Source organism: Chitinophagaceae bacterium (assembly GCA_016710165.1).
Taxonomy (GTDB): Bacteria; Bacteroidota; Bacteroidia; order Chitinophagales; family Chitinophagaceae; genus Ferruginibacter.
Window position 1 is genome coordinate 2,306,858 of sequence record JADJLJ010000001.1, and the last position, 50,810, is coordinate 2,357,667.

The window sequence follows — 50,810 nt, forward strand, 5'->3', positions numbered from 1 at the left end:
AATGATTCCACTTCCAACAAACGGAACAACCTCCGGCTTTACAATACCAACCTTACAACCCCCATCAACAGCACAAATTTCATCAACGGGAATTTTGGCGCAGGACTTTTCGCCCGGTCATTTTTAGGAAGGGGCAAGGGTAAACTGGTTTGGGAGACCCGCATCAATTACAACGCCTACAGCGGCAACCCCATTACCAACAGCACCCTCTTTACTGCACAACAGGGCACTTATACCAACCTGGGCCTGGCGGGTGTGGAACTGAAGAATATTGTTGCCAAGCTTCTCGGCAGCGGCATTTACACCAAAATCAGGGCCCGGGTTAAATATGATCCCGTTACCGCCATCACCGGCCAGGTATATGGTCCCTGGCGTAATGTTTCTGCGGTTATTGATGGCAACAGCCTTGGTGCCTTACCCATTGAATTAATTTCTTTTGATGCCGCCTGGTTGCAAAAAGGCAAAACGGCTAAAATTAATTTCACCACAGGTAAGGAATCCGGTATCTGTTGCTTTGATATAGAAAAAAGCTACGATGGTTTTACTTTCTATCCCATCGGTTCGCTGCAGGCAAGAAATGCTCCGGGTGTGATGTCCTACGGTTTTATTGATAATTATGCCAACGGAAAAAAACAATTCTACCGCATAAAAATAAAGGGAAACACCGGAAGGGCCGAATACAGTAACATCCTGCTGTTACAAAATAATGGCGCTACAGAAATCCTGGTCTTCCCGAATCCAACAACAGATGTATTGCAATTAAAACTAAACGGGGCTTATGATAAAATGAATGTGCAGGTGGTAAATGCCTCCGGTCAGGTGGTAAAACGGTTCAATGGCCTTTCTGCATCCGGCCAGCTGGTAACAATTCCTGTACATCATTTACCGGCCGGCCAGTACTGGCTGCGGCTGGAAAGCGCTGAAAACAAACAGGTGCTTCGGTTTGTGAAACAATAAAGACTTTTATTACTATCATCCTCTTGCCCCTCTCCCTTGGAGAGGGGTTTGGGGTGAGGTTGCCCTTTTTATTCTTTGCCAAACACCCTTTAAATTTTACTTTTGCTCCTTAACCTTCTTCCCTTTATCAACAGGCATTAAACGTATGAGCAAAACCAAACTAAGTCACCTCGCAGAAACACTGCAGGCATCAGAGATCGTAAGGCTGGGAGCCACCATCAAGGAAAAGATAAAGCAGGGTGAACGGATCTACAATTATACCATCGGCGATTTTGACTCCTCCATATTCCCTATCCCGGCTGAACTGGAGCAGGATATCATAGATGCTTATAAGAACGGCTATACCACATACCCCGCTGCCGAAGGAAACCTGGACCTGCGGGAAGCGGTTGCGGCATTCATCTCGGAAAGGGAAGGACTACAATATGCGCCCAACGAGATCCTCATCTCTGCCGGCGGCCGTCCGTTGATCTATGCCTTATACCGTGCAATCGTAGATAAAGGAGATAAGGTGATCTACCCGGCACCCAGCTGGAACAACAATCACTATGTTCACTTCACCGAAGCGCAGCATGTGATGATTGAAGCGAAGAAAGAAAATAATTTCATGCTTACGGCCGGCCAGATCAAAGAACATATTGCCGGCGCCACCCTGCTTTCCCTGTGTTCGCCGCTGAACCCTACCGGAACCACGTTCAGCAAAACGGAACTGGAAGCTATTTGTGACCTGGTGCTGGAAGAAAATAAAAAACGCAGCGAAGGAGAAAAGAAATTATACCTGATGTACGACCAGATTTACTGGACGCTTACGTTTGGTGATACGGTTCATTATAATCCCGTTTCACTTCGTCCTGAAATGAAAGCATACACCATTTTTGTGGATGGCATCAGCAAATCCTTTGCGGCCACCGGTGTACGTGTGGGCTGGTCGATGGGCCCGGCAGAAGTGCTGGTGAAAATGCGTTCCATCAACAGCCACGTGGGTGCATGGGCTCCCATGGCTGAACAAAAAGCACTTGCAGTCTTTTTATCCAGAACAGAGGCCATCAATAAGTACTTTGTACATTTTAAAGCTGAAATAAATGAACGTCTTCAAAAGATCTATGGTGGTTTTCAGCAGTTAAGAAAAGATGGGTTTCACGTAGACGCTGTATCTCCCGAAGCAGCCATTTATCTCACCATCCAGATCGACTATGCCGGTAAAAAAACCGCCGATGGAAAAATACTGACCACACAGGCTGATGTAACTTCTTACATACTGGACGAGGCAAAGCTGGCCGTCGTTCCTTTTTATGCCTTTGGTGCAAGCACCGGCAGCAGCTGGTACCGGTTAAGTGTAGGAACCTGTAAAAAGGAAGAGATCGATGAAATGCTGGGGATGCTTAAAACAGCTCTTCAGAAATTAAGTTAATGATCAGTTTTTGCAATTCAGGAAAACAAAGGGTTTCAATTCCCGTTGCCGGATCAGTTTGCGCAGCTGTAAAGGATTATTGATGATCCGGTATTTATTCAGGTCTATAATTTCGTGAGAAACAATTAAATTATCAATACCCTCAATGGTATACAGCAACTGGTGCAGTTGCTCCACTTCATGCTCAATTGCTTTTTGAGTCATGATCTCATGATTGAACAAAACAAGTAAGTCCCTGTTTGGATTGTTCATAGACTGGGGGATTTTGCTGCATTATTTGTATCCAACCATTCCCTGCTTATTCGGGCATCCGCATTGGCTTTTCTTTGAAGAAGAACAACCAGCAGTGATCATCAAGCCGGCAATAATCAGAACGAATAATGCTTTTTTATTTATTTGTTGCATACTTTCAAGTTACCAAGTTAAACTATTTTCAGAAAACTTTATTGTTTTCGTTTAATGAAAGAGAAAAAAATTAACAACCCGGTTGTACTGGTCGCTCCCCTGGATTGGGGGCTTGGCCATGCAACACGCTGTGTGCCAATTATAACCCAACTGCTGGAGGAAAAATGCCGGGTCATTATTGCCGCTTCCGGATCCGGGAAAATCCTGTTGCAAAAGGAGTTTCCCGGGTTACTGTTCCTCGAATTAAGGGGCTACGGGGTCAAATACAGCCGCAGCGGAGCAGGAATGTCCCTTAAGCTGTTTTTGCAGGTTCCCGGGATCCTCTCCGCTGTGTACGCCGAGCACGGGTGGTTAAAGAGAATCATTAAAGAATATGCTGTTGATGCCGTGATCTCTGATAACCGGTTTGGCCTTTTTTGCAAAAATGCTTTCTGCATCTATATCACACACCAGTTAAAAATAAAGACCGGGGGAAGGTTCACAGAATGGCTGGCCCGGAAAATTCATTATTGGTTCATCAATAAATTCAACGAATGCTGGGTGCCGGATACGGAAAAAGAAAACGGACTGGCCGGTGAGCTCTCTCATCCAAAAATAGCACCCGTTGTTCCGGTGAAATATATCGGCCCATTATCGCGTTTTGAAAAAAACAGCGTTGAAAAAAAATATGACCTGGCTGTTATCCTATCCGGACCTGAACCACAGCGTACCGTTTTTGAAGAATTGGTATTGAAAGACCTGGGTACTGTTGCTGGCAATATTATCCTGGTAAGGGGGGTGCCGGGCGGCCCTTCTTTGAAAATAAATTTTCCGGCTTCTGTAGAAATAAAAGACCATTTAACCAGCGGCGAACTGAACCGGGTCATCCTGCAATCCCGGTTAATTGTAAGCAGAAGCGGCTATTCAACCATTATGGACCTGGTGAAACTTCAGCAAAAAGCCATTCTTGTTCCTACGCCCGGCCAGACAGAACAGGAGTACCTGGCTGGTCATTTATCCCAACAAAGAATATTCTGCTGTACCCGGCAGGCTGATTTTTCTTTATCCGCTACGGTAACCGACGCCGGTGGTTTTCCATTTGCCGGGGTTGCTATTCCGCAAAACACCTACAAACAGTTTGTTGAAAATTTTGTTGACAGGATCCGGAATGCTTAGTAATAAAGATGGGTATACCCGGCTTTTAGTATTTTCAGATCAAGTATTATTGAATGGCCGGCAGCGTACCACTCATCGCTTTTCACCAGGCTCTCTTCCGGCAGTTCATTCAACTGCACCGGAAGGGCGGTACTGGTAATGACCCCTTTCCGTATCCCGGGAAGTTTATGAGATCCTGTTGCATACCCGATCCAGGTTCTTTGTCCGTTTAGAACAGCAAAAACATTTTTATAGAACCGGCCCGGTCTCTTCTGCAAAAAAATGTGTACAGGAAAACCCAGGATGAAGAAAACGGACGTGATGATATCCAGCAGCCGCTTATTTCGCCGGTTAACCGGTTTTGCTATGTTATACTTTTTCCCGGCGGCAACATAATCGCCGCTCAGGTTTCTGCTGTCGCTGCCCACAATGCTTTTGCTGCCCGAAGCGTGGAATTTATTCCGGGTGGAAGCCGGCAGGTTTTTAATGATGCCGATCATTTCTTTCACACGCAGGCCATTCTCACAAAAGATCACTTCCTTAATGCGGTACTTTTTTACCAGGGAAGGCAACTGTTCAATATTACCCAGGGCTGTTCCGGGTCCGGGTAAGTGAGGCTCCACCCTCCCCAGCACCCGTTCCTGCATTCCGGCGTTTGTCATCAGTTCACAAATTGAAACAAAATCCTTTTCGCCCGCTACCACGATCGTTTGCCGGCGCTCCTCCTCTTCATTGTCTGTTTCCAGTAACCGCCACCGGATAAAAAGCTGCCGCAGCAGATTCATAATTACAAACGCCAGCAATATCCCAAAAACCAGTATGCCTCTTGAAAAGCGGACGCTTTCCGGCAGTAACCCGTATCCGCTCAGGATAAATAACGCTGCAATTATTGTTGAACGCACCAGTTGCGAAATTTTATACCCTTTATCATAGAGCCCGGAGTAATATGCCAGCACCAAAAAAACAACCGTGAAGACCGGGAAGGCGATCTGCAATATATTGGGGGAATAATTCACATCCTGGCGGATATAGGTGCTCCAGAAGTATTTTATTATCCAGAAGCTGGTCAAAATAATGCCCGCGTCCAGTATCGGCAACCCCGCCTTTTTAAGAACATTGGCCATGGCAGCAAGCCCGGCCCGTATCACGATTCCCGCCTGTATCAAAAAGGTAAACAATGTTGCCTTACTGCCACTGTAATGCTTCTTTACAAACAGGCTCATGGCAGAATAGAACATACGCACATAATTCATGCTTCCCCGCCTGGTGCTTTCTCCCTTAAAGTGAATGATGCTGCTTCCGGCAAAATAATGGTTCTTATAACCGGCACGCTGTATCCGGTAGCTCAGGTCAACGTCTTCGCCGTACATAAAAAAACGTTCATCGAAATTTCCGATCTCATTCAGGATTCTTTTGGGTATCATCATAAATGCGCCTGCCAGAACATCCACTTCATGGTTTTCGTCTTCAGAAAGATTCCCCAGGTGATATCTTGCAAATGTTCTTGACCGGGGAAACAGCACGGACAAGCCAGATAATTTGTACAGGGATGTCAGCGGAGAAGGAAACGCCCGTTTACTTTCTTTTAAAAATTTTCCCGAACCATCGACCATTTTTATACCGAGCGCCCCGGGCGTCTCCAGGGACCCGAGGAAACGGAGACAGCTTTCCAAACAATCTTCCGGAACCAGTGTATCGGGATTTAAAAATAAAATAAACTCTCCCCGGGCAATGTCTATGGCCTGGTTATTGGCTTTTGCAAAACCCGCATTCCGGTCGTTCCATATGAACCGCACTTCCGGGAAAGCGGGTTCCAGGAAATCCCTGCTTCCGTCCGTTGAATTATTGTCCACCACTATGATCTCGGCCTCTATGCTCCTGCATGCTTTTTGGACCGCATACAGACACTGTTCCAGGAAATATTTTACGTTATAGTTTACTATGATGACCGACAATCGCATATTCAAATATAGTAAAGAAGCCTTTGTATCTTTGCGGCATGTTAAAAACAACACTACTGAAGGCCGTGGAGGCCGGCGCCGTGGAATTAAGGCGTTATTTTAATAACGATGACCTTAAGATAAGCAACAAGGAAGGTATCAATAACTGGGTTACCGAAGCCGACCATGCTGCAGAAAAAGCGATCATTGATGTAATAAAAGCAGATCATCCCGATCACTTTATATTAAGCGAGGAGGTGGGAGAGATCGTGACCGGCAGCGAAGTGAAGTGGATCATTGACCCCATTGACGGTACCATCAACTTTGCAAGCGGCATCCCCATTTGTGCGGTAAGTATCGGGGTGGAAAAAAACGGCGAGATGATCCTGGGCGCTGTTTATAATCCTTTTATCAATGAATTGTTTTTTGCAGAAAAAGGAAACGGTTCTTTTCTGAACGATAAAAAAATAAGCGTTAGCAGGAAAACAGAGGTATTACACAGCTGTCTTGTTACCGGGTTTCCTTATACCTACCTGGATATGGAAAACGGGCCGCTGCAGGTGTTTGAGCGCTTTGTGCGCAAGGGCATTCCCGTCCGCAGGCTGGGCAGTGCGGCGATCGACCTGTGCTGGGTGGCCGCCGGAAGATTTGAAGGCTTTTTTGAGCACAGCCTCAGTCCATGGGATACTGCGGCAGGTTATTTGATCGTGGAAGAAGCCGGCGGAAGGGTAACTGATATGGAGGGGAATAAATATTCCCCTTATCAAAAGAAACTGGTAGCAACCAACGGCTTTATTCATGATGAGCTGATCGAAGTGATACACAACAGGAAGCAATTGGGCTAAGAGACCAAAAAAGCGAAAGGGGTAAGCGAAGTTTTCTCTTTCAACCCCTTTTCTCATTTACCCTCTTAGCAAAAAAAAAATATTACATGGAACAAAGAACAGAGATATCAACACTGGGTGAGTTTGGCCTGATAGACCACCTGACCCGGAACAATGAAACAAAGAACGCATCCACGATCGTAAGCGTGGGAGATGATGCTGCGGTGATCGATCATTTTGGCAGGCAAACAGTGGTAAGCACCGATCTGCTGGTTGAAGGAATTCATTTTGACCTGATGTATACCCCGTTGAAGCACCTGGGTTATAAATCCGTTGTTGTAAACCTCAGCGACATTTATGCGATGAATGCCACACCAACCCAGATCCTGCTGAGCATCGCCATCAGTAATAAATTCAGCCTGGAAGCGCTTGATGAATTTTACGAAGGGGTTTATGCCGCCTGTGAAAAATACAACGTTGACCTGGTTGGCGGAGATACCACATCATCCCAACGGGGCTTCATAATTAGCATTACCGCCATTGGTGAAGTGGCCCCCGATGGCTATGTGAAACGGGATGGTGCAAAAGTGAATGACCTTATTTGTGTAAGCGGCGACCTCGGCGGCGCTTTTTTGGGATTGACCATTTTAGAACGGGAGAAAAAAATATTTGAAGAAACCGGCGCCCAGCCCGACCTGGAGAACAGGGCCTATATCATTGGCCGGCTGCTGAAGCCCGAGGCAAGAAAGGATGTGATCGAATATTTTTCAGAAAACAATATCATTCCCACCAGCATGATAGATATAAGCGACGGCTTAAGCAGCGACATGCTGCACATCTGCAAACAAAGCAACGTGGGCTGTGTCTTATATGAGGACAAACTCCCGGTTAACGAAGACTCCAAGGATTTTGCCTATAAACTGGAACTGGACCCGACCGCCTGTGCATTGAGCGGCGGCGAGGATTATGAAATGCTGTTTACCATTTCGCAGGCGGACCATGATAAGATAGCCGCCAACAATGGCCTCAGCATAATTGGCTATATTACGGAAGCCCGGGAAGGAAAAACGATCATTACCCGCGGCGGAAATAAACACGAGCTGGTTGCGCAGGGGTGGAATCACCTGAAATAAACCCTTTATAACCCAACACAACCTGTCGCAAGCTGAAAATGAAATTTGTAATTAACATTCTTACCCTTTTTACCGGTTCTGTTCTTTTTTTCCTGCGCACCATCCGGTAAAAATTATTCTCCTGCAAAAAAATACACTGCCCGCGAATTGCAGGAAGATTATTCCCTGCTGCGGAATATCCTCGAAAAAAAACACCCTTCGCTTTACTGGTATACCGGCAAAGACAGTATGGATATGTATTTTGACAAATACTACACGGAAATAAAAGACAGCATGACCGAACAGCAATTCGGCTGGAAGGTGATTGCCCCGCTGACAGATAAGATCCATTGCGGCCACACCAGTTTTGGAATGAGCAGGGCATACAATAACTGGGCAGAAAATAAAAAATTCCCTTCTTTTCCTTTATTCATGAAATTCTGGAACGATACCATGGTGGTGACCGCAAACCTCAACCGGAAAGATTCGGTTTTGAAAAGGGGCACACTTATCAGATCCGTAAACGGACTATCCAATACTGCCCTTAAAGATATTTTGTTTGGCTATATGACCGAAGACGGGATGGCCAACAATTCGAATTATATCCGGCTGAGCAGCAACTTCCCGTATTATCACCGGAATGTTTTCGGCATCAGCAGGTACTATGCTGTTACGTACCTGGATGACCGCGGTGTGGAACAGGCCATAAGCGTCCCTGTTTTTGATCAGCGAAGAGACAGCGGGCAAGGGCCAAAACCTGCAGCGCCTGTAAAAAAAGAAAAGCGGGTAACAAAAAAACGGCGTCTGCAGGAAATTCGGTCCCTGGCCATTGATACAACAAACAACACGGCCATCATTACCCTCAATACGTTTTCATCCGGCAGGTTGCGGAAATTTTACCGGCAAACATTCCGGTACATAAAAAAAGCCGGCATCACCCATGTTGTGATCGACCTGCGCAGCAATGGCGGGGGAAGAATAAACCTTTCAACCTTGCTCACAAAGTATGTAAGCCGGCAAAGCTTTAAAGTAGCTGATAGTTCTTTTGCGGTTGCAAAATCGCTGCGTCCTTTCACCCGGTATGTAAAAAACGGTTTTGTAAACAACCTGGGGCTTTTTTTTCTTACCAGGAAAAGGGATGATGGATTATATCATTTCGGTCACTGGGAAAGAAAGGTTTACAAGCCAAAAACAAAAAATCATTTCTCCGGAAATTTATATGTTCTCACCAATGGCTCCACATTTTCTGCATCCACCATTTTCTGCAATGCGGTAAAAGGCCAGCCTGGTGTGGTTTTGGCCGGGGAAGAAGCGGGAGGCGGCTGGTATGGAAACAACGGCATCCTCATTCCGGATATCGTTCTTCCCAATACACATCTCCGTGTAAGGCTTCCGTTGTTCCGCCTGGTACAGTATAACCATGCGGCCAAAGACGGCCGGGGCGTTATGCCCGATATTTATATCGGTACCGATTACAATGCTTTAATGAAAGGCGTAGATAAGAAAATGATGGTGGTCATGCAACTGATCAAAGAAAAAAACGCCGGGAAATAGCACTACAGTATAGTAAATGAATCTCCATCTTTCCAGAACGGAAATTTTTCCCTTACCTCTTCCAGTTTCTCTTTTTGCAAAGCGATGGTAAATATGTCTTCTTCATCAGCCATATGATATAAAACCTGTCCAAGTGGATCGATTACCAGGCTGTTGCCGCTGTGGTAAATATTGTTTCCGTCGGTTCCCACCCGGTTAACTCCTATTACGTAACACTGGTTTTCTATTGCCCGGGCGCAGAGTAATGTTTTCCAGGCATGGCTGCGGCGTTCGGGCCAGTTGGCCACATAGATCAGCACATCGTATTCCGGAACAGGGAGCGGACCCGTCCCGCTATTTGTGGGAGTTGAAGTGTGGCCGGTTTGAGCGGAGTCGGTTTGAGCGGAGTCGGTTTGAGCGGAGTCGGTTTGAGCGGAGTCGAAAACCCGGTTCCTGCTCCAAACAGGGAACCGGAGGTCATAACAGACCTGCAGGTTTATTTTCCAGCCCTTAACAGAAGCGATCAGCCGCTTGTTCCCGGGTTTGTATTTTTCATCCTCACCCGCATATGCAAATAAGTGCCGTTTATCATAATGCCCGTATTGCCCGTTGGGCAACATCCATACAAGGCGGTTAAAGAATTCTCCTGCTTCTTTAATGATCACGCTTCCGGTAAGTATGATCCCGTTTTCACGGCTCACCCTTTGCATCCACTGTATTGTTTCCCCATCCATTTCTTCTGCATGCTGGCCGGGATCCATACTAAACCCGGTACTGAACATTTCCGGCAACACAACGATCTCTGTTTTTTCCTCAATGGCTGCAATTTTTTGCTCAAGCAGGCGCAGGTTCGCAGATTTCTCTTCCCAGAAAAGGTTGGTCTGTATGGTACTGATGGTGAGGGTTGACATGAAAATCGGTTGTTCACAAATTTACGGATTGGTTCAATAGGAACCCGCAGCAGATCGGCTGCTTTTCCCTTTATCCGTCCATTAAAAAACAAAAGCGTACTTTTGCGCTCCACTCCTTTCATAAGATACGCTTGTTGCAAGCCAATGTGGTAACAAAATATTTTCCTGCTGATTCAGAAAATGCAACGTCTTTGCCAGCCTTATACTAAACAATCCATTTAATGGCATTTAAAAAATTAGAATTAATTGATCCCATCCTTAAAGCATTGGATGCAGAGGGGTATACCACCCCAACACCCATACAGGCACAATCCATCCCGTTGATACTGGAAAGAAGGGACCTGCTTGGCTGTGCACAAACCGGTACCGGCAAAACAGCCGCATTTGCAATACCCATACTGCAGATCTTATTTGAGCAAAAGCGGGAAGAACATGGGCCCCGGAATATAAAAGTGCTGATCCTGACCCCGACGAGGGAACTGGCGATACAGATCGATGAAAGCTTTGCTGCTTATGGAAAATATACGGGGCTTTCCCATACGGTAATTTTTGGCGGAGTGTCCCAATTGAACCAAACCAATATATTACGACGTGGGGTTGATATTCTGGTTGCTACCCCGGGCCGCCTGCTTGACTTGATCAGCCAGGGGTTCATTGACCTGAAGCACCTTAAAATCTTTGTGCTTGATGAGGCCGACCGTATGCTTGATATGGGTTTTATACACGATGTAAAAAGGATCATCACGAAGTTGCCGGCAAAAAGACAAACCTTGTTTTTCTCTGCTACCATGCCGCCGGAAATACAGAAACTGGCGCATGTATTATTGACCAACCCGGCCAAAGTGGAGGTTACTCCTGTATCCTCAACAGTTGATGCCATTGAGCAAAGCCTTTATTATGTTGGTAAGCAGGATAAACTATCCCTGTTGTTACACCTCCTGAAAGATGAAAAGATAATCACAGCGCTGGTGTTTACCCGGACAAAGCACGGCGCTGATAAAGTGGTAAAATTCTTACACCGCCACAATATCACGGCGGCGGCCATCCATGGGAATAAATCGCAAAATGCCCGGCAAAATGCATTGGGTAATTTTAAAAGCGGAAGTCTCCGTGTTTTGGTGGCAACCGACATTGCGGCCAGGGGCATTGATATTGACGACCTGTCGCATGTGGTCAATTTCGAACTTCCCAATGTGCCCGAAACCTATGTACACCGGATTGGCCGTACCGGAAGGGCGGGCAATACAGGCATTGCGATCTCATTTTGTGATGCCGAAGAAAGGGATGAATTAAAAGATATCCAGAAACTGATCGGTAAAAACATACCGGTAGTTGCAGAACATCCTTATCCTTTAAGCATTGATCTTTCTGCTGCACCAATAAAAGCTCCCCAAAAATCCATGCCGAAACGTTCGAGGGGTTTTGGGAATTTTGATAAGGCCAAGAGCCGGAACTTCAGTAACAGGTATAAGGCAAACAGGAGTTAATATACCCAATAGCCACATTGTACGGGGTCTTCAATCCCCGTATCTTACACAAAAAATTAATTATGAAAAAGATCTTTTCCCCTTTTTTGATTGTTGCCTCGGCGATAATTTTATTAAGTGCTTGTAACAACGAGGCGACTAAAACAGAAACAGCCCCGGCCTTTAGTCTTGACAGTGTTAAAACAGCCATTGCGGCCAGCAATAAAGTGTTTGGTGAGAGCTGGGCAACCGGCGACTCAGTCAGGTTTGCGGGATGCTATACCACGGACGCCTGCATCAATCCGCCCAACATGCCGGGAATGTGCGGTTCGCAGGCTATTTCTGCTTTTTTTAACGGCGGGTACCAGATGGGGATAAGAAATATCAAGATCACCACCGGGGAAGTTTCCGGCGGTTCGGAAGCCGTTGCAGAAATCGGTACCTATGAAATGTTCGGAGATAAAAACGTTTCCCTGGACAAGGGGAAATTTATTGTTGTATGGAAGCAGGAGAATGGCAAGTGGAAAATGCACCGGGATGTATGGAACAGCGACATGCCGCCGCCGCCGCCTCCTCCGGCCGCAAAGTAAAAACAATACCGATCTTTTATAAACCGGGGCTGGCCCCGGTTTTTTATTTAGCTCTACTTTCAGAATAAAATTGCTATTTTCATTTGCTGTTTTAAAAATTCTTCCCGTGTTAATTCTCTTGTTATGGCGCCGCAGAAATATTTTTCCTATTTATTGAATCCCCTGGAGTTGCTGCGCACCCGGAAAGTATTGACGGTAAACAAACCGGTGATCGCAGAAAGAAAAGAGCCGGAGCATACGTCTATTTTTGTTTTTGACTACAACGGAGCGAATATCACGTTCAAAAAATTGAATAATGTTCCGGAGTGCTTTCCATATATAGATTCTCCTTTGGTGTCCTGGCTAAATGTTGATGGGTTAAGAAAAACAGACGTGGAAACGATCTGTGGCCACTATGGTATTCATTATCTGATTACCGAAGACATTTTGAGCCTCGGCCAGCGGGCAAAAACGGATGAAATAAACGGGTTGCTCTTCTGCCTGCTGAATATGCTGTATTTTAATGAGCAGGACTCCGCTGTTGAGTTTGAACAAATAAGCATTGTACTTGGAAAGAATTTTGTCATTAGTTTCCAGGAAGATCCGGACAAAGATGTTTTTGATCCCCTGCGGGAACGCCTGAAAATAAACAACTCCAAGGCTTCGGCAGAACGGCGCAGATTTTTTGTTCTATTCCCTCATCGATATGATCGTTGATAATTATTTTGTAGTGATGGAAAAGCTCGGTGAAAAAATTGAAGAGCTGGAAGAGGATATCGTACGCCGGCCAAATACCCGTAGTCTTGCTAAAATAAATATGCTGCGTAAAGAGATGATCGTTTTAAAAAGAAGCGTAACCCCTCTCAGAGAAATGGTAAACGGTATTCTTAAAAGCGAAAGCGAATTGATAGAAGTGCGGACTGAAAAATATTTCAAAGATGTATACGATCATGTTTTACAGGCAAACGACCTGGCTGAAAACTACCGGGATATGATGATGAACCTGCAGGACCTCTATTTAAGCAATGTGAATTTAAAAATGAACGAGGTTATGAAAGTGATGGCTGTGGTAACCTGTCTGCTGGCCCCGGCAACGGTGATCGGGGGAATATTCGGGATGAATTTTGATGTTATTCCATTTGCACATGAAAAAATCGGTTTCTATTCTATTGTCGGGCTCATGGTCTTCATCCCACTGCTTATGCTGTATATTTTCAAACGGCGGGGGTGGTTTTAGTTTTCCTTTTTTTTCTTGTAGATCGGCACCGTACTGCACGGCTCCCCATACATGATGCTTTTTGCCGTGGGTCGCAAAATGTTTGTAACAGCCACATATGCCGACTCGGGGATGGGCTGTTCGCCGCAGCCTTTTATTACAACCCTTTTATCCTTATACTCCTCTGCATTGATCGTTGATATGTTTTTTAATAACAGCGATTGATTGAGATGATCCTTGTCTCCAAAAACGATTTCCTTTGCAACGGGTTGCAGGTAACTTACCACCAGCATATATGCCCACATGGGTATCACCGCATCCGCTGAGCAGGTAAGCGCAACGTTTTTTCCGGTATACGGCGCAAGGTCCAGGTTTTTCATTGCCTCCCGGAAGTCCTTTTCCTTCAGTATAAGGCCCATGAACAGGTGATCCTTCATATCAAACACTGCTGCTGCGTCCCTGGGAAAAAAATCCTCCAGGTCCAGTGTAACCAGGCCGCTTTCCGAAACCTTATTTACCAGCAATTCACTCATGGAGCAAAGATAATAAAACAGCCCCCATTTATAGTGGGGGCTGTTTTCGATTAAAGGTATTTAACAAAGCGCTTAATAAAATTTGCTTCGGTTGTCTTTTATGGTTGCTTTTTTCTTAAGGCCCTCAAACCAGTTAATGGCAGACTGGTTGCGAAGCGTTGCTAATTGCTGTGACTTAAACTGCGCCGTTTCTTCGGGTATATCGCCTGTTTTGCTGGCTATGCCGTTCACTTTAAATACATAAACCATCGTTTTCCCGGCAAGCGGAGCTGAAACCTTGTTCAGGTTTTCTTTATTGAAAACAGCCCCGATCAGTTTGGGTTCGTTACCTATGGAATTAATGATCTGGCTGTTGAAGGTAATGGTTGAATCAAGTCCCGCTGTCATAACTTCCTTGCTATATGCAGAGGCTGCTTTTTCAAGGGTTGGGTTCGGTCCCAGGTTTTTAATGATCTGTTCGGCCTTTTTCTGGTCCCGTATAACGCCTTCTGCCATTGGCCTGGCTGTTTCCAGGTCCTGTATCCCTTCTTTAAATATCTTATCAACAACGGCTACCACAAACATATCGCCAATATTGTATGGGTCGCTTATTTCCCCCTTTTTGGCTTCAAAAACCCAACGGATCAATTGACGGGCATCCTGTAATTCACCGGCCTGGGCGTCATTTTCTTTTACCAGGGCACCGGAAGTTATTTTCCGTAACCCGTTTTTCTGAATATAGGAATCAAAATTCTTCAGGTCTTTTTGTGCGGCCAGTTTGGTTGCGTCAAGACTTGCCTTTTCGATCGTTGCTTCGCTGGCAGAAATTTCTTTTGCCATGAAGCCGATCTTATATGCCGGGCTTGTTCCTTTCTGGCTCATCACTTCTACTATGTGATATCCGAATTGTGTCTTTACAACCTCCCTTGAACCTACTGGTTTTTCAAAACAAAACTTATTAAACTCAGGAACCATTGCTCCATAGGTAAATGTTCCAAGGTCCCCGCCCTTTTCTTTGCTGCCGTCTGATGAATATGCCAGGGCAAGTGCGGCAAAGCTGGCGCCGCTGTTAATAGCGGTTAAAACGCTATCGGCACGTTTTTTAGCAACACTGTCTTCTATAATTGGCTCGCCGGTCTGTGTATTGATGGTGGCAATTAATATATGCCGTGCATTCACGCTGTCTGGAAGCGTTCTGCTGCCAAGGTATTTTGCCAGTACATAATTACCGTTATCAACATAGGGTCCGTAAACCGAACCAACAGGAAGTTTTACAATAGAATCCGTTGCAAAACTGCTGATCTTTGATTTTGGAACGTAGTTGGTGTCAAAATCAATGGTTGATGTGTTTCTTGCAAGGAAGTTCTTAACATTGGTTTCGTTTGTAAGGTCGGATTTCAGCGCCTCCACTGCGGCTTTCACCCTGGCGCTGTCTGCTGCATTGGGCAACTGGCTGAAACTAACATAAGAGATCGTCCGGCCGGCTTCCTGTTTGAACAGGTCTTTGTGTGACTGAACATATTTTTCAATTTCGGCGTCGGTAACCTTTACAGTGCTGTCGCTGATCACAGCATAAGGAATACCCACATAAGAAATGGTTGCAAAGTTCTTTTTATCTGCATTGTCCCTTTCCTGCATCCAGGCAGGGTAATAAGCGCTGGCATTTAACATCGCAAAGTATTTGCCCGATGTGCTGGTTATCTTTTGCGGGCTTATAAGCTGTGCATTAACTGCGTCTAATTGTTCATCTTTTGCCTTTTTAATATTGGCAATCGCCTGGTTCACCTTCACAATATCCAGCTTTCCTGTTTGGGGGTCAACCATTCCTTTTTCCTGCATTAATGGATTAGAAGGGTCGTTACTCTTCAGTATACTTTCCAGTTCTTTTGAGGTGAATTCAATTCCCAGCTTGGCGGCTTCGGCATAAAATACACGTTCGGCTGTTATTTGGTTCCAAACCTGCTCCCTGATCTGGGCAGACCTGGCTGTATTGGGCTTTCTTCCTGTTTGTTGTTCGTCCTGTGCCTCCAGGAATTTCACCTTTTTATTAAACTCGTCCAGTTCGATTGCAGACCCGTTTACCTTTCCTATGTTGCTGGAATTGGAGTTAGACATCTGGTTGCCTTGTTGCCTGGCGTCCATCAATATAAAGCCAATAAGGCTTAAGGCTATTACTCCTATTACAATAGCAGCTCCTTTATCACGAATACCCTGAATAATTTGCATATTTATCTAAAATTATAATGGACGGCAAAAATAGGGTAAAAAAGCATATAATCAGGTTCTTTACACTCAAAAATGCCCTTGGGGGCCTCGTTTAATGATCGTTGGAAAGAGATTGCCTTATCTATAAAGGATACGGTCACCGAAGATTAATTTATAATATTAACACCCGTGTGTTAATATCGGCCTCATTTTGTTGATAATGGCATTTTTTAAAACTCCCGGGTATGAAAAGAATGGGGAAAGTTTACTGATTTAATTTTTATGGTGTCTGGGGCTGTTATGAACAGGTGTTTTATCCATTTTTTATTAACCGGGGATTTAGAGAAACACCGGATTTTCTTTCAACACTGCTTGTTATCAACAAATGTGACTAAACGTATATACAGGCAGATTGATAAGCCGTAAGTCTATATTAAAAAATGTTAATTTCCGGTGTATGTGTGTTAATAAACTAAACATTCTAATTTTGCAGTGTACTTTTTAATCCTTTTTTCCACAAATCAACACCCCTAGTAGTAGTAGGTGATTATATAAATAATTAGTATTAATACATACTATGACAGATATCAACATTGCAAGATCACAAATACAAAAACTGGGTTTTTTGGATATAGAAGTGGACCCGTCGCTTGATCTTTTTGCAGCCATCGAAGACCTTAAAAAAGAAAAGAACGCAATAATTCTTGCGCATTATTACCAGGAACCGGATATACAAGATGTGGCAGATTTTATTGGCGATAGTTTAGGCCTTGCGCAAAAAGCTGAAAAAACAAATGCGGATATCATTGTTTTTGCGGGAGTTCATTTTATGGCCGAAACGGCAAAGATTTTAAATCCTTCAAAGAAGGTTTTATTGCCAGACCTGAAAGCAGGTTGTTCTCTCAGTGATTCAGCGCCTCCTCCCCTTTTTAAAATATTCAAGGATAAACACCCGGGGCATAAAGTTATTACCTATATAAATTGTTCTGCAGGAATCAAGGCATTAAGCGATGTTATATGCACATCATCAAATGCGCAGAAGATCGTGGAGAGTTTTCCGGCTGACCAACCAATAATCTTTGCCCCGGATAAAAACCTGGGTGCATACATTAACAAAAAAACCGGCAGAAATATGGTATTGTGGAATGGCGCCTGCATGGTTCATGAGATTTTCAGTTTTGAAAAAATTATAAAACTTAAATTACGTCATCCGAAAGCGAAATTAATAGCACACCCGGAGTGTGAAGATCCCGTTTTGAATCAGGCAGATTTTATCGGAAGTACTACCGGGTTATTGAATTTTACAAAAAGCGATCCAGCAACAGAATTTATCGTGGCAACCGAAACAGGTATCCTGCACCAGATGCAGATAAACAGCCCGGGAAAAACATTTATTCCGGCCCCGCCAAATAATAACTGTGCGTGTAACGATTGCCCGCATATGAAATTAAATACACTGGAAAAACTATATTTATGCCTGAAGTACGAAACGCCCGAAATAACCATGGATGAGGAATTACGGATTGCTGCAAAGGAACCCATCGACAAAATGCTAAAAATCAGTGCACAATATGGATTATAAAACAAAAAGAAAAGTAAATAGGTGGCTAAATTCACTTTTTATATGTATAATCGCGGGCCTTATTTCAGGTTGTTCTGCCCGGGATGAAAAAGCAAAGAATATATATTACATCGAGTTAATAAATTTCAGCGATAGCCTGAGGAATTATATTTCAACAAACTCATTTGGTAAAGTCGCCTTTTATAAAAAGAATGAGTTGAAGATCGTTTCACAGAATTTTATAACAGAGGAATACCCGGATATGCATTATATATCAAGTATTGACGCTGTTGATATGAAAGAGGTTGAACCCGGGGCAAAAAAGATACGTGTTGAATTTGTTGGGATCTATTCAGTGGATAGTATAAAATACGCACTGAGTAAATATAGTTACCGGGAAAATAAGTGGAATAAAATATCCGATCTGGGGATAGTAAAGGGAGTTACCACATTTAAAAGGGCACGGGAGTTTTACATTACAGAATTTGGAAAACAAATTATCAATAATATGATTACTTACACATACGAGTAGGCTTTCCGAAAATTGATTGAATACAACCAACCCGGTAATGATCATGGAGCAGGATTCAATATAATTTAGTTTTATCTTAGTAGCCGGTAAACAGGTCATGGCACTATATTGAAAAAGCTACTTCGGCATATCCCTTTTTTAAAAGCTGTGTTGTTACATAGCGTAACTGCTTTTGGAGGCCCTCAGGGGCATACAGGAATGGTTTTAAAAACATTTGTGGAAAGACGCCGGGACCTGACCAAGGAAGAGTTGATGGAGTATATTGCCTTTTGTCAGCTCCTTCCGGGCGCATCATCCACACAGACACTTACTTTGATCGGTTATAAGAGGGGTGGAATCCAACTAGCGGTTCTTACATTGATTCTTTGGATATTTCCAGCCTGCTTTTTAATGGGGGGGTTGTCTTTTCTTGTTGGTAATATTGAAAAGAGCGGGATTCAAACAAACCTGTTCCGGTTTATTCAACCAATGGCTATCGGCTTTTTAGCCTATGCCGCCTTTAAGGCATATAAGATCAGTATAAGAAACACCATTACCGGTGTTATCATGATCGTTTCTGCAGCAATTACTTACTTTCTTTTTAAAGCCCCCTGGATCATCCCGGCATTGATCGTAGCCGCAGGAATAGCGACAAACATAAGTAACAAAAGAATTCCGGAAAAGGAGGTGGTTAAACCCCGGCAGATACGCTGGACGAATATCTGGTTGTTTGTATTGATCTTTATTGTAGCGGGTGTTTTGAGTGAAACCGCAAGAAAGCAGAACTGGGAGAATAAAAAGCAATACAATCTTTTTGAGAACTTTTACCGGTTCGGAAGTTTTGTTTTTGGCGGCGGCGATGTTTTGATCCCCCTGATGCTCGACCAATATGTTGCCAGGCCCACATCAGAGCGGGTCATGAAAAAGAACCCGGATGTCATCAAGGTGGAAAGGGAGGAACTGCTTACCGGTGCCGGAATGGTCAGGGCGATACCGGGTCCTGTATTTTCTATAGCATCATTTATGGGGGGCATCGCCTTAAAGAAGGAGGGCCCCGAAAGACAGTTGCTTGGATGTATGATCGGATCAATAGCAATATTCCTGCCCAGCGCTTTGTTGGTTTTGTTCTTTTTTCCTGTTTGGCAAACCCTGAAAAAGTTTGTTGTGGTGTACAGGTCCCTTGAAGGAATAAATGCTGCGGTGGTGGGTATAATGATCGCAGCAACCCTGTTTTTATTGAAAGATGTATCTGTTATTTCTTTCAATTCTTTCAGCCTTATTAACATTTCTGTTATTGCGGGAACATTTTTGGTGCTTCAATTTTCGAGAACACCCACACCGGTCATTGTATTATTCTGCCTGCTGCTGGGGTGGGTATTTTAACTACTTTCGGTAATATCCTGCCAGTTCTATTTCATTTTTTACAACATCGGGAACTAAAAAACGGATTGATTTTCTTTTTTTGATCAGCTCACGGATCTTTGTTGAGGAAATTTCGAGCAACGGGGCTGTTTCAAGTATATTAATTTTTGCACCGTGCGTTTCAGTGATTTCAAACCCAGGCCTTTTATAAATATAAATAGGGTGATTTTTTATGATGTTGTCAAAATTTTTCCACTTATCCAGGTTTTTAAACCCATCGCTTCCCATCAATAACGAAAAATCATATGTAGGGAACTTTTCCTTCAGGTAAGCAAGCGTATCAACCGTGTAAGATGGCCTGGGCAAAGAAAACTCAACATTACTGGCACGCAAACCATTCTCTCCGTCTATAGCAGATTTTATTAAATGCAAACGGTGGTATTCATTAAGCAAGGAGGAAGATTGTTTAAAAGGATTTTGTGGAGAAACAACAAACCATACCTGGTTCAAATCGGTCTCATTTACTGCGTGGCTGGCAATTATTAAATGTCCAATATGTACTGGGTTGAAAGATCCAAAATAAAGCCCAATCTTCATTAGTGTTTGATAATCAATTATTTATAATAAATCAACTTAGAGAAGCGATGGTTTTTTCTTCAACCCATATCATTTTGGCCTCATCTAATCTAAGGCTTAGTCTATAACCCGCCACAGATATTGATATCGGATCTCCTAAGGGGGCTATCTGTTCAACAACCAGCGTTTCGCCGGGCACACAACCCATTTCCATGAGTTTTAAGAATATTTCATCGTTCTCAAACGCACTAATTATAACCGATTTACCAATAGCTACTTCTGATAATTTCTTTTTCATATTACATACCCCCTCTTTATAAATACAAATTTACCAAATCAATATTGTTCTCTAATTTCGTTTTACGAAAATAATAATGACAGATAAAATTCATTTTTTTTACCTTAAACACTGCTATTCACTTAGAGACAGGACCAGGTTAAAATCATTTTTGCCCAACATTTTTAAAGCTGAGGGAAAGGATCTGAATAGCCTTACTTATATATTCTGTTCCGATAAATACCTGCTGGAAGTAAACAGGACCTATCTGAAGCACGATTATTATACCGATATTATCAGTTTTGATTTATCCGGAGAAACAAGGGCTATTGATGGTGAGATATACATCAGCGTTGACAGGGTGGAAGAAAATGCCCGAAAAATAGGGGTTAGTATAAAAACAGAGATTCACAGAGTAATTTTTCATGGAACACTTCATTTGTGTGGATATTCGGACAAAACAAAGCATGAAAAACTACGAATGCGAGAAAAGGAGGAGGAATATTTGTATAAGTACTTTAATAAATAATATATTATTATAATTATTTATAGTTCATATTGGTGATAATAAGCTGCTTTTCATAAAAATTGGTTTCACGTGGAACCCAAAATACCCATAAAGAGGGTTTCACGTGAAACCTAACACCCCCTCTCACTGAAACATCAAAACACTAACTTTGCCAAATGTTTACGCAGTATGATGTTATAGTTGTTGGAGCAGGACATGCCGGCTGTGAAGCCGCAGCCTCGGCCGCAAATCTGGGCAGCAAGGTCTTGTTGATTACCATGAACTTACAAACAATTGCACAAATGAGTTGCAATCCAGCAATGGGAGGCATTGCAAAGGGGCAAATTGTTAGAGAAATCGATGCAATGGGAGGCTATAGCGGGATAGTGAGTGATAAAAGCATGATCCAGTTCAGAATGCTCAATAGATCCAAAGGGCCTGCTATGTGGAGCCCCAGGGTTCAAAGTGACAGGGGTTTGTTTGCCACAACCTGGAGGGAAATGCTTGAAAACACACCCAATGTTGATTTTTATCAGGATACCGTTAAGGGAACATTGGTTAATAATGGCATAGTAGAAGGAGTGGAAACCGGATTTGGACATAAAATAAAGGCCAGGTCGGTTGTTTTAACCAATGGAACCTTCCTGAATGGGGTTATTCATGTAGGAGAGAAAAACTTTGGGGGCGGAAGAATTGCGGAGAAAAATTCGGTGGGAATTACCGAACAGCTTGTTTTACTGGGATTTGAGACCGACCGGCTAAAAACAGGTACACCACCAAGGATTGATGGAAGAAGTCTTGACTATTCCAAGATGGAAGAACAAAAGGGAGACGAGGAAATTGTTGGATTCAGTTTTTTAGATATTGATAAGCCCAGACCAGAGGAACAAAGGAGTTGTTGGATAACTTATACAAATGAGCGGGTACACGAATTACTAAAGACCGGATTTGATCAAAGCCCAATGTACCAGGGAAGGATCCAGGGAACCGGACCAAGGTATTGCCCGAGTATTGAAGATAAAATAAGCAGGTTTGCACAAAGAGACCGCCATCAGCTTTTTGTTGAGCCAGAAGGTAAAAATACCATTGAGATATATGTGAACGGATTCTCCACATCTCTCCCAGAAAATATTCAATATCAAGCACTTAGACTAGTTCCGGGGTTTGAAAATTGTAAAATGTTCAGGCCGGGTTATGCAATTGAATATGATTACTTTCCCCCAACACAGTTGAAATTTAGTTTAGAAACAAAACTCATTGAAAACCTGTTTTTTGCAGGTCAAATTAACGGAACAACCGGCTATGAAGAGGCTGCTTGCCAGGGATTAATGGCAGGAATTAATGCACACCAAAGGGTAAAAGGCCAGGAAGCCTTTATTTTAAAAAGGAGTGAAGCATATATAGGAGTTCTTATAGACGACCTCATAAACAAGGGTACCGATGAACCATACCGCATGTTCACCAGCCGGGCAGAGTTCAGAACTCTTTTGCGCCAGGACAATGCAGACCTTCGGCTTACAGAAAAAAGCTACAGGATAGGACTGGCATCACAGGAAAGAATGGAAAGGGTGAAGACAAAAACTGAAAGCATCAGAAAAGTGAAAGAGACCCTTTCCTCCTTAAGCCTGGAACCAGAAGAAACAAAAGATTTTTTTGAAAGCGTACAATCCTCCGCGTTATTAACCAAACAAAAAGCATCCCAAGTCCTGCTCCGGCCAATGGTAGGGCTGAAAGAGATGGCCGAATATGTTCAAAGGGTAAAAGATGCTGTAAGGGGGTTCGACAAAGAATCCATTGAACAGGCTGAAATACAGATTAAATATGAAACGTATATTGAAAAGGAAAAGGAGCTTGTTGCCAAAATGAGCCAGCTCGAAGACCTGCTTATTCCAGACAACTTTAATTATGAAAAACTACTATCACTAAGTAACGAAGCCCGGCAAAAATTCACCAGAATAAAACCCAGGACCCTTGGACAAGCTTCCAGGATTTCGGGAGTTAATCCCAGCGATGTTCAGATTTTGATGGTTTTTATGGGCAGATAAAAAAAGACAATAAAAATGAAGTTAAATTTTCAGAACAGCGTACCTAAGGAATTAATTTTTGAGAACGTTGCAGAATACCTGCACCTTCAGAAGTTAAAGATCAGCAAAGAAGATAACACCCGGCCGTGGGGCGGTTTTTTTGTAATTGAAGAAGGCGAAGCCGAAAAATTCATTAAACTTTATTTTCCCCATCTCACTAAAGAAGAGTTGAGTATTTCGGGAAAACTCAGCCCCAAGATCTTGATAGTAGCGCCCGAAAAAAGGCTAAGCTGGCAATATCATCACCGGCGTGCCGAGATCTGGAAACTGATTGGTGGAACCGCTGCGGTTGTAACCAGTGATACAGACGAAGAAAAGGAAACAAAATACCTGAATATCGGCGATATTATTCAGCTGAAACAAGGAGAACGCCACCGCCTGGTTGGTCTTGATAATTGGGGTGTTGTTGCCGAGATCTGGCAACATACCAATGCAGACAACCCCAGCGATGAAAACGATATTATAAGGCTGCAGGATGACTTTGGACGGTAGTTTATTGCCGGACAATTTTGCTGGCCGCAATTACCATCCTTAGTTCACCATAACTAATACCCGGAGGCAGATTTTCAATTAATGTTTTATGGCTGCCTGTACCATGTCTGGCAACCGCCTCATTTATCAGGCCCAGCTTTTCTTTATTAACAAACTCATTGATATCTATTTCACCGACGCCTACAAAATAAGCAAGGTGACCCTCAATTGTACTGGTGGATAAATTTCTTTCTTTAGCAATGGCTGCAATGTCTTTTCCTTCTTTGTATAAATGAAAAGAAACGGATTTGGTATCAGGGCCGGCCTCTTTTAGCTTTATCCTTCTTTCTTTTTTCGGATTGACCAACATTGCCGCCATATTGCTTTCCAGGCTGTATCGTTCACAATAATCACTTACCATTTCCAGGATTTCATCGCCATATTTTTCTGATTTTGCTTTTCCAAAACCAGCCATCAGCATCAGGTCTTTCTTCGACAGGGGCAGATAGGTGCTGATCTCTTCCAGCGAAGCCTGGTTGGCTACCATATAAACAGGCTGGCCGGTATCAGAACAGATCATATTGCGCCAGCGCTTTAATGTTGCAAGTAGTTCCGCGTTTTGCGATCCGTCATGACCCGCATTTGTATCGCTTGCATAACAGGAAAGATTGAACCGTGGTATTACTAATTTTAATTTGTGCTGTAAAAAACCGGTTACAGAGAACGGGGACTTACAATATTGCATGTAAAAACAGGCTGTATTAACTGCTATGGCAAGTTCATTTAGCTTTTCATTGATGGGTGCCGAAGTTTCTTTGTGCTCTGTTGTTACCGGGTGATCTTTTAAATCAGTCAAATAACTTTCCAACCTCGGAAGAAAATGACTGGCAGCATCCGATATTCGCTTTTGAAGAACAGCATTGTTTTCAATCATATCGGTTTCGTTGATCAGGGTTGAAATAAGGCTGCTGAATTTTAATCCTACTGTCCTGTCTGCCACAAGCCCGCGATTAAAATTCTCTATCCAGGAAGCTGCTTTTTCATTGAGCCGGCCTTTGTGCTGTTTTACCAGCAAGCCCAGCTGTTCACCAACAGCCGACGCCTCCTTAAAAGAAAAAATATCTTCCAGCAGCTGTTCGGTGAAGATTTTTCTTGCCAGAACAAAACGCCCCGGTAAAGACCCCTTATACAACAATGATTGCTGGGCTTTGCTCACATTAACATTGTTGCTGATGGCAGAAGGGGGAATTTTACTCAACAATACAATTCCATCCAGGCTGGTGCAGCGGCTGAGGGCAACATATACCTGCCCGCTGCTAAAGGCCGCCGCCGCATCGATCATAACTTTATCAAATGTCAGCCCCTGGCTTTTATGAATGGTTATGGCCCAGGCAAGCCGCAGGGGATACTGGGTAAACGAGCCCAGCGTTTCCTGTTCTAATTTTCCATCAGCCCTGTTCAGGGTGTAACGGCTGTTATCCCAGGTTTCCGGCCTCACATCAATATCGATAGCATCACAGGCAACAACGATCTTATCTTTTTCAAGCGACCTGATCACCCCGATCTTTCCGTTAAAATATCTTTTCTGGACTACATCATTCTTCAGGAACATGACCTGGGCACCGGTCTTTAAGACCAACTCATATTCGGCAGGGTACATGGATTCCGGAAAATCACCCTCTACAGCCGCATTGAAAGTAAAGGAGACCTCGTCAATTTTATAAAGCCGCTGTTGATTTATAAGATCCGCCTGGTTGTTGTGTGAGGTAAGTGTGATGTATTTTTCTTCTGCCCCGGGCCGGAAAGCCGGGTTATACCGGGAATGCAGCAACTCGAAATCGCCCGGACCCATTTGATTGTTCCTTACCTTGTTCAGCAATTCAACAAAGCCCTCCTCCTTTTGACGGTAAATTTTATTCAGTTCGATCAGCAAAGGAGAAAGCTCTTTAGCCGCAAGACTGTCGAAAAAGAAAGGCGAAGAGTAGTATTCACTTAAGATATTCCATTCCTGGTTTTGTGCCACCGGCGGCAGCTGGAACAGATCGCCGATGCACAATAGCTGTACTCCGCCAAAAGGTAAGTGATGATTCCTTCTTACACTCTTTAAAATAGCATCAATGGCATCCATGACATCGCAACGCACCATACTTATTTCATCGATCACCAGCAGCTCCATTTTTCGGAGCAGTTGCTGCCGCTGTTTATTGAACCGGACCTTTGCAAGCAATTCGTCCTTGTGGTTCTTTGTAGGCAAAAACGGATGAAAAGGCAATTGAAACAAACTATGAAGCGTAACCCCGCCGGCGTTAATGGCAGCAACACCGGTTGGGGCTGCCACAATGATATTCCTGGTGGAATTCTCCTTAAGATATTTTAGGAACGTTGTTTTGCCCGTACCGGCTTTCCCGGTAAGAAAAATATTCTCTGAGGTTTCCGTAACAAACCGGAACGCCAGGTCAAACAGTTCATTGTGTTCAATAGCGTGCATGGTAATAAAGATAAGGCCATAATAAGAAACCGGGCCCGGTTAATTGTTATATCAACCCGGCCTTCTCCGGAGTTTTTTCCCTTAAAAAACTGGTTTTTACTCCATGGTGATAAAAGCCGGATTTTATAGCATTGTGGTTGGGATAAGTAAATAAAAAAGATAGAAAGGCGTTCCCTGTTTTGAGAATACCCCTCTATCTTAACAAGGGAATTATGCAGAGGCCTTGCTGCCAAGCATCAGTAATTCATTTATCTCCACTTCGGAGATGAATTTTTTAACGCCCTCTTTATCCGTATAACTGCGGCTGATGAGCTTGCCTTCAATGGCTACTTCACTTCCCTTGTTCAAATACTTCTCAGCAATGTCGGCGATCTTGCCCCAGGCTACCATGTTGTGCCAGGTTGTTTCTTTAACCTTTTCACCTTTGGCATTCCGGTAGATCTCGTTGGTGGCAATACTAAAACGGGCAAGCTTTTTCCCGCTTTGGGTGTTTTTGATTTCTGGAGCATTGCCCAGGTTGCCGATGAGCTGAACTTTGTTTCTTAATGTGTACATGTTTTAAGATTTGTGTCCGGCCCTGGGCCGAACGGTTATTATTTTATTTCAACCAGCAGGGAGACGTCATTTCCCGCTGACGGCACAAAGATGAAGCGACAAAAAAACGGTAGCCGGAGATTATCCTTTTACTTACCTGTATAAGCGTTTGTAAACGGATGGGGAAAAAGGTAGACCCGAAGCATCAATAAAACCAATTCCGTACTATGTTAAAAGAGAGAGAAGACAAGATATGCCTGCTTTGCGGGAAAATACTGAAAGGGCGCAGCGATAAAAAATTCTGTGATGATTATTGCCGGGCTGCCTTTAACAATGAGCTTAAAAGCGCTGCCAATAACTATATCCGGAATGTGAACAATGCACTGGGGAAGAACCGGCGCATTTTGGAAAGCCTGCTTCCTGCGGGCGAACAAACCGCAAAAGCCAGCCGGGATAAACTGGCGGAAAAAGGATTTCTGTTCAAATACCACACACACCAATACAACGCAAGGAATGGCAATACTTATTTCTACTGCTATGAATACGGATACCTCCCGCTGGAAAACAACCGGCTTTTGGTAGTTAAAAGAAACGAAGAGTAAAGAAAGCGCTTGGCCATTTCAGAGGCAGCAAATTAGCGCCCCCAACAATTATTATCATGCCGGATAATAGAGTATTTTTACCGGCTAATTAATGATTTTTCAACAGCTTCTATATAGAACCGCCCGACTGATCTTTTTACCTGTTTGTTCATTTTGCATCAGCGAAAGATCCAATGCACAATGCGGCACACCCATATCTGTATTTCCATATACAGAAGGTTTTGAAACAACCAATGGCGCCTGGGCGCCCGGAGGCTCGGGGTCTGACTGGGCATGGGGCACACCAGCCAAATCAACCATAAACGCTGCGGCAACCGGTTCCAAATGCTGGATCACGGGTGGACTGACCCCGGGGTCTTACAACAACGGAGAAGCATCCTGGTTACAAAGCCCCTGTTTCGATTTTACGACAGTTCAGCATCCCTATATTTCCTTTGCTGTTTTTTGGGAAACAGAAAGAAGGTTTGACGGTGCAACCCTGCAATACTCAATAAACCTTGGCGCCACCTGGATAAATGTGGGCAGCCTGAACGACCCGCTAAATTGTTTGAATGACAACTGGTTCAATTTTTCCCCCATCACCGGGCTCAACCCGCTTGCAACGATAAGAGAAGGATGGTCGGGAACCATTCAACCAACCATTGGCAGTTGCCAGGGAACCGGGGGCAGCGGGCGTTGGGTAAATGCACAACATACCATGCCGTACCTGGCAGGAATACCCAATGTGATCTTCCGCTTTGCATTCGGGGCGGGAACCACCTGTAACAATTACGATGGTTTTGCCATTGATGACATCGTGATCGGGGAGGCGCCTCCCAATAATGCATCTTTCACGTACTCCTGTACCAGCAGCAACTCCATAAGCTTTGCAAACACGTCTGCCCTTTGCCCGGTGCTTGAATGGAATTTTGGTGACCCTGCTTCCGGAACAAATAATACTTCAACCGCACAAAATCCAACGCATGTTTTTTCAGCACCAGGAACCTATACCATTACCCTGGTCGCGACTGGCCCGGATAATGAAGCCGATACCACATCGCAAACCATCCATATCCTTGGCTTAACAACATCCGTAATTACCGGCATCAATTGTTTTGGAGATAAAACCGGTTCTGCAACAGTAAACGTTGTGCCTGCAGCAGCAGCCCCGTTCAATTATTTGTGGAATACAAACCCGGCACAAACCACCCCGACAGCAACGGGCCTGGGAGCCAGCATCTACACCGTTACTGTAAGTGCGGCAAACAGTTGCCAGGCAAATACAATAGTGATCATTACAGAGCCGGCTAAACTATCCCACAGCGTAACTATCATTCAGCCCGGCTGTTCTGCACCAACAGGAACCGCCACCATAACAGAAAGCGGGGGAACCCCGCCATATAGCTATTCCTGGTCTCCTTCCGGGGGAACCAGTGCAACCGCAACGGGGCTTGTGCCGGGAAACTATACCGTAACGGTTACAGACAGCAGGTTGTGTACGGAGAATATCAGTATCAGCATTGTTACGGCAACTTCGCCGGCGGTTAATATTGTGAACAGGAAAGATGTCAGTTGTTATGGGTTGAGTGATGGAAGCGCAGCCGCACAGGTTTCGGGGGGCAGCCCTCCATATACATACAACTGGAATACTGTACCGCCGCAAAACACGATAACCGCCATAAATCTTACGGCAGGAAATTATACCGTGACCATAGATGATAATAACGGATGTACCGCCTCCGCCTCCGTTCTCATTTCGCAACCCGCTGCCGGCTCTTGCGGCGATGTATATTTCCCCAATTCCTTTACCCCCAATGGCGATACCAGGAACGACGGCTTTGGTCCCCTGGGAAATTTATCTGCCATCAGCAATTACCGGCTGTTGATATACAACCGCTATGGCCAACTGGTATTCAGCAGCAACGACCCCTCTGAAAAATGGAATGGTTATTACAGGTCGAAACTGAACAGCCCCGGAAGTTATGCATGGTATGCAAGCTTTACATTTAAGAACAACTTCAGGAGAACCGAGCAGGGAACCGTAACGGTGATCCGGTAAAAATGAAACTACATCGAAAACTCAGGCTTCTTGTTTTTAGGAAGCGCCCGGAAACTTATGGGCATTGCTGTTTGTTCCTGCGGGAAATCATCCGACTGCAATTCGATCCTCCGGGTAATGTCTCCCAAAGAAGAAAGCCGGTCAAGCGTATACGGAATGGTATCAAGCCCGGAAGCAAATTTTAAGATATAGCTGTAAATGGCAAACAGGCTGCCGGCCATTACGGTTGGGCTGTGCATGTTTTTGGAAACGATCAGCGAAACAGCGATGACCACCAGCACCATGATCTCCATGAAGCCAAAGTTCCAGGCCTCTTTATCGGAGATGCGGATCTGCCACTTGCGCAGGTTGTTATAATGATGACGGATCATCGAATTATTCCCGGTGGAGATGATGTCGACCTGTTTTTCCAGTTCATCGTTTTTGTGCCTGTTCAACCGCTTCATTCTTTTGCCATAGAGCATACTGATGATGATAACCGGCACAAGGATGGCCAGGCAGATACCTACCACCACTTTATCGTAGAAGAACAAAATGACCAGCGAACCCAGTATATTATACGTCGCTTCAATCACATACACCAGGTCGTGTTCTAAAAAATCAACAAACTCTCTTGCCAGGGTTGAATGGGCGCTCAGCTTGGATACTTCTATTTTATTATACCGGCGGCTGAGGAATTTTGTTACCAGGGTTGTGTATATGGCTGTGTAGGTACGGGTATCGTACATATGCCGGATTGTTCCGATAAGCAAATAACAAAGGTGAACCCCCGTTAATACGATAAGCCCGTTATAACTTCCCTTTATCAGGTCATTGATCGCCTCACCAAAAAAATAAAACCGGAGCAGGCTGCCCAGCATTTCCAGCGAGAACAGGAAATACGTGATAATAAGCTGGTACTTATGCTTCATCATCAGGGTGCGTAATATTTGAAATTTAGACATAGCGCTGTTCTTTTGATCCTTGAATCACCTGGTTAATAAGCCCAATAAGGACGATGAATTTAAATACGGTTAGTAAGACGGGAAGACGTGAGGCGGGTTTAATTGGTCCGGAGGCTTTCTCTTTCGGTTACCGAGTTATTCGGGGGTACCGGAAACACGTCCGCAACAATTAGCTGCACCACAGCGGCAGTCAAAGGGCTCCATGTGTTCATCCAGGAAGTTTGCGTAGTTGAGGGTTAGTTCTTCGCCTTTCGAAATGTTTCGTAAAGCCACTACATTTAAGCCTTCATATCGGGTGTTAGGATCACAACTGTGATTTTGTGGGGCCCAGTTTGCCGGATTATCATCCCACAGCAAAAATACCTCTTTGCTCAGAGGATAAGCGTACTTTCTAAAAGTTTCTTTTTCCTTAACATTCCATTTGTTTTCTGCATATCTGCGGGTAACGATCCGCTGTGCCATCTCTTCCCCCTTGAAAATCACCTCCCTGGCGTTTATATTCTGATTTGCATATATGCCATAACCTGCAATGGCATTGCCTTTCATAGTATACTTTTTTTGCCTGCGTTGGTGCCGGGCAATGCCTTCATCAATTATTTTTTTAAGAAATCCTGCCTGGCCAATTCCATCACATTTTAAAATATAATCGGCAGAGCCTTCGTATCCGTCTTTATAAAATACCGAGCAGGTAAAGTTAATTTCCAGGAAAAAGATCTCGTTCTTTTCATTCACCCGGAAGTCGAGCCGGGCATAGCCAACCCCGCCAAATCCCTGGAATATCTGCAGTGCCGCATCTTTTAATTGCTGTTCCAGGCCGGGGTCGTTGCAGGGAATATTTGCTTCGGGATGAAGCTCCGAGGTCTTCAATGCATAGGTCTTGAATTGAAATCCCTTCGGAAAGATATATTCGATGGGCTTGAACACCGTACAGCTTTTTCCTTCCTGCGCATCGGCCACCAGCATCACCGTAAACTCCCTGCCCTGGATATATTCTTCCACCAATAACGGCCCGTATTCTTCCATGATGGAAGCACATTTTCTGACCAGGTCTTCTTTATTGTAAACAAGCGAGCTGTCATCAACACCCAGGCTGTCCCCGGCCTTATCCGGCTTAACAAACAACGGATACTGCAAATGGGCGCATTCTTTTTCAATATCATCAACCGACCCGATCAAGGCAAAGGCCGGAGTTTTTATACCCGAAGTATACGCCACGTATTTCATCAGGTCTTTGGGCGGATCGTAAAGCAACGAAGTGGGACCGGTAAAAGGAAGGTTCAGCAACTCCATGAAATAAATAACATCCACGGAGGGCACAGTCCATTCAAGATACCCTTCACATAAGTTAACGAAGACGTCGAAGTTCTTTTTCTTAAGCTCTTTCAGTTGTTTGTAAACGGTAAGCTTGTTCAGTTGCACATGCTCAAATTCTGCCCCGGGCATTAAATGTCCCAGATCCCTGGCCGGGTCGTAATTTTTATAATCTACATCGGATGTGGAGTAATCAGGTTGAAGAACGCAAACTTTCATATTCAATTTTTTTCCGCCGGCCTCAGGAAATGCCCATCGAACCCTTGCGTTTCAGCGCTTTTGCGGACAGCTTCTTTCTTTGATAAGCGTCGTTTATTATGGCTACCACCAGTTGGGTGAATGTTTTTCCGCTCAGCCTCAATATGGCGCCAATGGAAGTATAATCCTCGTCTTCGCTCAGGCCACATTGTGCGTTTACCTCCAGTACATATATTTTGCCGGTCTCTTTATCCATCCGCAGGTCAACCCGGGTGTAGCCCTTGCCCCTGGTGGCAACAAACGCCTCCCAGCTGATCCGCTTTATCTCTTCGATCAAAGAAGGGTCGGGCAATTCATATTCATAAAAATTGCCTTCATCCGGCATGGGGTTCTCTTCTTCATAAATTTCCCAAAGCCTGTCAAAGCTTAAGAACTTTTCTTTTTCAGGCAGGGAAGGATGAAAGATACGCTCTACCGGTTCATATATTTTTGCCTTTCCGGGCTTATCGTAAGAACCAACGATCAGCACGGTATATTCCGGGCCGCTGATGAAAGATTCAGCTACGATCCCATCACAGGTCAGTTGCCAGCCGCGGTAACCATCAAACATATTCTGTACCTGTTCATCAAGTTCTTTGGGCGTGCTCACAACATTTCGTACGCCAACGCCCATGCTGCCGCCGGAAACGGAAGGCTTTACTATAATGGGAGAACCAAGTTTCCTGATAATGTCACCGGTATCTTGGTCCCTGGCTGTTATGGCTTCCCAGGGCGCCGTGGGCACGCCGGCCTTATCAAAAGCCTGCTTCATGGGTATTTTGGAGGTAGTGATATGATAAAAATATTCATCAGAGCCGGTATAGAACAATCCTTTCTCTTCCAGCAGCTTCACTACCGATATACCAGGCGTACCATTCACTTCATCACCATCGCAGAGGTTGAAGATGAGGTGGATCTTATTGTCTTTCTCATTCTTTTTGGCGATGTTGTCAATAACCGACGCATAATTGTTTATAGTAACCGGTTGCCATTTCCATTCCACATCCAGTTCATTGAATGTTTTGCTGTATTCGGCAATGCTTTGTGAAAAATCGTAGTAATAATCAATATTCGGGTCACTTGTCTCCAGGTGCGGCGCCAACACCCATACATAAAGCTGGTTTAGCGGAACAGCGGATAAAAATGAGTTAGATGGGGCCATACTGGAACGGGTGAGTTACAACGACAGCTTTTGTTTTACCTGCGATTTAATGAAATCGGTCAAACGGTACCTGGAAAGTGTTTCTATAGAAAGATGGGAAGCGCCGTTGATCAGTTGTAAACAGTCCTTGCTTCCGCAGTTGCAAACAAAGGGTTGTGCCATATCCCACTCGGTGGAAGGGTAGAAAAATGTAAACTCTTCACCAGGTTGCAGTGGTTGCAGGCATATAAGCTGCAGGGAACTGGTATCAAAAAAAACATTGGGACTGCAACTGTGGTTGATGTACTGAAGGAACTCCGGCATCAGCGTAATATGCCTGTCGGTACCGGTTTGTACGGTCAGGTACGTTGGATAGGATTGGGTAATTCCTGCACTGAAATTGCAGATCACATCACCGGGAGCAAAATGCCGGGTGGCGTGTAATGACTTTTGACTGGAAGCATTATTCAGTAAAACTTCTGCAAAAACATGATTACTGATAACTTCGGCGGATGGGGTAGTAATGGTGGTTGTTATCATGCGGTTTTAGAAGGGAATAACCCGTAAAAGTTTAAAGTGATTAATGTTTATTTTTTGAATTTACGTATACGATAGTAAATGTATAAAAGCATTGTTTAATTAAAAAGTTTATTGGGCATTATTATTCACTGGTGGATTAATTGTTTTATAATGTGAATAACCAGCCAAATCATTTTATCACCCAGCAGAACCCGGTTATTGCTAAGTACAAATAAAACGATGCAGGCGAACAGGTGCTGATGGTAATAAAGAAGGCTGTCCTTTTAAGACAGCCTTCTTTAAATAATCCGTACAGGAATAGCTATTGTAAAACGACCTTTCCCGTGGCTAAAACTTTGCCATTTGAATCCATTACCGCAACAACATACACCCCCCGGCAAGGGGGGCCTGCTGACACATCCATGATGCTGTAAGGTGCTGTTACCGTAAACGATTTAATATAAACCCGCTGGCCGTTATTGCCGTAAATGACCAGGCTCCTGGTTGTTCCCGGGTTTACAGCGCCGCTGTAATACCTTACCTGAAATACGCCGCTGTTTGGATTGGGTGTTATGAAAAGCCTGTTAGAAGCAGAATCTTTAATATTGACAGCATTGGACAAGGCGGTACAGTTTAATGCAGTTGTTACACGGGCGGTATAAAGCCCCAGTTCATCTACACCAACACGAAGCGTTGATCCGGAAGCGCCTGGAACTGCAATACCATTCCGGTACCAGGCAATTGTATTGGTTGGGCCCGGAGGCGTTATGGTTGCCGTAAGTGTAGTGAACATACCTGGTAAGAGACTTGTATAAGGCGAAGCCAAAATGGAGATCGATGGCGCTGCAGTTGTTGTTACCGTCACGCTTGCGCATGAAGTGGTATTGCAGGTTCCTTCTGCCCGCACAAAGAAAGTGGTGCTGGTATTGACCGCCACATTGGAAAGCGTGGCACCTGTTCCAAGTAAAGCGCCTCCGCAGCTGCCGCTGTACCATTTCCAGGAAGCCCCGGTTCCCAGGAAGCCCCCGGTAATACTTAAGTTTACTATTGCAGGCCCGCAACTCGACGTTATATCTGAATTAGCAGAAACCGCAGCAACTGAAATGCTGTTAACCGTTAATGTAGCTGTTGAGGATGTCACCGGTCCGCAACTGCCCGTTACAACCACATCATAATCACCGGCATCACCAATCGTTACATTATTGATGGTATAAGACGCTGCGTTGGCGCCGTTGATATTTCCTCCGTTCTTACGCCATTGATAGGTTAAAGAAGTGCCCGATGCTGCAACGGTAAACGTGGCATTTCCCCCCGCACAAACCGTTTGGCTTGCAGGCTGGGTACTTATAACTGTTGTTGCATTAACAGTTAATGTGGCTGTTGTGGAGGTTATGTTTCCACAGGCTCCGTTGATGACCACATCATAATTACCGGCATCGCCCGCCGTTACATTATTGATCGTATAAGATGCTGCATTGGCGCCGCCGATATTACCTCCGTTCTTACGCCACTGATACGTTAAAGAAGTACCCGAAACAACAACAGTAAAAGTTACATTTGCCCCGACACAAACAACCTGGTTCACGGGCTGTGTGGTTATCGCGGTGGAAGCATTTACCGTTAAAGCAGCTGAATTAGAAGTAACTGGCCCACAGGCCCCCGTAACCACCACGTCATAATCGCCGGCATCACCTGTTGTTACATTATTTATGATATAAGATGCTGCATTGGCGCCACCGATATTACCTCCGTTCTTACGCCATTGGTACGTTAATGAAGTGCCTGTTGCTGCAACGGTAAAAGTCACATTTACTCCCGCACAAACGGTTTGCGATACAGGATTCGTTGTGATCGTTACCGGCTGGTTCACAGTAATGGTCACAATGTTTGAAAAAGCGGTTGACGGACCTGAAGAACAGGTTACTTTGAGCCGGTAATAAGTGGTGGATGTGATGACGCCTGTTGAAGCGCTGGCAGGATTGGTTTGCCCGGCAAGGTCATTGATATTGCTGACAAAATTATCATTGGAATATTGCCATTGGTAACTGATGCCATTGCCTGCAGAATATCCTGTTGCCATTACCGTGCCCGTGCCGGAAGTGCAGAATGGCCCGGACGAAGTGTTTGCAGTGCCGCCAACAGGTGTGGTACAGGCGGGGGGTGTGAATTCAAAAGCACCCGGGTCGGGGTTAACGGCCCTGACCACATTGAGAATATCATCCGTAATACCCCCCACAGCAGTTGTGCCCATTGCTGCTCCATCCACAACAGGATTAGCAGGCGCAAAATTACCTGCGCCGGGGTTTGTAAATAACGGGTCTGCATGAACAGAGTTTGCATCTTTACCGGTACCGGTCTGCCAATCAGTGAATGTAGTATAGTTCGTACTTCCGATCTGCCCGTATGTTTGTGTACCTCCCGGTGCATTCAGCCAGGCTGCATTGTAATTGGAGATGAACGGGGCAGCAGACGCAGAGACATCAATGATCCTCTTTACCCCGGTTCCTCCCCGGGTAACAACAAAAATGTTATTACGCATATCAAGGCCGTTTTGTGTGCTGAAGTTTGATAAATTAATGGCATTGGTATTGGACGTACCGGCTCCTGTGGCATTGTTCAGCACAATGGTATTATGATAAATATTCACCGGCCCGGTAACAGAATTATTCTGGATACCATACTGTGCACCATCATTGTTCATTCCATAAATGAGGTTGTTTTGAATGGTGCCCGAAGTAGGTGCAGTGGTGGTGCCGCTCATATATACACCCCTGCTGATCGTAGAACTGCCGGGCATACTAACGTGCAGATCGTAAATGCGGTTCTTCTCCAGTAAAAAAGCAAGCGATCCTGCTGGTACGGTAATACCTGCCGGTGTAACGGCATCGCTTCCGGAATTGGTACGGGTTGGTCTGCGGATGATATTTCTGGATACCAATGCCCCATTGGTATAAGAGAGGTAAACACCAAAGCCATACCAGTCAAACACGTTGTTATTAATGACCGAAATACGGGTTAATGGTGTATTCCAGTGCACGCCGGAAAGCTGAATGGCCGAATAACCTCCGCTGACCGTATTGCCGGAGATAACAACACTGTCTGAAAGAGATCCGTCAAGCAGCCAGTTGGCACCGGAAATAATGATCCCGAAAGCCGAAGAGGTGGAATTGGTGGTGGATACATTGACGGTATTGTTCCGGATGGTAATTTTTGAAGAGCCATTGGTGATGTGAATACCCCGGCCCTGTGTAGCGTGCAGGCTGTTTACCGTCAGGTTTTCAACGATCATGTGATTCACGCCGTTCAACTGCAGTATATGATCACTGGCAGCATTGGTGGGATTATATTGCAGTACCTGGCTGTTCCCGTTCAATGTAATTGTATTTACAGCACTGCTGCCCGGAACGGTATTAAATACCACCTGTTCATCATAAGGGCCGTTCATTACATTGATAACAACCGGCGTACAAATGCCATGCTGCGAAAGTGCATTTGCCATACTTTGAAAACCGGTAAAGTTGGTGGTGGAAACCGGTAAAGAAGCATTGATGGTAAACACCCCTTCAAGGCCCCTGCGGAAGCCATTGTATGTATAGCTGTCATTAGAAGGATTACTGTCTGGCCCGCCGTTCGGATTGGATGATGTAGCTGTAAAATTGTAAATGGTGGCCCCGGTTACCGGAATGGTTCCTAAAGTAACAATGGTGGAAGCTCCGGGCGGAACCGTTGGCCCTGTCCAGTTAACTGCTGCCTGCGGAACGCCGTTCACAGTCCAGTTAATGGTAACGCTGTTCAAAGGATCGCCACCGGCATTGGTAAGTTCAAACTGCACGGCCAGGGTATTTGCACAATGGGGTATCGGAGGTAAAATAAAATTGGTGATGGCAGCGTCTCCCGATGGCGGGGTGAATTCATAAGCACCCGGATCAGGGGTAGCGCTACGGGTTGCCCCGGTGATATCTGTTGTGATGCCCGTACCCGGCAGCGCCTGGTTATTAATGACACCAGACCGGGGAACAGGATTGGTAACCGACTGGAAGGATGGATTGGTCTCAAAACTGGCTGCATCCTGGGTGCTTGCCGTTTGCCAGGCATTCAGCGTAGCATAGACTGTTGCACCCCGCATCCCAACATTTCCACCAGGTACCCAAAACACGTTGTAATTGCTGTTGATGGCCGATGTTACCGTGCTGGTGCTTGCCAGCTCAATGGCGGTCTTTGTTCCGCTGGTGGTTTGGGTAATACTGAAAATATTATTTCTCAGCACAGAATTGGTATTACTCAGTTCTTCCCGGAATCCTTTCAGGTTACCGGAAGTTGCTGTTGCATTATCAAAAGAAACGGTATTAAAATAGATTTCCGGTGCAGTGCCACCGGTCCTGACCCGGATGCCTTCAATGGTTCCGTTAGTGGAACGGATATCGTAGATCAGGTTATTATACACTTTATGCCCCGTTCCGTTAAAAGGTAAATGCCTACCAGGCTGCCCGATGTCTGCGACATCTTTATAAAGTTTCCGAAGATCCTGCCATTGACATTGGCTGCCTGGGCAAGCTGTATGGCATTGGTGGATGCAGTTGATCCAGCACTTTTATCGAAATGATTTCCGCTTACAACAGCGCCATCGGTTTCCCGCAGGTAAACGCCATTGGAATTAAAATCATTGAAATTATTATTACTGATCACCACGTTGGTGGCAAGCGGGGAAGCAAGCCCGTTTACGGAAGCGCCATAACCACCACCGGTAACGGTGTTGCCGGTAATATTAATGATATTGAAAGTTCCCCCCGGCGTAAGAATACTGGAAGCTATTCCGTTGGCAACAAAAGCGCCCAAAAGTGTGCTGGTTGCCGATCCCATATCCACTACACAATTACTGATGGTTATATTGTTCCCCGAATTAAGGATATGCACCCCGATAAAACCGGTTGATCCGGGAAACATATTAATGTGCAGGTTATTGATGGTAAAATACTGCAGGCCGATCAGCCGGATGATATGGCGGTTGGGATTTGAGCCGGTCTGGTTGATGGCGGTATCCGAAGTGATGGTTTCCCCGCTTCCTTGAATGGTTACGGTGGCCGCAGCCCCTATGCCGGCAATATTTTGAAAGATCACCTGTTCATTGTACGGCCCCGTGCCGGCCACCACCGTAGCCGTAACATTACCGGTAACACCCGTAGCAGTGAGCGCATCAGAAAAATCTTTAAAGCTGTTAAAATTGGTGCCACCCGTGGGAACGGTCTTATTGATGGTATATGCGCCAATAAGGGAACTTTGTGCGTTAAGGGAAAGGGAAAAAAGAAAGGAGATAAACCCGGCCAAAGCAAACAGGATCCATTTATATGTCACAGAATTAATACGAAGATCCAGGGGTAACTTTTGATCTCATTACCAGGTGTATTTGATATTAGAAATATAGCAGCCTTCAGTTCTTTTTAACAGGCCGTTGCTGTTTTAAGCGAAGTAATTTAGCCCTTATTTTTCGTAAAATCCGGATTCTATACATGGATCTGCATTGTATTAATGCGGGGTTTAATAAGAAGGTTTTATTTACAGGAAGAAGGGAGAATTCATATTGGCAATAGGGTTTGTTGCCCAATATGTATCGGGACGACACAAGCCCGCCCGGATGACCTTGTGGTCGGACGGGGGTTTTCAGTCACGTTGCTGTAGCCCTGTTAACCATTGTTGGGAAGGGCTATAGAATACGGGAAAGAGATAAAATCTCTAAACCAAAGCATCCTTGTCTATGACTAGGACGAGTCAGGAATAATTACTTGATTGTTCTTGTATAAATATATCCATCCGAGCTTGCAATATATACCCTGCTTTGCAGATCATAAACTGCTACATCATAAATGGCATTGAACATGTTTGAGGGGAACAAATCATCTGTATAGTTGTCCCATGTAACACCAAAATCACGTGAAATGTAAACACCCCCATAATAGGAGCTTACAAAAATGTATTTTCCGTCAGATGTGGAATTTATAGACGTTATATATGCAGTATCAACCATTCCGGTATTCACTTTCGACCAGTTATAAGCACTGGTACCCAATTGCGCTCTATAAAGACCCTTTTCAATTGTTCCGGCATATATGTGCGTGCCGCCGGCCGTGCCTTTTCCCGGAATATGCAAAGCATTTACCTCGGGCAAAGCAGGCATGCCGCTCATGATCGTGGTATAATTAGCTCCGCCATCCGCCGAAACAAACATGCCATATGTACCCCCGGCATAGATCCGCTTCCCGCTACTTGTAGGGTTGTCGTCTGTAAATGCATATATGATAAAGGGAGAAATAGTACCCCAAATACTGCCATTGTTAGTAGCGGTACTGTAATAATCGTAAGCGTTGTCTGCAGCCATAATCGTTGTGCCGCTTACATACATATCCCATGCGTCTCTTGAACTATCAAAAGGGAAAACGTATTGTTTAAAAGGAGCCCAAGAACCCGCCGGGGTCAGCGAGTAAATACCATGATCTATGCCAAGGGCAAAAACAATATTGTCTGTGGATACACCAAAACCCTGGATATTGACACCGTTTGGAAGACCCGAACTGAAGTGGGTCCAGTTTTGTCCCCCATCCATTGAACGGTATACCCCATCATTAACGGTGCCAGCATACATCACACCATTTGTTATAAATAATTTTTCAGGAATGGCGGAAAAGAAAGGAATACCACTGCTGGACTTTGTCCATTTTTCAACATTCTCCAGTTTCTTACCGCAGCTATACAAAGCAACGGCAATCAGTAATATATAATATGATTTGAACTTCATGTGAATGACGTTTTATCAAGGTTACATAAATATAAATTTTATTATTGAGGATTCAAAGCATTGGAGGCGATAACGAAAGGTCTATTTATATATGTGATAGCGTGGCTATAAGATTAAAATCTAAAAACCAAAGCATCCTTGTTAGAGACTGGAGAAGGTCAAAATTCTGCTTATTCTGCGGGAACACAAAAACCCCAAGCATTGCTGCCGAGGTCTTGGTCCCGATACATATCGGGACGACACCAGCCCGCCCTTGATGACCTTGGTCGGACGGGAATTTTCAGTCACGTTGCTCTACCGACTGAGCTACCGCACTATTGAATATTGAACAAGTAACAAGGAATTAAGAATGGTAAAATGCAAAAAACCCCAACATTTCTGCCGGGGTTTGTGGTGTGGGGCGGGATTGAACCGCCGACACAAGGATTTTCAGTCCTTTGCTCTACCAACTGAGCTACCGCACCATCCGAATTTCGAACAAGGAACAAGGAATGCTGAATGTCGAAATGGGCAGCAAAAATAAGGAAAATACCTGCTTGAAAAACTAAAAAAGGGAAAAATGTTCAATATTCAGTTTTCAATTTCTTTGAGTGTTGTAATGGGTCCTTTAGTTCCCGTATTCGCATAAGAACTTGATCCGCATGAGTTTTAGCTGTTCCCAGTTGAAATTACTGTCGGCCAGCTCTTCCAGGGCCACCTGGAGGGAAGAGGTTTCGCAGTTCTTGAAATAATCCATTATCTCGTCCTGCTCGTATTCATCCACCATCTCATCGATGGCATAATCCAGGTTTAACTTGGTGCCGCTTGCCACAATGGTCTCCATTTCTTCCAGCAATTCATCAATACGCAGGTCACGGGTTTTGGCCACGGTCTCCAGCGGGATCTTTTTATCTACGTTCTGAATGATGAATATCTTGTTGTTGTTACGGTTCACCACGCTCTTCATCACAAAATCATCGGGGCGTATGATATCATTCTCTGCAACATATTCTGCGATCAGTTCAATGAAAGGCTTCCCATACTTTGCCGCCTTGCCCTTGCTTACACCGCTTATCTTTTCCAACTCGGCCATAGTGGTGGGATACATGGTTGCCATATCGATCAGGCTGTTCTCCAAAAAAATAACAAAGGGCGGCAGCTTCTTTTCTTTGGCAACTTTTTTCCGAAGGTCTTTCAGCAATTCCACCAGTTTTTCATCAGCCGCACCGGCATCCGAACCGGAAGTTTCTGCTTCTTCATCATCTGCATTGGCTTCTTCAAACAGGTTATTCATCACAATTTTGAAAGAGACAGGCTTCTTTAAAAAAGCCTCCCCTTTTTTTGTGATCTTCAGCAGGCCGTATTCCACGATATCCTTTTCGATCAACCCGGCCAGCAACATCTGGCGGATAAGACTGTTCCAGTGATGATTGTCCTTATCGTTGCCGCTGGCAAAAACAGCCAGCTCTTCGTGGCGGTACATTTTTACCTGCGGCGTTGCCTTGCCGGCAAGGATCAGCAACACATATTCAACAGGGAACTGTTCGCCCAGCGCCTTCACCACCTTTAAAACAGTTACCGCACTGTCCTTTGCTTCTGTTTTTTCTTTCGGGTTAAGACAATTATCGCAATGGCCGCAGCTTTCACTATCGTCGTAATGCTCACCGAAATAATGCAACAGCACTTTTCTGCGGCACACACTCGTTTCTGCATACGCCACCGTTTCGTTTATCAGCTGTGCTCCCACTTCACGCTCACTGAGCGGTTTGTCCCTCATCAGGTGTTCCAGCTTGGCCACATCTTTATGCGAATAGTAAAGGATACACTTTCCTTCCAGCCCGTCCCTTCCGCCACGCCCCGTTTCCTGGTAATAATTTTCAATGGATTTTGGAATGTTGTAGTGAATGACAAAACGGATATCGGGTTTGTCAATACCCATACCAAATGCAATGGTGGCAACAATTACGTCCACGTCCTCGTTCAGGAACTGGTCCTGTCTTTCTGACCTTAATTTGCTGTCGAGTCCCGCATGATAAGAAACAGCCTTAATGCCGTTCGCCATCAGCATCTTTGCCAGCTCCTCGGTTGTTTTGCGGTTGAGGGTATAAATGATCCCGCTCTTGTTCTTATGCAGCTGGATGAAACGTACAATACTTTTATTGGTCTGCTCCAGGTTTATCTTCGGCTGGATCTCATAATAGAGATTGGGCCTGTTGAATGAAGAGATGAATATTTTTGGCTTGCGCAACCCCAGGTTCTTAACGATGTCGCTTTGCACTTTAGGCGTAGCGGTCGCTGTTAATGCGATCACCGGTATCTTATCATCGATCAGGTCCATCATTTCTCTTAACCTCCGGTATTCGGGCCGGAAATCATGGCCCCATTCTGAGATACAGTGTGCTTCATCCACGGCAAAGAAAGAGATCTTCAACCCTTTGAAAAAAGAGATGTTCTCTTCTTTCGTCATGGTTTCGGGCGCTACATAAAGCATTTTTGTCTTCCCGGTTGTCAGGTCATCCTTCACCACTTTTTGCTGCCCTTTATTTAAGGTGCTGTTTAAAAAGTGGGCCACATCTTCCTTGCTGCTGTAGCTGCGAACCAGGTCAACCTGGTTTTTCATCAAAGCGATCAATGGAGAAACGATGATGGCCACGCCATCGCTGATGATGGCAGGCAACTGGTAGCATAAACTTTTACCGCCACCGGTAGGCATGATCACAAAAGTGTCATTGCCATTGAGGAGGCTGTTAATGATCTCCTCCTGCGGCTCTTTAAAACCATCAAAGCCAAAATGATCCTGAAGCTGAACAGTCAGTTCACTGTGTGTGTTTTTTGTCGCCCCTTTCTTTGCAGTCCTGGCAGCCGGTTGTTTTATATTGGATTTAGCCATAATTGTTGCTCAACACTGAATTTTCCTTACCCGTTTTTTGAGGGGTTGCGAAGTTAACCTAAATCAACAGCCGAATCAAACCCAATAAGGAAAAACAGCGTTTTTTTAACGAATATTTCAATCACTTAAGTTAATCAAATTAACTTAACCGGCAAAAAATAAGGCAATAAAAAACAGGGTGTTTCAACCCCGCCGCTTCAAAATTTCCTTCTTTGCATTCTGAATGATTTAAAGTAGGTTTGCGCCATTGCTGATGAACAAAGAAAAGATCATACGGGTAGCACTTGGTACAATTGAAACAGAGACCAATGCTGTGAACGGGCTGAAGGAGTTCATCAACGCAGATTTTGTGAAAGCGGCCGAACAGGTCGCCCGGTCGAAAGGGAGGCTGATCGTAAGCGGCATCGGCAAGAGCGCCATCATTGCGCAAAAGATAGTTGCCACACTCAACAGTACCGGAACCCCCTCTGTTTTCATGCATGCTGCCGACGCCATCCATGGCGACCTGGGCATGATACAGGCCGACGACATTGTTCTGCTGATAAGCAAGAGCGGCGACAGCCCCGAAATAAAAGTATTGGCCCCGCTGGTTAAAAACTTTGGCAACACCCTCATCGGCATGGTAGGCAACATGCAGTCTTACCTGGCACAGCATAGTGATATTGTTTTAAACAGCACGGTTGAACAGGAAGCCTGCCCGAATAATCTTGCTCCCACCAGCAGCACCACCGCACAAATGGTGATGGGGGATGCGCTGGCTGTTTGCCTGATGGAGCTAAAAGGATTCGGCAGCGGTGATTTTGCAAAATATCATCCGGGCGGAACCCTGGGAAAAAGACTGTACCTGCGTGTGGAAGACCTGGCGGCACAAAATGCAAAACCGAAAGTATTACCCGGGGCAACCCTTAAAGAGGTGATCGTGGAAATGACAGAGAAGAGGCTGGGAGCAACAGCAGTGGTGGATGAGAAAAATAATATTTTAGGTATAATAACCGATGGCGACCTGCGGAGGATGCTGGAGAAGACAGACAGTTTTAAGAACCTGCAGGCGAAAGACATCATGAGCAGCAGACCGAAAACGATCGGGTCAGACGTGCTGGCAGTGCTGGCGCTGGAAGAGATGCGGAACATCGGCATCAGCCAGCTATTGGTGGAACAGAACGGGGTCTATGCCGGCATCATCCATTTACACGACCTGGTAAAAGAGGGTATCATATAATCTGATTTATGAACAAAAACAACTACGTAGCCATAATGGCCGGGGGCATTGGCAGCAGGTTTTGGCCAATGAGCCGTACAGATTTTCCCAAACAATTCATTGATATATTAAATGCCGGGCGAACACTTATCCAGTCAACCTACGACCGGTTTGCCAAATTCATTCCGGCGGATAATATTTATGTGGTAACGTCGGAACAATACAAAGACATTGTTGCAAAACAACTGCCCGAACTGCCTCACGGAAATATCCTGTGTGAGCCTTCCCGGAAAAATACGGCGCCCTGTGTTGCCTACATCTCTTATAAGCTGCAGTTGCTGAACCCTGATGCCAACCTGATCTGTGCTCCCTCCGACCACCTGATCACAGACGAAGAAGGGTTTAAAGAAGTATGCACGGCCGCATTGAAATTCACGGCGCACATCAAAGCCCTGGTAACACTGGGGATAAAACCAACATACCCCAACACCGGCTATGGCTATATTCAATACGAGCCGCACAAAGTGGATGACAATGTTTATAAAGTAAAAACATTTACCGAAAAGCCCGACCTGGAACTGGCAAAGACCTTTATTACCAGCGGTGATTTTTTGTGGAACGCCGGCATATTTGTGTGGCAGGTCAGGAACATCATCAAGGCATTTGAAAAATACCTGCCCGAAATGGCAGAGGTTTTTGAAGCGGAAAAAAGCCACTTCAACACCCGGAAAGAAAAGGATGCCATTGAACGCATCTACCCGCAATGTGTGAACATATCCATTGATTACGGCGTAATGGAAAAGGCAGATAATGTGTACATCATCCCTTCCTCTTTTGGCTGGAGCGACCTGGGCACCTGGGCCAGCACCTATGATAACCTGGAAAAAGATTACCTCGGCAATGCGGTTGCCGGCGACAATGTAATGGTGATCGATGCCACCAACAACATGGTGCATGCCGACAACAACAAACTATTGGTGCTGCAGGGCCTCGATGAATTTGTAGTGGTGGACACCCACGATGTGCTGCTTATCTGCAAAAAAGACAAAGAGCAGGAGATAAAGGAATATGTGGCCGAGATAAAACGCAACAAAGGCGATAAGTTCATTTAAAACTTTTCTGTTTGATCCCCATAATAAAAAGCAAACTGCCGGAAGTTGGTACCACCATTTTTACGGTAATGAGTGTGCTGGCTGCCGAACATAAGGCCATCAACCTTGGCCAGGGCTTTCCCGACTACCCGATGAATGAAGAACTGATCGCCTTGGTGAACAAAGCCATGCTTGACGGGCACAACCAGTATGTGCACATGGCGGGCTTGCCAAAACTGCGGGAAGTGCTGGCAGAAAAGATAGAAGGCCTTTACGCTACAAAGACCGATCCCGAAACAGAGATCACTATCACACCCGGCGGCACCTACGCTATTTATACAGCGCTTACCAACTTACTGCAGCCCGGGGATGAAGTGATCGTTTTTGAACCGGCCTACGACAGCTATATCCCCAACATTGAGATCAACGGGGGTATTCCCGTGCTTATCCCGCTTGTGTACCCGGATTATAAGATCGACTGGGAGCTGGTGAAGCAGAAGATCTCTCCCAAAACAAAACTCATCATGCTCAATACGCCGCACAATCCATCGGGAAGCGTGTTAGGCGCCGGCGATATTGAACAATTGCGCAGCATCGTAAAAGGCACGGGCATTTTTATTTTAAGCGATGAGGTATATGAGCACCTGATCTTCGACGGCATGAAACACGAAAGCATGCTGCGTTACCCGGACCTGTATGAAAGAAGCTTTGTTTGTTTTTCTTTTGGAAAGGTATACGACTGTACGGGATGGAAGCTTGGTTACTGTGTGGCGCCACCGGCGCTGATGAAGGAATTCCGGAAGGTGCACCAGTTCAACTGTTTCAGCTGCAACAGCCCGGTGCAGGTTGCACTGGCAGAATTCCTGAAAAAGAAAGAAAACTATTTACAGCTTGGCACATTCCTGCAAAAGAAGCGGGATCATTTCCAGGAGCTGATGAAGCAAACAAGATTAAAACCACTCCCGTCCCACGGAAGTTATTTCCAGTTGTACAGTTATGCAGGCATCAGCGAAGAGAACGAAAGGGATTTTGCCATCCGGGTAACAAAGGAATACGGCGTGGCGGCCATACCCACTTCTGTTTTTTATAAGAGCGGGGAAGATAATAAAGTGCTGCGGTTTTGTTTTTCCAAAAAAGAATCTACGCTGGAAGAAGCAGCTAACAGGTTGATGAAACTTTGAACGTTTCAAACGTTGCAAGGTTTCAACGTTCTCACACCCCAAACGCTTCCGTTTTTTGGCCTCCGGCCAACAGCCGTAGTAACCACAGATTCGCACAGATCTTTTCACAGATGGCCACAGATAATCTGTGAATCAATCCGATTAAATCTGTGGTAAAATCCTCATACCCCAAACTGCCTCAAATGATGATCCAGGTGTTTGTACATCGCCTGCCCCCACTGCTGCTGCGTGAAAGATCCAAACATAGGATGCGGAAATTTTCCAACATTGCCAGGGCCCAGCGAATAGAATTTATTGGCCAGGCCCAAAAGCTCCTGCTTCTCTTTTTCAAAATCCCGCTCGCCGGTAATTTTAAAATTAGGGGCCGTTGGTAAATTGGGTTTCCAGGGCTCGTCGTTATAGAGCTTTGATTTTATCATCCAGCCTACCAACAACCCCAGAAAACTCCGGGGCATTTTCTTATCACTCAGCGGCACGTTGAATGCTTCTTTGCAATGCGCCAGCATCTGTGCCACATTCATCTTGCCCCATTGCCTTTCTGAAGAAGGAGCCAGCGAATTCATTCGCCGGGTGACCTCATCATAAACATCTTTGTCAAATAAATTCTTCATCTGCAGGGATTTCGTTAAAGATAAAAAACAACCGCTACTTATTTCACCAATACCAAATAACCCCAAGCACCCACCGTCATTTCATCGTCTCCCTTCCATTCATATTGTTTCCCGGTAAAATAGTCTTTGTAAATTCCTTTGTGATATATGGAATGGAGCTTTACCGTAACCGGTTGATCGCTGAAGTTGATGATGGGAATAACCTTGTCTCCATCCTTCTCCCGGCTGAATGAAATGACCCTGTCCATTTTATCATTGTAAATGCGGACCATCTCTCCGCCCCAGGCGCCGTTCCACAATGCATGGTTGCTGTGTTTTAAAGTGAATAATCTTTTATACAGGTCATAGAAGGGATGTTGTTTCCATTCGATCAGGTCTTTATCAAAGAATTTCAGCGATCGGCTCAAACCGGCTTCCTGTCCGCCGTACACCATCGGCATTCCGTTGATCACCGCACAAAGGACCATGCAGGCAGGCAACCCTTCCCCAAAATTGGAGAACTGGTTTCCCTCCCATGAATTCTTGTCGTGGTTCTCGGTGAAGGTCATCCGGAATGCATCCGGGGGCACGGCACCCACATCATGTGCCATATATTCAACCAGGCCGCCAATGCCTTTTTTATTTACAGTGGCATCCTTCATCTTATCCCAGAGGGTCCAGGAATAGGTCATGTCAAATGCTTTTTTATAAAGGTCCCTCGACTCCCATTCCGCCAGCATGAACACCGGCTTGATGGCGTCCAGTTCAGCCCGTACATTATCCCAGAAGTCAACGGGGATGAAACCCGCCACGTCGCAACGGTAGCCGTCAATGTCTGCTTCCTTCACCCAGTACTTCAATGCACCGGTCATGTATTTGCGCAATGCAGGAACATTGTAATCAAAGTCTATCACATCATCCCAGTCGTACCAGGGTGTGGGCTGAAAATTTCCTTCAGGTGATTTGCTGTACCAATCCGGGTGTACTTTGGCCAGTTCATTGTCCCAGGCCGAATGATTGGCCACCCAGTCGAGGATCACGTACATGCCCATGCTGTGAATTTTTTTCACCAGCGCTTTCAGGTCATCCAGGGTTCCGTATTCTGGGTTCACACCCAAATAATCCTTCACCGAATATTCACTGCCCAGCGTTCCCTTCCGGTTCTTTTCTCCAATGGGATGAATGGGCATCAGCCAGATGATATCAACGCCCATTTCTTTCAGCCGTGGCAGGTGTGTTTCAAAAGCCCTGAATGTTCCCTCCGGGGTGAACTGCCGTACATTCACTTCATAGATCGTGGCACTCCTGCTCCATTCGGGGTGTTTAAGCTCTACGTATTTTTTTGGGCTGTACCTGTCTTCGGCAACAGGGGCTGTATTGGTTTTTTCATCTGCCCCGGGTTTGCATCCATAGAATAAAAAAAGGAATAAGAAAGTAAGAATTGCGGCCTGTTTATTTTTCATTACCGTTGAATTTAATTGTTATATACCTTACTGGTTTGTGACCTTGATATAACCGTATCCTTCTGCCTGTTTTTTTACCAGTTCATACAATCCGTCGGGGACTGTGTTGATGCCCGGCAATAAATTGCTCTTTACAAACCCATTTGCCTTCATCGCCGCTTCACAAACAGTAAAATTTGCTTTTTGTCTGCAAGGATGCTTTGAATACCGGCTGCCACCGTTGATCTTTCCTGTGTTACCATCGGGACCGATTTACCGTAAAACACCACTTCAATTTTTGCGGCTGGATCCGCATCCATGACAAGATTGATCCACCGTATCACACGGGCATGAACGGCCGTATCGGAACTGGTGACATCAAATACAATATTATACGGCTGTTTTTGAGCACTTGCAGTGATGGTGAATGCAGCCATCAGTAACATAAACATGATCTTGTTCATAAGAGGGTCTTTAGAAGCCATAAGGTATAAAATCAGTACGGCTAAATCAAACAAAAGACTGTTTTATTGATATAAATCAGCCATTGGACTGACGGGCGTTTTCCTGAATGAACAACCAATGGCATAACTATGTGGGGCACAAAAGCATTAAGATATGGCAACAAAAACAAAGGCCGGAAAGTATGTTTACTTCTTTGGCGGCGGCAAAGCCGATGGAAACGAATCCATGAAAAACCTGTTGGGCGGTAAAGGAGCTAACCTGGCCGAAATGGCGGGTCATCCCAAACTGCGGCTTCCTGTTCCGCCGGGGTTTACGGTCACTACAGAGGTATGCACGTATTATTATGACAATAAAAAGACCTATCCCCGGGCATTAAAGATGCAGGTAGAGGATTCCCTGGGAAGAATGGAAAAGCTTACCGGTAAAAAATTCGGCGACGCCGCAAACCCCTTACTGGTTTCTGTGCGCTCGGGCGCCCGCCGCTCCATGCCCGGTATGATGGAAACGGTATTGAATATCGGGCTGAATGAGAACACCATCCGGGGCGTTGTTGCACAAAGCGGCGACGAACGCTTTGCCTATGATGCCTACCGGCGGTTGATCATGATGTATGCCGATGTGGTGATGGAAAAAGCGGCCGGTGTTGAGCCAAAGGGTAAGGGCATTCGCAAAGCGCTGGATGAAAAACTGGAGCATATCAAACACAAACAGGGATATAAAAGCGATACCGAACTTACCGTGGAAGAATTGAAGGAACTGGTGAAAGATTATAAGAAGACCGTGAAAAAAGTTCTGGGTTCCGCTTTTCCCGATGACCCATGGGAGCAATTATGGGGCGGCATCGGGGCTGTATTTGCAAGCTGGAACGGCAAGCGGGCCATTGAATACCGGCGTATTGAAAAGATACCGGATGAATGGGGCACGGCCGTGAATGTGCAGGCCATGGTATTTGGCAATATGGGCAATAGCAGTTGTACCGGCGTGGCGTTTACAAGAAACCCGGGCAGCGGCGAGAACAGGTTCTATGGAGAATACCTGGTGAATGCACAGGGCGAAGATGTGGTTTCCGGCACCCGTACACCGGCGCCGGTAAATGAGTATTCAAAGAATGCACAGAGCAAACAATTCACCACGCTGGAGAAATTAATGCCCAAACTTTATAAAGAACTCTTCGTTTACCAGAAGCGCCTGGAAAAACACTATAAGGACATGCAGGATATTGAGTTCACCATTGAAAAAGGGATACTCTATATGCTGCAATGCCGTGTTGGCAAACGCAATGGTGTGGCTGCCGTTCGGATGGCCACCGATATGTACAAAGAAAAAATGATCGACGTAAAGACAGCGATCATGCGGGTGGCGCCCAACCAACTGGTTGAACTGCTGCTTCCCATGCTGGATCCAAAAACAGAGATCATTACCCCGGTCATTGCAAAAGGCCTTCCCGCCGGACCGGGCGGCGCCAAAGGCCGGGTGGTGTTCACTTCAGAAGATGCGGTGGCATGGGCATCCAAAGGAGAGAAAGTTATTTTGGTACGGGAGGAAACATCTCCCGAAGATGTGGATGGCATGCACAAGTCGCAGGCGGTGTTAACAACCAAGGGCGGCATGACATCTCATGCGGCACTGGTGGCCCGGGGCTGGGGGAAATGCTGCATCGTTGGCTGCGGCGATATTGAGATACACGCCGATACCAAAACCTTCCACGCAAAAAATAATGTGATCATTAAAGAAGGCGATTGGATCAGCCTGAACGGAACCAGGGGAGTTGTATATGAAGGCAGCCTTGCGCTGGTTGATATTGACATTGACAAGAACCAATCCT

The 50,810-nt window shown here is 45.1% G+C and carries 41 protein-coding genes, 1 tRNA gene and 1 pseudogene (1 of these 43 cut by a window edge); 21 read left to right on the forward strand and 22 right to left on the reverse strand.

Translation table 11 applies throughout. The features are described 5' to 3' along the window. Together IPJ02_10115 and IPJ02_10120 are read left to right on the forward strand one after the other, a co-directional pair. Positions 1-957, forward strand: partial view of an FG-GAP repeat protein gene (locus tag IPJ02_10115; protein MBK7375890.1) — the 3' end only. It extends 3,471 nt beyond the left edge of the window; only the last 957 of its 4,428 coding nucleotides appear in the window; its start codon lies beyond the left edge, outside the window; its stop codon occupies positions 955-957. 145 nt (positions 958-1,102) lie between these two features. Next, on the forward strand, positions 1,103-2,368 hold the full coding sequence (locus IPJ02_10120; GenBank protein MBK7375891.1) for an aminotransferase class I/II-fold pyridoxal phosphate-dependent enzyme: 1,266 nt from the start codon (positions 1,103-1,105) through the stop codon (positions 2,366-2,368). Positions 2,369-2,371: 3 nt separating this feature from the next. On the opposite strand, the gene IPJ02_10125 is transcribed toward IPJ02_10120, so the two are convergent. Next, the gene (locus IPJ02_10125) at positions 2,372-2,620 is read right to left on the reverse strand and encodes a hypothetical protein (GenBank protein ID MBK7375892.1); all 249 of its coding nucleotides are present in this window, start codon (positions 2,618-2,620) and stop codon (positions 2,372-2,374) included. Positions 2,621-2,827: 207 nt separating this feature from the next. Between IPJ02_10125 and IPJ02_10130 the strand changes: the two genes are divergently transcribed. Further along, positions 2,828-3,928, forward strand: coding sequence for a glycosyltransferase (locus IPJ02_10130; protein MBK7375893.1), 1,101 nt, complete (start codon positions 2,828-2,830; stop codon positions 3,926-3,928). On the opposite strand, the gene IPJ02_10135 is transcribed toward IPJ02_10130, so the two are convergent. After that, complete coding sequence (locus IPJ02_10135) at positions 3,925-5,868, reverse strand: glycosyltransferase (GenBank protein ID MBK7375894.1); 1,944 nt, start codon at positions 5,866-5,868, stop codon at positions 3,925-3,927. The two genes, IPJ02_10130 and IPJ02_10135, sit on opposite strands and share 4 nt — an antisense overlap. Positions 5,869-5,906: 38 nt before the next feature. Here IPJ02_10135 and IPJ02_10140 point away from each other — a divergent pair, with 38 nt between their 5' ends. The 3 genes from IPJ02_10140 (at position 5,907) to IPJ02_10150 (ending at position 9,337) form a co-directional block, all read left to right on the forward strand. Beyond that, complete coding sequence (locus IPJ02_10140) at positions 5,907-6,692, forward strand: inositol monophosphatase (GenBank protein ID MBK7375895.1); 786 nt, start codon at positions 5,907-5,909, stop codon at positions 6,690-6,692. Positions 6,693-6,778: 86 nt separating this feature from the next. Continuing rightward, positions 6,779-7,804, forward strand: a complete 1,026-nt coding sequence (gene thiL / locus IPJ02_10145; protein MBK7375896.1) for a thiamine-phosphate kinase — start codon at positions 6,779-6,781, stop codon at positions 7,802-7,804. A gap of 147 nt (positions 7,805-7,951) precedes the next feature. Further along, positions 7,952-9,337, forward strand: a complete 1,386-nt coding sequence (locus tag IPJ02_10150) for a hypothetical protein (GenBank protein MBK7375897.1) — start codon at positions 7,952-7,954, stop codon at positions 9,335-9,337. Positions 9,338-9,339: 2 nt separating this feature from the next. Here the strand turns inward: IPJ02_10150 and IPJ02_10155 are convergent, their stop codons facing one another. Next, positions 9,340-10,227 carry a nitrilase family protein gene (locus IPJ02_10155; GenBank protein ID MBK7375898.1) on the reverse strand — a complete coding sequence of 296 codons (888 nt, stop codon included), beginning with the start codon at positions 10,225-10,227 and terminating at the stop codon, positions 9,340-9,342. 221 nt (positions 10,228-10,448) lie between these two features. Here IPJ02_10155 and IPJ02_10160 point away from each other — a divergent pair, with 221 nt between their 5' ends. The 3 genes and pseudogenes from IPJ02_10160 (at position 10,449) to corA (ending at position 13,499) form a co-directional block, all read left to right on the forward strand. Next, positions 10,449-11,714: a DEAD/DEAH box helicase gene (locus tag IPJ02_10160; GenBank protein ID MBK7375899.1), complete on the forward strand. Its 1,266-nt coding sequence runs from the start codon at positions 10,449-10,451 to the stop codon at positions 11,712-11,714. Positions 11,715-11,776: 62 nt separating this feature from the next. After that, positions 11,777-12,283: a DUF4440 domain-containing protein gene (locus tag IPJ02_10165; GenBank protein ID MBK7375900.1), complete on the forward strand. Its 507-nt coding sequence runs from the start codon at positions 11,777-11,779 to the stop codon at positions 12,281-12,283. Positions 12,284-12,406: 123 nt separating this feature from the next. Then, positions 12,407-13,499, forward strand: a pseudogene (gene corA, locus IPJ02_10170) (magnesium/cobalt transporter CorA). Here corA and IPJ02_10175 read toward each other — a convergent pair. Together IPJ02_10175 and IPJ02_10180 are read right to left on the reverse strand one after the other, a co-directional pair. After that, complete coding sequence (locus IPJ02_10175; protein MBK7375901.1) at positions 13,496-14,011, reverse strand: DUF2480 family protein; 516 nt, start codon at positions 14,009-14,011, stop codon at positions 13,496-13,498. The pseudogene corA and the gene IPJ02_10175 sit on opposite strands and share 4 nt — an antisense overlap. A 72-nt stretch (positions 14,012-14,083) precedes the next feature. After that, entirely contained in the window at positions 14,084-16,216 is a 2,133-nt protein-coding gene (locus IPJ02_10180; protein MBK7375902.1) for a peptidylprolyl isomerase, read from the reverse strand. 556 nt (positions 16,217-16,772) lie between these two features. Between IPJ02_10180 and nadA the strand changes: the two genes are divergently transcribed. The 3 genes from nadA (at position 16,773) to chrA (ending at position 19,650) form a co-directional block, all read left to right on the forward strand. Continuing rightward, positions 16,773-17,777: a quinolinate synthase NadA gene (gene nadA / locus IPJ02_10185; protein ID MBK7375903.1), complete on the forward strand. Its 1,005-nt coding sequence runs from the start codon at positions 16,773-16,775 to the stop codon at positions 17,775-17,777. Further along, positions 17,767-18,288, forward strand: coding sequence for a hypothetical protein (locus IPJ02_10190; GenBank protein ID MBK7375904.1), 522 nt, complete (start codon positions 17,767-17,769; stop codon positions 18,286-18,288). Before nadA ends, IPJ02_10190 begins: the two co-directional genes overlap by 11 nt. A 147-nt stretch (positions 18,289-18,435) precedes the next feature. Continuing rightward, positions 18,436-19,650: a chromate efflux transporter gene (gene chrA, locus IPJ02_10195; protein MBK7375905.1), complete on the forward strand. Its 1,215-nt coding sequence runs from the start codon at positions 18,436-18,438 to the stop codon at positions 19,648-19,650. Here the strand turns inward: chrA and IPJ02_10200 are convergent, their stop codons facing one another. Both IPJ02_10200 and IPJ02_10205 read right to left on the reverse strand, forming a co-directional pair. Next, positions 19,651-20,226: a nicotinate-nucleotide adenylyltransferase gene (locus tag IPJ02_10200; GenBank protein MBK7375906.1), complete on the reverse strand. Its 576-nt coding sequence runs from the start codon at positions 20,224-20,226 to the stop codon at positions 19,651-19,653. Between the two features lie 31 nt (positions 20,227-20,257). Next, positions 20,258-20,503: a ferrous iron transport protein A gene (locus tag IPJ02_10205; protein MBK7375907.1), complete on the reverse strand. Its 246-nt coding sequence runs from the start codon at positions 20,501-20,503 to the stop codon at positions 20,258-20,260. Positions 20,504-20,579: 76 nt separating this feature from the next. Between IPJ02_10205 and ybeY the strand changes: the two genes are divergently transcribed. The 3 genes from ybeY to IPJ02_10220 all read left to right on the forward strand — a co-directional run bounded on the left by ybeY (position 20,580) and on the right by IPJ02_10220 (position 23,566). Further along, the gene (gene ybeY / locus IPJ02_10210; GenBank protein MBK7375908.1) at positions 20,580-21,011 is read left to right on the forward strand and encodes an rRNA maturation RNase YbeY; all 432 of its coding nucleotides are present in this window, start codon (positions 20,580-20,582) and stop codon (positions 21,009-21,011) included. Positions 21,012-21,166: 155 nt separating this feature from the next. Further along, positions 21,167-23,035 carry a tRNA uridine-5-carboxymethylaminomethyl(34) synthesis enzyme MnmG gene (gene mnmG, locus IPJ02_10215; protein MBK7375909.1) on the forward strand — a complete coding sequence of 623 codons (1,869 nt, stop codon included), beginning with the start codon at positions 21,167-21,169 and terminating at the stop codon, positions 23,033-23,035. 15 nt (positions 23,036-23,050) lie between these two features. Then, positions 23,051-23,566: a phosphoheptose isomerase gene (locus IPJ02_10220; protein ID MBK7375910.1), complete on the forward strand. Its 516-nt coding sequence runs from the start codon at positions 23,051-23,053 to the stop codon at positions 23,564-23,566. 1 nt (position 23,567) lies between these two features. Here the strand turns inward: IPJ02_10220 and IPJ02_10225 are convergent, their stop codons facing one another. Beyond that, entirely contained in the window at positions 23,568-26,033 is a 2,466-nt protein-coding gene (locus tag IPJ02_10225; GenBank protein MBK7375911.1) for a helix-turn-helix domain-containing protein, read from the reverse strand. A gap of 210 nt (positions 26,034-26,243) precedes the next feature. Then, complete coding sequence (locus IPJ02_10230) at positions 26,244-26,588, reverse strand: single-stranded DNA-binding protein (GenBank protein ID MBK7375912.1); 345 nt, start codon at positions 26,586-26,588, stop codon at positions 26,244-26,246. A gap of 206 nt (positions 26,589-26,794) precedes the next feature. Between IPJ02_10230 and IPJ02_10235 the strand changes: the two genes are divergently transcribed. Beyond that, positions 26,795-27,169 (forward strand): hypothetical protein, encoded by a 375-nt coding sequence (locus IPJ02_10235; GenBank protein MBK7375913.1) that lies wholly within the window; start codon positions 26,795-26,797, stop codon positions 27,167-27,169. Between the two features lie 91 nt (positions 27,170-27,260). Next, positions 27,261-29,207: a gliding motility-associated C-terminal domain-containing protein gene (locus IPJ02_10240; protein ID MBK7375914.1), complete on the forward strand. Its 1,947-nt coding sequence runs from the start codon at positions 27,261-27,263 to the stop codon at positions 29,205-29,207. Between the two features lie 8 nt (positions 29,208-29,215). Here IPJ02_10240 and IPJ02_10245 read toward each other — a convergent pair whose 3' ends face one another. The 9 genes from IPJ02_10245 to recQ all read right to left on the reverse strand — a co-directional run bounded on the left by IPJ02_10245 (position 29,216) and on the right by recQ (position 43,018). Further along, positions 29,216-30,151, reverse strand: coding sequence for a hypothetical protein (locus IPJ02_10245; GenBank protein ID MBK7375915.1), 936 nt, complete (start codon positions 30,149-30,151; stop codon positions 29,216-29,218). Positions 30,152-30,286: 135 nt separating this feature from the next. Next, positions 30,287-31,681, reverse strand: coding sequence for an SET domain-containing protein-lysine N-methyltransferase (locus tag IPJ02_10250; GenBank protein MBK7375916.1), 1,395 nt, complete (start codon positions 31,679-31,681; stop codon positions 30,287-30,289). Positions 31,682-31,703: 22 nt separating this feature from the next. After that, positions 31,704-32,861 carry a hypothetical protein gene (locus IPJ02_10255; protein MBK7375917.1) on the reverse strand — a complete coding sequence of 386 codons (1,158 nt, stop codon included), beginning with the start codon at positions 32,859-32,861 and terminating at the stop codon, positions 31,704-31,706. Positions 32,862-32,876: 15 nt separating this feature from the next. Continuing rightward, the gene (locus tag IPJ02_10260) at positions 32,877-33,380 is read right to left on the reverse strand and encodes an SET domain-containing protein (GenBank protein ID MBK7375918.1); all 504 of its coding nucleotides are present in this window, start codon (positions 33,378-33,380) and stop codon (positions 32,877-32,879) included. 301 nt (positions 33,381-33,681) lie between these two features. Then, positions 33,682-37,803, reverse strand: a complete 4,122-nt coding sequence (locus IPJ02_10265; protein MBK7375919.1) for a right-handed parallel beta-helix repeat-containing protein — start codon at positions 37,801-37,803, stop codon at positions 33,682-33,684. After that, positions 37,788-38,711: a hypothetical protein gene (locus IPJ02_10270; protein MBK7375920.1), complete on the reverse strand. Its 924-nt coding sequence runs from the start codon at positions 38,709-38,711 to the stop codon at positions 37,788-37,790. The genes IPJ02_10265 and IPJ02_10270 overlap by 16 nt, the downstream gene beginning before the upstream one ends. Before the next feature lie 424 nt (positions 38,712-39,135). Beyond that, on the reverse strand, positions 39,136-40,149 hold the full coding sequence (locus IPJ02_10275; protein MBK7375921.1) for a hypothetical protein: 1,014 nt from the start codon (positions 40,147-40,149) through the stop codon (positions 39,136-39,138). Positions 40,150-40,540: 391 nt separating this feature from the next. Next, positions 40,541-40,613: transfer RNA gene (locus tag IPJ02_10280), tRNA-Phe, on the reverse strand. A gap of 143 nt (positions 40,614-40,756) precedes the next feature. Further along, a complete protein-coding gene (gene recQ, locus IPJ02_10285; GenBank protein ID MBK7375922.1) occupies positions 40,757-43,018 on the reverse strand; it encodes a DNA helicase RecQ in 2,262 nt (753 codons plus the stop codon). A 253-nt stretch (positions 43,019-43,271) separates the two neighbouring features. Here recQ and IPJ02_10290 point away from each other — a divergent pair, with 253 nt between their 5' ends. The 3 genes from IPJ02_10290 to IPJ02_10300 are packed head-to-tail and all read left to right on the forward strand — an operon-like array spanning position 43,272 to position 46,488. Next, positions 43,272-44,237 carry a KpsF/GutQ family sugar-phosphate isomerase gene (locus IPJ02_10290; GenBank protein ID MBK7375923.1) on the forward strand — a complete coding sequence of 322 codons (966 nt, stop codon included), beginning with the start codon at positions 43,272-43,274 and terminating at the stop codon, positions 44,235-44,237. Between the two features lie 8 nt (positions 44,238-44,245). Beyond that, on the forward strand, positions 44,246-45,328 hold the full coding sequence (locus IPJ02_10295) for a mannose-1-phosphate guanylyltransferase (GenBank protein MBK7375924.1): 1,083 nt from the start codon (positions 44,246-44,248) through the stop codon (positions 45,326-45,328). Positions 45,329-45,342: 14 nt separating this feature from the next. Then, on the forward strand, positions 45,343-46,488 hold the full coding sequence (locus tag IPJ02_10300; protein MBK7375925.1) for an aminotransferase class I/II-fold pyridoxal phosphate-dependent enzyme: 1,146 nt from the start codon (positions 45,343-45,345) through the stop codon (positions 46,486-46,488). 161 nt (positions 46,489-46,649) lie between these two features. Here IPJ02_10300 and IPJ02_10305 read toward each other — a convergent pair whose 3' ends face one another. Genes IPJ02_10305 through IPJ02_10320 form a run of 4 tightly spaced genes read right to left on the reverse strand, consistent with a single transcriptional unit; the run spans position 46,650 to position 48,984 of the window. After that, on the reverse strand, positions 46,650-47,099 hold the full coding sequence (locus IPJ02_10305) for a DUF1569 domain-containing protein (protein ID MBK7375926.1): 450 nt from the start codon (positions 47,097-47,099) through the stop codon (positions 46,650-46,652). Between the two features lie 38 nt (positions 47,100-47,137). Continuing rightward, positions 47,138-48,541: an alpha-glucosidase C-terminal domain-containing protein gene (locus tag IPJ02_10310; protein MBK7375927.1), complete on the reverse strand. Its 1,404-nt coding sequence runs from the start codon at positions 48,539-48,541 to the stop codon at positions 47,138-47,140. A 27-nt stretch (positions 48,542-48,568) separates the two neighbouring features. Next, a complete protein-coding gene (locus tag IPJ02_10315) occupies positions 48,569-48,694 on the reverse strand; it encodes a hypothetical protein (GenBank protein MBK7375928.1) in 126 nt (41 codons plus the stop codon). Next, the gene (locus IPJ02_10320) at positions 48,691-48,984 is read right to left on the reverse strand and encodes a hypothetical protein (protein MBK7375929.1); all 294 of its coding nucleotides are present in this window, start codon (positions 48,982-48,984) and stop codon (positions 48,691-48,693) included. The genes IPJ02_10315 and IPJ02_10320 overlap by 4 nt, the downstream gene beginning before the upstream one ends. Positions 48,985-49,138: 154 nt before the next feature. Between IPJ02_10320 and IPJ02_10325 the strand changes: the two genes are divergently transcribed. Next, positions 49,139-50,810: pyruvate, phosphate dikinase (locus tag IPJ02_10325; protein MBK7375930.1), on the forward strand; the 1,672-nt coding region annotated here is incomplete at its 3' end.

Coding starts and splice junctions, on each gene's coding strand:
- IPJ02_10160 (MBK7375899.1), top strand. CDS start 10,449: ATGGCATTTAAAAAATTAGAATTAATTGATCCCATCCTTAAAGCATTG.
- IPJ02_10295 (MBK7375924.1), top strand. CDS start 44,246: ATGAACAAAAACAACTACGTAGCCATAATGGCCGGGGGCATTGGCAGC.
- IPJ02_10180 (MBK7375902.1), bottom strand. CDS start 16,216: ATGCAAATTATTCAGGGTATTCGTGATAAAGGAGCTGCTATTGTAATA.
- recQ (MBK7375922.1), bottom strand. CDS start 43,018: ATGGCTAAATCCAATATAAAACAACCGGCTGCCAGGACTGCAAAGAAA.
- IPJ02_10230 (MBK7375912.1), bottom strand. CDS start 26,588: ATGTACACATTAAGAAACAAAGTTCAGCTCATCGGCAACCTGGGCAAT.
- IPJ02_10315 (MBK7375928.1), bottom strand. CDS start 48,694: ATGAAGGCAAATGGGTTTGTAAAGAGCAATTTATTGCCGGGCATCAAC.
- IPJ02_10235 (MBK7375913.1), top strand. CDS start 26,795: ATGTTAAAAGAGAGAGAAGACAAGATATGCCTGCTTTGCGGGAAAATA.
- IPJ02_10200 (MBK7375906.1), bottom strand. CDS start 20,226: ATGAAGATTGGGCTTTATTTTGGATCTTTCAACCCAGTACATATTGGA.
- IPJ02_10135 (MBK7375894.1), bottom strand. CDS start 5,868: ATGCGATTGTCGGTCATCATAGTAAACTATAACGTAAAATATTTCCTG.
- IPJ02_10290 (MBK7375923.1), top strand. CDS start 43,272: ATGAACAAAGAAAAGATCATACGGGTAGCACTTGGTACAATTGAAACA.
- IPJ02_10175 (MBK7375901.1), bottom strand. CDS start 14,011: ATGAGTGAATTGCTGGTAAATAAGGTTTCGGAAAGCGGCCTGGTTACA.
- ybeY (MBK7375908.1), top strand. CDS start 20,580: ATGACAGATAAAATTCATTTTTTTTACCTTAAACACTGCTATTCACTT.
- IPJ02_10320 (MBK7375929.1), bottom strand. CDS start 48,984: ATGAACAAGATCATGTTTATGTTACTGATGGCTGCATTCACCATCACT.
- IPJ02_10125 (MBK7375892.1), bottom strand. CDS start 2,620: ATGAACAATCCAAACAGGGACTTACTTGTTTTGTTCAATCATGAGATC.
- nadA (MBK7375903.1), top strand. CDS start 16,773: ATGACAGATATCAACATTGCAAGATCACAAATACAAAAACTGGGTTTT.
- IPJ02_10255 (MBK7375917.1), bottom strand. CDS start 32,861: ATGGCCCCATCTAACTCATTTTTATCCGCTGTTCCGCTAAACCAGCTT.
- IPJ02_10260 (MBK7375918.1), bottom strand. CDS start 33,380: ATGATAACAACCACCATTACTACCCCATCCGCCGAAGTTATCAGTAAT.
- IPJ02_10275 (MBK7375921.1), bottom strand. CDS start 40,149: ATGAAGTTCAAATCATATTATATATTACTGATTGCCGTTGCTTTGTAT.
- IPJ02_10205 (MBK7375907.1), bottom strand. CDS start 20,503: ATGAAAAAGAAATTATCAGAAGTAGCTATTGGTAAATCGGTTATAATT.
- IPJ02_10225 (MBK7375911.1), bottom strand. CDS start 26,033: ATGCACGCTATTGAACACAATGAACTGTTTGACCTGGCGTTCCGGTTT.
- IPJ02_10155 (MBK7375898.1), bottom strand. CDS start 10,227: ATGTCAACCCTCACCATCAGTACCATACAGACCAACCTTTTCTGGGAA.
- IPJ02_10245 (MBK7375915.1), bottom strand. CDS start 30,151: ATGTCTAAATTTCAAATATTACGCACCCTGATGATGAAGCATAAGTAC.
- IPJ02_10165 (MBK7375900.1), top strand. CDS start 11,777: ATGAAAAAGATCTTTTCCCCTTTTTTGATTGTTGCCTCGGCGATAATT.
- IPJ02_10130 (MBK7375893.1), top strand. CDS start 2,828: ATGAAAGAGAAAAAAATTAACAACCCGGTTGTACTGGTCGCTCCCCTG.
- IPJ02_10190 (MBK7375904.1), top strand. CDS start 17,767: ATGGATTATAAAACAAAAAGAAAAGTAAATAGGTGGCTAAATTCACTT.
- IPJ02_10140 (MBK7375895.1), top strand. CDS start 5,907: ATGTTAAAAACAACACTACTGAAGGCCGTGGAGGCCGGCGCCGTGGAA.
- IPJ02_10240 (MBK7375914.1), top strand. CDS start 27,261: ATGATTTTTCAACAGCTTCTATATAGAACCGCCCGACTGATCTTTTTA.
- thiL (MBK7375896.1), top strand. CDS start 6,779: ATGGAACAAAGAACAGAGATATCAACACTGGGTGAGTTTGGCCTGATA.
- IPJ02_10250 (MBK7375916.1), bottom strand. CDS start 31,681: ATGAAAGTTTGCGTTCTTCAACCTGATTACTCCACATCCGATGTAGAT.
- IPJ02_10220 (MBK7375910.1), top strand. CDS start 23,051: ATGAAGTTAAATTTTCAGAACAGCGTACCTAAGGAATTAATTTTTGAG.
- IPJ02_10305 (MBK7375926.1), bottom strand. CDS start 47,099: ATGAAGAATTTATTTGACAAAGATGTTTATGATGAGGTCACCCGGCGA.
- IPJ02_10310 (MBK7375927.1), bottom strand. CDS start 48,541: ATGAAAAATAAACAGGCCGCAATTCTTACTTTCTTATTCCTTTTTTTA.
- mnmG (MBK7375909.1), top strand. CDS start 21,167: ATGTTTACGCAGTATGATGTTATAGTTGTTGGAGCAGGACATGCCGGC.
- IPJ02_10120 (MBK7375891.1), top strand. CDS start 1,103: ATGAGCAAAACCAAACTAAGTCACCTCGCAGAAACACTGCAGGCATCA.